Origin of the sequence: Vibrio sp. YT-15, from assembly GCF_033337445.1 — a bacterium.
Taxonomy (GTDB): Bacteria; Pseudomonadota; Gammaproteobacteria; order Enterobacterales; family Vibrionaceae; genus Vibrio; species Vibrio alginolyticus.
In genome coordinates, this window is record NZ_JAWOQR010000003.1 from 57,672 (window position 1) to 115,342 (window position 57,671).

General features: G+C 43.9%; 49 protein-coding genes and 1 riboswitch (2 of these 50 cut by a window edge). Of the genes, 23 read left to right on the forward strand and 26 right to left on the reverse strand.

Annotation, left to right across the window (positions count from 1 at the left end):
* Positions 1-1,068, reverse strand: partial view of a formate C-acetyltransferase gene (pflB, locus tag R7D93_RS07260; RefSeq protein WP_005378442.1) — the 5' end (the start) only. The gene continues 1,209 nt to the left of window position 1, outside the view; 1,068 of the gene's 2,277 nt are visible here — the first part of the coding sequence; it begins with the start codon at positions 1,066-1,068; its stop codon lies beyond the left edge, outside the window.
* Positions 1,069-1,371: 303 nt separating this feature from the next.
* A complete protein-coding gene (locus R7D93_RS07265) occupies positions 1,372-2,919 on the reverse strand; it encodes a DUF3360 family protein (RefSeq protein WP_005378441.1) in 1,548 nt (515 codons plus the stop codon).
* 453 nt (positions 2,920-3,372) lie between these two features.
* Here R7D93_RS07265 and R7D93_RS07270 point away from each other — a divergent pair, with 453 nt between their 5' ends.
* The 6 genes from R7D93_RS07270 to R7D93_RS07295 all read left to right on the forward strand — a co-directional run bounded on the left by R7D93_RS07270 (position 3,373) and on the right by R7D93_RS07295 (position 11,118).
* Positions 3,373-4,848, forward strand: a complete 1,476-nt coding sequence (locus R7D93_RS07270) for a hypothetical protein (protein ID WP_017820023.1) — start codon at positions 3,373-3,375, stop codon at positions 4,846-4,848.
* Between the two features lie 264 nt (positions 4,849-5,112).
* On the forward strand, positions 5,113-5,883 hold the full coding sequence (locus R7D93_RS07275) for an ABC transporter ATP-binding protein (RefSeq protein WP_005378438.1): 771 nt from the start codon (positions 5,113-5,115) through the stop codon (positions 5,881-5,883).
* 83 nt (positions 5,884-5,966) lie between these two features.
* A complete protein-coding gene (locus tag R7D93_RS07280) occupies positions 5,967-6,737 on the forward strand; it encodes an ABC transporter substrate-binding protein (protein WP_005378437.1) in 771 nt (256 codons plus the stop codon).
* Between the two features lie 81 nt (positions 6,738-6,818).
* Positions 6,819-7,559 carry an ABC transporter permease gene (locus R7D93_RS07285; RefSeq protein ID WP_005378436.1) on the forward strand — a complete coding sequence of 247 codons (741 nt, stop codon included), beginning with the start codon at positions 6,819-6,821 and terminating at the stop codon, positions 7,557-7,559.
* 3 nt (positions 7,560-7,562) lie between these two features.
* A complete protein-coding gene (locus tag R7D93_RS07290) occupies positions 7,563-8,240 on the forward strand; it encodes an ABC transporter permease (protein WP_053349436.1) in 678 nt (225 codons plus the stop codon).
* 154 nt (positions 8,241-8,394) lie between these two features.
* Positions 8,395-11,118, forward strand: a complete 2,724-nt coding sequence (locus tag R7D93_RS07295) for an ImpA family metalloprotease (protein WP_225495519.1) — start codon at positions 8,395-8,397, stop codon at positions 11,116-11,118.
* A gap of 92 nt (positions 11,119-11,210) precedes the next feature.
* On the opposite strand, the gene xthA is transcribed toward R7D93_RS07295, so the two are convergent.
* The 5 genes from xthA to dinG form a co-directional block, all read right to left on the reverse strand.
* Positions 11,211-12,017 carry an exodeoxyribonuclease III gene (gene xthA, locus R7D93_RS07300; RefSeq protein WP_005378433.1) on the reverse strand — a complete coding sequence of 269 codons (807 nt, stop codon included), beginning with the start codon at positions 12,015-12,017 and terminating at the stop codon, positions 11,211-11,213.
* A 94-nt stretch (positions 12,018-12,111) separates the two neighbouring features.
* A complete protein-coding gene (rsmS, locus tag R7D93_RS07305; RefSeq protein WP_005378432.1) occupies positions 12,112-12,276 on the reverse strand; it encodes a pleiotropic regulatory protein RsmS in 165 nt (54 codons plus the stop codon).
* A complete protein-coding gene (locus R7D93_RS07310; RefSeq protein WP_017820026.1) occupies positions 12,276-12,821 on the reverse strand; it encodes a primosomal replication protein in 546 nt (181 codons plus the stop codon). Before R7D93_RS07310 ends, rsmS begins: the two co-directional genes overlap by 1 nt.
* A complete protein-coding gene (locus R7D93_RS07315; RefSeq protein ID WP_138940022.1) occupies positions 12,818-13,603 on the reverse strand; it encodes a sulfite exporter TauE/SafE family protein in 786 nt (261 codons plus the stop codon). Before R7D93_RS07315 ends, R7D93_RS07310 begins: the two co-directional genes overlap by 4 nt.
* A gap of 14 nt (positions 13,604-13,617) precedes the next feature.
* Entirely contained in the window at positions 13,618-15,693 is a 2,076-nt protein-coding gene (gene dinG, locus R7D93_RS07320) for an ATP-dependent DNA helicase DinG (RefSeq protein ID WP_158156106.1), read from the reverse strand.
* 516 nt (positions 15,694-16,209) lie between these two features.
* Here dinG and R7D93_RS07325 point away from each other — a divergent pair.
* Together R7D93_RS07325 and R7D93_RS07330 are read left to right on the forward strand one after the other, a co-directional pair.
* Complete coding sequence (locus R7D93_RS07325) at positions 16,210-17,289, forward strand: porin (protein WP_005378424.1); 1,080 nt, start codon at positions 16,210-16,212, stop codon at positions 17,287-17,289.
* A gap of 76 nt (positions 17,290-17,365) precedes the next feature.
* Positions 17,366-18,043 (forward strand): DUF2057 family protein, encoded by a 678-nt coding sequence (locus R7D93_RS07330; protein WP_017820027.1) that lies wholly within the window; start codon positions 17,366-17,368, stop codon positions 18,041-18,043.
* 85 nt (positions 18,044-18,128) lie between these two features.
* Here the strand turns inward: R7D93_RS07330 and R7D93_RS07335 are convergent, their stop codons facing one another.
* The gene (locus R7D93_RS07335; RefSeq protein ID WP_042522115.1) at positions 18,129-18,830 is read right to left on the reverse strand and encodes a pseudouridine synthase; all 702 of its coding nucleotides are present in this window, start codon (positions 18,828-18,830) and stop codon (positions 18,129-18,131) included.
* 311 nt (positions 18,831-19,141) lie between these two features.
* Between R7D93_RS07335 and R7D93_RS07340 the strand changes: the two genes are divergently transcribed.
* Entirely contained in the window at positions 19,142-21,367 is a 2,226-nt protein-coding gene (locus R7D93_RS07340; RefSeq protein WP_005378404.1) for an NADP-dependent isocitrate dehydrogenase, read from the forward strand.
* Between the two features lie 183 nt (positions 21,368-21,550).
* Here R7D93_RS07340 and cspD read toward each other — a convergent pair whose 3' ends face one another.
* Complete coding sequence (cspD, locus tag R7D93_RS07345) at positions 21,551-21,769, reverse strand: cold shock domain-containing protein CspD (RefSeq protein ID WP_005378407.1); 219 nt, start codon at positions 21,767-21,769, stop codon at positions 21,551-21,553.
* Between the two features lie 704 nt (positions 21,770-22,473).
* Between cspD and clpS the strand changes: the two genes are divergently transcribed.
* Complete coding sequence (gene clpS, locus R7D93_RS07350; RefSeq protein ID WP_005378419.1) at positions 22,474-22,794, forward strand: ATP-dependent Clp protease adapter ClpS; 321 nt, start codon at positions 22,474-22,476, stop codon at positions 22,792-22,794.
* Positions 22,795-22,844: 50 nt separating this feature from the next.
* Complete coding sequence (gene clpA / locus R7D93_RS07355; protein ID WP_005387879.1) at positions 22,845-25,112, forward strand: ATP-dependent Clp protease ATP-binding subunit ClpA; 2,268 nt, start codon at positions 22,845-22,847, stop codon at positions 25,110-25,112.
* A gap of 134 nt (positions 25,113-25,246) precedes the next feature.
* Here the strand turns inward: clpA and infA are convergent, their stop codons facing one another.
* The 3 genes from infA to aat all read right to left on the reverse strand — a co-directional run bounded on the left by infA (position 25,247) and on the right by aat (position 26,952).
* Positions 25,247-25,465 (reverse strand): translation initiation factor IF-1, encoded by a 219-nt coding sequence (gene infA, locus R7D93_RS07360; protein WP_001040192.1) that lies wholly within the window; start codon positions 25,463-25,465, stop codon positions 25,247-25,249.
* Positions 25,466-25,546: 81 nt separating this feature from the next.
* On the reverse strand, positions 25,547-26,248 hold the full coding sequence (locus tag R7D93_RS07365; protein ID WP_005378346.1) for an arginyltransferase: 702 nt from the start codon (positions 26,246-26,248) through the stop codon (positions 25,547-25,549).
* Positions 26,245-26,952 (reverse strand): leucyl/phenylalanyl-tRNA--protein transferase, encoded by a 708-nt coding sequence (aat, locus tag R7D93_RS07370; RefSeq protein WP_137281834.1) that lies wholly within the window; start codon positions 26,950-26,952, stop codon positions 26,245-26,247. The genes R7D93_RS07365 and aat overlap by 4 nt, the downstream gene beginning before the upstream one ends.
* Positions 26,953-26,991: 39 nt before the next feature.
* On the opposite strand from aat, the gene R7D93_RS07375 reads away from it, so the two are divergent.
* A complete protein-coding gene (locus tag R7D93_RS07375) occupies positions 26,992-27,468 on the forward strand; it encodes a glycine zipper 2TM domain-containing protein (protein ID WP_005378348.1) in 477 nt (158 codons plus the stop codon).
* Between the two features lie 290 nt (positions 27,469-27,758).
* Positions 27,759-29,039, forward strand: a complete 1,281-nt coding sequence (gene aroA / locus R7D93_RS07380) for a 3-phosphoshikimate 1-carboxyvinyltransferase (protein WP_213868323.1) — start codon at positions 27,759-27,761, stop codon at positions 29,037-29,039.
* A gap of 63 nt (positions 29,040-29,102) precedes the next feature.
* On the opposite strand, the gene R7D93_RS07385 is transcribed toward aroA, so the two are convergent.
* On the reverse strand, positions 29,103-29,351 hold the full coding sequence (locus R7D93_RS07385; RefSeq protein ID WP_005387884.1) for a YciN family protein: 249 nt from the start codon (positions 29,349-29,351) through the stop codon (positions 29,103-29,105).
* A gap of 434 nt (positions 29,352-29,785) precedes the next feature.
* Here R7D93_RS07385 and topA point away from each other — a divergent pair, with 434 nt between their 5' ends.
* The 4 genes from topA (at position 29,786) to R7D93_RS07405 (ending at position 36,602) form a co-directional block, all read left to right on the forward strand.
* The gene (topA, locus tag R7D93_RS07390; RefSeq protein WP_005390711.1) at positions 29,786-32,416 is read left to right on the forward strand and encodes a type I DNA topoisomerase; all 2,631 of its coding nucleotides are present in this window, start codon (positions 29,786-29,788) and stop codon (positions 32,414-32,416) included.
* Between the two features lie 608 nt (positions 32,417-33,024).
* Positions 33,025-34,242 (forward strand): glucose-1-phosphate adenylyltransferase, encoded by a 1,218-nt coding sequence (glgC, locus tag R7D93_RS07395; RefSeq protein WP_017634726.1) that lies wholly within the window; start codon positions 33,025-33,027, stop codon positions 34,240-34,242.
* Positions 34,232-35,689 (forward strand): glycogen synthase GlgA, encoded by a 1,458-nt coding sequence (gene glgA, locus R7D93_RS07400; RefSeq protein ID WP_213868324.1) that lies wholly within the window; start codon positions 34,232-34,234, stop codon positions 35,687-35,689. Before glgC ends, glgA begins: the two co-directional genes overlap by 11 nt.
* 109 nt (positions 35,690-35,798) lie before the next feature.
* On the forward strand, positions 35,799-36,602 hold the full coding sequence (locus R7D93_RS07405) for an alpha/beta fold hydrolase (RefSeq protein ID WP_005387891.1): 804 nt from the start codon (positions 35,799-35,801) through the stop codon (positions 36,600-36,602).
* Positions 36,603-36,633: 31 nt separating this feature from the next.
* On the opposite strand, the gene R7D93_RS07410 is transcribed toward R7D93_RS07405, so the two are convergent.
* From R7D93_RS07410 to torD, 5 genes are all read right to left on the reverse strand, one after another.
* On the reverse strand, positions 36,634-36,954 hold the full coding sequence (locus R7D93_RS07410; RefSeq protein WP_017820033.1) for a DUF2007 domain-containing protein: 321 nt from the start codon (positions 36,952-36,954) through the stop codon (positions 36,634-36,636).
* 20 nt (positions 36,955-36,974) lie between these two features.
* A complete protein-coding gene (locus R7D93_RS07415; protein ID WP_005378366.1) occupies positions 36,975-37,661 on the reverse strand; it encodes a TVP38/TMEM64 family protein in 687 nt (228 codons plus the stop codon).
* Positions 37,662-37,775: 114 nt separating this feature from the next.
* Positions 37,776-38,366 carry a TfoX/Sxy family DNA transformation protein gene (locus tag R7D93_RS07420; protein WP_005378367.1) on the reverse strand — a complete coding sequence of 197 codons (591 nt, stop codon included), beginning with the start codon at positions 38,364-38,366 and terminating at the stop codon, positions 37,776-37,778.
* 116 nt (positions 38,367-38,482) lie between these two features.
* Positions 38,483-38,572, reverse strand: a riboswitch (cyclic di-GMP riboswitch).
* Positions 38,573-38,859: 287 nt separating this feature from the next.
* Positions 38,860-39,864 carry a substrate-binding domain-containing protein gene (purR, locus tag R7D93_RS07425; RefSeq protein ID WP_213868325.1) on the reverse strand — a complete coding sequence of 335 codons (1,005 nt, stop codon included), beginning with the start codon at positions 39,862-39,864 and terminating at the stop codon, positions 38,860-38,862.
* Between the two features lie 469 nt (positions 39,865-40,333).
* On the reverse strand, positions 40,334-40,981 hold the full coding sequence (torD, locus tag R7D93_RS07430) for a molecular chaperone TorD (protein WP_005378369.1): 648 nt from the start codon (positions 40,979-40,981) through the stop codon (positions 40,334-40,336).
* A 266-nt stretch (positions 40,982-41,247) separates the two neighbouring features.
* Between torD and torR the strand changes: the two genes are divergently transcribed.
* The gene (gene torR / locus R7D93_RS07435; RefSeq protein WP_213868326.1) at positions 41,248-41,958 is read left to right on the forward strand and encodes a two-component system response regulator TorR; all 711 of its coding nucleotides are present in this window, start codon (positions 41,248-41,250) and stop codon (positions 41,956-41,958) included.
* Positions 41,959-42,030: 72 nt separating this feature from the next.
* Here the strand turns inward: torR and elyC are convergent, their stop codons facing one another.
* Positions 42,031-42,816 (reverse strand): envelope biogenesis factor ElyC, encoded by a 786-nt coding sequence (elyC, locus tag R7D93_RS07440; protein ID WP_005387893.1) that lies wholly within the window; start codon positions 42,814-42,816, stop codon positions 42,031-42,033.
* 114 nt (positions 42,817-42,930) lie between these two features.
* On the opposite strand from elyC, the gene cmoM reads away from it, so the two are divergent.
* From cmoM to mukB, 4 genes are read left to right on the forward strand one after another with little or no spacing between them, the layout of a single operon-like run.
* Positions 42,931-43,722 (forward strand): tRNA uridine 5-oxyacetic acid(34) methyltransferase CmoM, encoded by a 792-nt coding sequence (gene cmoM / locus R7D93_RS07445; protein ID WP_025766915.1) that lies wholly within the window; start codon positions 42,931-42,933, stop codon positions 43,720-43,722.
* A 2-nt stretch (positions 43,723-43,724) separates the two neighbouring features.
* Entirely contained in the window at positions 43,725-45,062 is a 1,338-nt protein-coding gene (mukF, locus tag R7D93_RS07450; RefSeq protein ID WP_017634722.1) for a chromosome partition protein MukF, read from the forward strand.
* Complete coding sequence (gene mukE / locus R7D93_RS07455) at positions 45,043-45,768, forward strand: chromosome partition protein MukE (RefSeq protein WP_005378379.1); 726 nt, start codon at positions 45,043-45,045, stop codon at positions 45,766-45,768. Before mukF ends, mukE begins: the two co-directional genes overlap by 20 nt.
* Before the next feature lie 2 nt (positions 45,769-45,770).
* Complete coding sequence (mukB, locus tag R7D93_RS07460; RefSeq protein WP_225495604.1) at positions 45,771-50,234, forward strand: chromosome partition protein MukB; 4,464 nt, start codon at positions 45,771-45,773, stop codon at positions 50,232-50,234.
* 143 nt (positions 50,235-50,377) lie between these two features.
* Here mukB and R7D93_RS07465 read toward each other — a convergent pair whose 3' ends face one another.
* From R7D93_RS07465 to R7D93_RS07495, 7 genes are all read right to left on the reverse strand, one after another.
* Entirely contained in the window at positions 50,378-50,530 is a 153-nt protein-coding gene (locus R7D93_RS07465) for a hypothetical protein (protein ID WP_005378381.1), read from the reverse strand.
* 227 nt (positions 50,531-50,757) lie between these two features.
* On the reverse strand, positions 50,758-51,726 hold the full coding sequence (locus R7D93_RS07470) for an alpha-L-glutamate ligase-like protein (RefSeq protein ID WP_005378387.1): 969 nt from the start codon (positions 51,724-51,726) through the stop codon (positions 50,758-50,760).
* A gap of 3 nt (positions 51,727-51,729) precedes the next feature.
* Positions 51,730-53,235, reverse strand: a complete 1,506-nt coding sequence (locus tag R7D93_RS07475) for an inactive transglutaminase family protein (protein ID WP_005378389.1) — start codon at positions 53,233-53,235, stop codon at positions 51,730-51,732.
* A gap of 11 nt (positions 53,236-53,246) precedes the next feature.
* Entirely contained in the window at positions 53,247-53,993 is a 747-nt protein-coding gene (locus R7D93_RS07480; protein ID WP_005378391.1) for an ATP-dependent zinc protease, read from the reverse strand.
* Positions 53,994-54,269: 276 nt separating this feature from the next.
* Positions 54,270-55,241 (reverse strand): tRNA 5-methoxyuridine(34)/uridine 5-oxyacetic acid(34) synthase CmoB, encoded by a 972-nt coding sequence (gene cmoB, locus R7D93_RS07485; RefSeq protein WP_054700774.1) that lies wholly within the window; start codon positions 55,239-55,241, stop codon positions 54,270-54,272.
* A gap of 81 nt (positions 55,242-55,322) precedes the next feature.
* Positions 55,323-56,060: a carboxy-S-adenosyl-L-methionine synthase CmoA gene (gene cmoA, locus R7D93_RS07490; protein ID WP_017635063.1), complete on the reverse strand. Its 738-nt coding sequence runs from the start codon at positions 56,058-56,060 to the stop codon at positions 55,323-55,325.
* Between the two features lie 93 nt (positions 56,061-56,153).
* Positions 56,154-57,020: a DUF72 domain-containing protein gene (locus tag R7D93_RS07495; protein ID WP_225495527.1), complete on the reverse strand. Its 867-nt coding sequence runs from the start codon at positions 57,018-57,020 to the stop codon at positions 56,154-56,156.
* A 273-nt stretch (positions 57,021-57,293) separates the two neighbouring features.
* Here R7D93_RS07495 and aspS point away from each other — a divergent pair, with 273 nt between their 5' ends.
* Positions 57,294-57,671, forward strand: the 5' portion of a protein-coding gene (aspS, locus tag R7D93_RS07500; RefSeq protein WP_225495529.1) for an aspartate--tRNA ligase. It continues 1,401 nt past the right edge of the window; the window shows 378 of its 1,779 coding nt (coding positions 1-378); its start codon is at positions 57,294-57,296; the stop codon falls past the right edge of the window.

Below are 57,671 nucleotides of genomic sequence, written 5' to 3' on the forward strand. Positions count from 1 at the left end.
TAGGAAACGGAAGTTTGTACGAGTAACTAGCGTACGACCGTCAAGACCCATACCACCCATAGACTCAGTTGCCCAGATAGGGTCGCCAGAGAATAGATCATCGTACTCAGGAGTACGTAGGAAACGAACCATACGTAGTTTCATTACGAAGTGGTCGATCATTTCCTGAGCTTGTTCTTCAGTTAGCTTACCAGCCGCGATATCACGTTCGATGAAGATGTCTAGGAACGTAGAAGTACGACCTAGAGACATAGCCGCACCGTTTTGAGATTTAACAGCAGCTAGGTAACCGAAGTAAGTCCACTGAATAGCTTCTTGCGCAGTTTCAGCAGGACGAGAAATATCACAACCGTATTTTGCAGCCATTTCTTTGATTTGACCTAGAGCACGGTGTTGCTCTGCGATCTCTTCACGAAGCTGCATTGTCATTTGTAGGTCTTCGCCGTTCTCAAAACGCTCTTGTAGAGAAGAGAACTGCGCGAATTTATCCTTCATTAGGAAGTCAATACCGTATAGAGCAACACGACGGTAGTCACCGATGATACGACCACGACCGTATGCATCTGGAAGACCAGTCAGTACGCCAGATTTACGACACGCCATGATTTGAGGAGTGTAGATATCGAAAACGCCTTGGTTGTGAGTTTTACGGTATTCTGTGTAGATTTTTTTAACTTGTGGGTCTAGCTCGCGGTCGTAGGCTTTGCATGAACCTTCAACCATGCGGATACCACCGTTAGGGATGATCGCACGTTTTAGAGGAGCGTCAGTTTGAAGACCTACGATAGTTTCTAGGTCTTTTTCGATGTAGCCTGCATCGTGAGCAGTGATGGTAGAGATAACTGAAGTATCAAAATCAACAGGAGCGTGAGTCGCGTTCTCTTGTTTGATGCCTTCCATTACCTTAGCCCAAAGCTTGTTAGTCGCTTCAGTACCTTCAGAAACTAGGAAAGATTCGTCGCCTTCGTACGGAGTGTAGTTCTTCTGAATGAAATCACGAACGTTTACTTCGTTTTGCCAGTCGCCTGCAGCAAAACCTTCCCAAGCTTTAGCAAATTGCTCTGCCATGACATACCTACCTTTTTAGTAGAAAAAAATACGTACTGCTTCGCCGTTGAGCCAGCTATCCCCAGATAAAAGAGGGGAACAGTACACTCTTATGAATAACAATATTTATAGTCTTAAATTTACGTATTCGATTTACAAAACTATAAATATTGTCACTAGTTTTAACGTTTCTCTTTTTAAGCAACAGTTAGAGGTTAAACTAAAATTTTTTTGCAAACCTTAAACTAAATCAATAAATCCTCAAAAATCTCGATAAAAATGGGGTAGCGACGAGCGCTACCCACAAATTTCTGGACTGCTAGCTTATAGCCAAGCTTGGATGCCATACTGGCCTTCAAGCATACCAACTGCAAGCATAGCAACTAAACAGATAACAAGTACGCTTACTGGGATCACAATCTTGTCTACAAATGATAGGCGAGACGCGCGCTCTTTATCTCCAATTAAACCGTTGTTATCTAAAAGCATAGTTAGTGCCCAAGCTAGAACTGGGTTAACAACGGCAGAACCAAAGATACAAATGCCTGCTGCTTGTGAGTCTTTCGAGTCCTTCACCATCTGCATGCCAGCTTCAAGCAGTGGTAGAGATACACCAACGAGAAGAGCAACGCGCATAACTGGAGGCCATACTGCAACGTCCATAGGAAAACCAAGGATTGCAACAATAATACATAGAGAGCCTAGTAAGATGGCACCAGCAGGAATAGGGCGTTTCGCGATTGCAGCAGGGATCATGTAAGTCCCCCAAGATGATGTGATGTTACCACCACCCACTGCAGTACCGACCATTTGGCGAACGGAACACATTGTCATTGTGTCATCAACGTCCATCAGCACTTTCTCACTCTTACGTGGGTAGTTCATCTCTTGGAAGATACGGTGACCCAAGAAGTCAGGTGACCACATTGCTACCGCAAGAATGGCGAATGGTAGTGAAGCGATGAAGTGTTCCATATTAGGAAGACCAAGCATCCAACCTTCTTCTGTTGAACCCCACCAGTAGATTGGATTTAGGTTTGGAAGGCCTGTCTCGGTTACGAATTTAATATCGAAGCCTGCGCCAAGAGCCAGTGCGATTGCAAGCCCAGTGAAGGCACAAACAGGGATCGCTAGCCAGCGTTTGTTCACTTTAGCAAGGAACGCGTATAAGCCAATGGTAACCGCAAGAACAATCAGACCGATGTAACCCATGCTACCAGCGGCAACCGTATCGGATTGCAAACCAACAGCCCAAGCTTGAATAGAGTTAATTTGGCTCATGGTTCCGGTTAAACCTAGGAAAATAAGAAGGCCACCAGCCGTACCTTCAGAGGTGAGGTTAACCAGTTTTGACCCACCTTTTAAGAGGCTCAAAATCAAACCAAACACACCAATGAGAATTGCTAATGCAAGAGGGTGAGCACCAGCAAGAGCGATGGTACCAATAAGAGGGATCATTGGGCCGTGGTTGCCTGCTAGGTTGGCTTTAGGGTTAATAAAACCAGAGGCAAGTACACAGAAAAGAAGTGCAGGGATGAGCATTTCTACACGCGCAACTTCGATAGCAAAGTCCTTGCCTAAGTTTACGTGGTCCCATGCTGCAGTAAGACCTTCAGCCCAAGACATCATTACCGCAGAGTACATTGCGATAATACCGATAGTACCAGCAAGCGCTGGAACAAGGTCTTCAAGCTCAAAGCGGAAGTCACGACCTGGCAAGTTCAAGCCAAAACGACGTGGCTTCATAATTTGTAGTTCGTGGTCTAGGTAGTCTGAACGGCTTGCGAACTCAGATGCTGGACGATGAAGCTCACGGTAGCTCTTGGTCTCGATATCTGAATCAGAGTGCGTTTTGTTAACTGCGTCTGACATAGATTCCTCATATATTTAAAAGTTATGAATTCTTCATTCAATTGTGTTAATCCGCATCCTGCGGCACGCTTATGCTAGCTATTGTTAGATTTGTTACACGTCGACACTGTGCCTAAGCATAGCTAATAACTTATTGTGTTGAGGCACAAAAAAAGCCTCATCTTTTGGCAGGAGTCTAGCAAGATAGCCATTTAGGGTGATTGATTTAGATCACTTTAAGAATGGTTGTGAAATAAAACTACAGAAAGTTTCTGGCATGCGAATGAGATGCGGAGATCTTGTGTAATTTCATTACACAAGTTGCATAAAATTAGAACTTTTTGTCCTTTTGCACGAGATGCAGATTAAATGTCAATATTCACGATGATTATATAAAGCTGGCTTTATTCTTGCTTTGGACAGAGCAAAGACAATTTTTTGGCTAATCATTGCCGCTCAGTTTAGGAAAAAGACATGAAACAGCTTAAAGTACTGCCACTAGTGGCAATCATCTCAGGGTTAATGGTCGGTTGCGGCGGCGGTGGCGGCGGTGGCGGTGGTGCAGCGCCGAAAACTGCGTTTACTTTTGATTTTGCTATACCAGCAACAATGACTGAAAGTGAAGCAACTACGAAAGGTTGTACTGTATATGACCACAAAACTGAGCTGAACGGCGATAAAACGGTTTTAACCTATAGTGCAGCGTCAAAAGAGCAAGTGACCAACTATGTTATCGGTTACTACTCTGATGCCGATGGCAAAAGATCCGGAGACATTATCAAACCTACCACTGATAACTTTAAGTTTTATCTTGAAGATATCCCTGACGGCGGCTTTGTAACGTTTCAAGCAATAGAATTTAACGGCAAAGAAGCTCGCGTAAACACGTTTTCAAAAGAGTTCTTGCAAGATAAGAAACTACGTAATGCTACTTTTGCACTAAACCGAGACTCTTTGAACAAATGCTTTACTGGCGGTAACTTAGCAAGCAATAAGTTTACTAACTTAGATTACCGAAACGCTGAATCAGGTGGCGGAGATTACAACTTTGTCTCGCAAACCGATATTTTCACGTCTCCGAACCCTGATATGTTGCCTACTGATGAACTGATGGGGCTTAAAGGTGAACCAACGGCATTGTTTCAGTATGAATCAGGTTCAAGCGACAAAGCGCTTTACCAATATGGTATTGGTTCGTGGGGAACTGGTGAGATAGCCTTAGTTAGAGCGGATAATACGTCAAACATTTATTCGTCTTCTGACTATACTTACGACTCGCTCAACATTGGCTTTGTTACTAACGGCTTTGCATATGACGCGTTGAAGCTGGATAAAACGGCCGTTGAATATAATCGCCCTAGTGCAACGAATAAAGAAACTTGGGTATACATGGCGTTCTCAGAGAATCAAGTTAATGGTTGGGAGTCTCTACTTAACGAAACGATCTCTGACGGATGGGATATTGACGTTGATCCGAGTGCTTACTTAAATATTGATAACCTGCCGAACACAAAACCAAGTGTATCAACGCAAGGAAGTGCAGAGTCCGTGATTGATCTGGACATGGGCTTAACATCGTCTACTGAAGGCTTTACTCGTGTCGCTTACTTTGCAACTTCAGGCGACTACAGAGTCACACATCGCATTTTCACAACAAGTGATAGTGATTCTGTTGTTGTTCCAGAATTGCATTACTACAACTTCCCAACATCGGCCGTTAACGGTTTGAAAGTTTCAGCTTCGGACGATTTTAATCGCACTGCTTTGGTAGTGAATGAAGATAGTAATATTGATTCTAAAGTTTTCATGAGCTTCTTTTCCAATGGTGAAGCGTCAGAGCCTGAACTAGATGAAGACCTAGATGGCATCATTACTTCTGAAAAAGAAGGCTTAGAAAATGAAGTGACATTACGTACTTCAAACTCGTTGGTAGTCAGTCGTTTTAATTAATTCATTGCGACCTCGAATAGGTTTCAATTAACACTTTTGTAAATTTATTAAGCCCCTTTGAAAGGGGCTTTTTTATATTTAATATTCAACTTTTGAAGAATATGTTACTATATATTGCATATTAATTTGCCTATCGTATCTTTCTATTCGAATTATTTAGGTTAATAATTTGTTGCAAGTTTCAAGGGGCGGTGCTAATTTGTTCCGAATTAGAGAGGGCGGAGTCCCTTAATTGCAGTGACAAAAACACAGGGAGTAGGGCGCATGAATGATGTACCAGCGCTAGATATAAAAGACCTGCACAAAACATTTGGACAAAATGAAGTTTTAAAAGGCATTTCACTTGCCGCGCACAAAGGAGATGTTATCTCCATCATTGGCTCTTCCGGCTCAGGTAAGAGTACCTTTCTCAGATGTATCAACTTGCTAGAAACGCCTACCGCGGGCGAAATTTGGGTAAATGGTGAATTAATCCAAATGAAGAACAACAGAGCAGGTGAATCTGTTCCTGCTAATGAAAAGCAAGTCCAACGTATTCGCTCACGCCTGGCAATGGTTTTCCAAGGTTTCAACCTCTGGTCTCACCTAACCGTACTAGAAAACGTGATTGAGGCGCCTGTTCATGTCTTAGGCGTGCCAAAAGCTCAAGCGATTGAAAATGCAGAAGTCTTGCTTAAGAAAGTAGGCTTGTATGAGCGTAAAGATTATTACCCTGGGCACTTATCTGGCGGCCAGCAGCAACGTGCAGCTATTGCCCGTGCGCTAGCAGTTGACCCAGAGGTGATGTTGTTTGACGAGCCAACTTCTGCGCTTGACCCAGAACTTGTAGGAGAAGTTCTGGGGGTAATGAGAGATTTGGCAGATGAAGGGCGAACTATGCTGGTGGTCACGCACGAAATGGCGTTTGCGCGTGACGTATCAAACCATGTGATGTTTTTACATCAAGGCTTAGTGGAAGAACAGGGAAATCCAGCTAAGCTATTTACAAACCCGGATTCAGAACGATTACAGCAGTTTATCTCATCCATTTACTAATATTTGTTAGGCGGCAGACTATTGCCTCCTAAGCCAACACAACAAACAAAACGAAATAAAATAGCAATCACAGGAGTATGGAAATGAAAAAGTGGTTATTAGCAGCAACGATTGCTGCAACGGCAGTATCAGGTGTTGCCCAAGCGAAAGAATGGAAAACAGTTCGCTTTGGTATCGAAGGTGCTTACCCTCCGTTTAGCTGGACAGAAACTGATGGCTCAATAAAAGGCTTTGACGTAGACATGGCAAATGCACTCTGTGAAGAGATGCAAGTGAAGTGCAAAATCGTCGCTCAAGATTGGGATGGTATTATTCCTTCTCTGCTTGCACGTAAGTACGATGCCATCATCGCAGCAATGTCTATTACTGAAGAGCGCAAGAAAAAAGTCGATTTCACTGGCAAGTACGCACAAATTCCAAATAAATTTATCGCTAAGAAAGGTGCTGGTCTAGATTTTGATAATCTTAAAGATGTCAAAATTGGCGTGCAACGTGCGACGACACATGACAAGTACTTAACTGACAACTACGGCGATGATGTTGAAATTGTGCGTTATGGCTCTTTTGATGAAGCGTATCTTGATCTAGAAAATGGTCGAATTGCTGCAGTTTTAGGTGATGCGTCTGCTCTAGAAGAGGGTGTGATCAACAAAGCCGGTGGCGAAGCTTATGAGTTTGTTGGACCATCGTTAACCGATCCAAAATGGTTTGGCGAAGGTATGGGTATCGCTGTTCGTAAACAAGACAAAGATCTGACGAAGAAACTAGACGCAGCAATTATTTCACTACGTGAGAAAGGTGTTTACCAAGAAATTGCTGGTAAATACTTTAACTACGATGTGTACGGTGAATAAACCGTAATTAAGCGACCGTTGGCTTGTTCCTAGAAGTAGTCAACGGTCGATTTTTTGAGTTTAGGGATTAGGAACTCACCTATGCTAGATTTACAAGGATACGAAGCTTCGATTTTGAAAGGAGCTTTAGTAACAATAGAAGTTGCAGTGCTTTCACTCATTCTCGCCATGGTCTTAGGCATGCTTGGCGCACTAGCTAAGTTAGCGCCTTACAAATGGGCAAGGGCGATTGCCACTCTTTACACCACTGTCATTCGCGGCATTCCAGATTTGGTTCTGATGATGCTAATTTTCTTTGGTGGACAAATACTTTTAAATAACAGCCTTTACTCCATCAACGAAACGCTCAACGAGTGGTTTGCCTCGAGTGATCCAAACCATGAATGGACGTCTTACTTACCTGATTATATTGATGTCAGCCCATTTATAGCTGGTGTACTCACGATTGGTTTTATCTTTGGCGCCTACATGGCGGAGACTTTTCGTGGAGCGATCATGGCGGTGGACAAGGGTGAATTAGAAGCGGCGAAAGCTTATGGGATGAGTTCTGCTTTATCGTTTAGAAGAATCTTACTTCCTCAGATGATTCGTCATGCATTACCTGGATTTGGTAATAACTGGTTAGTGTTACTTAAGACCACAGCGTTAGTTTCCATTATTGGTCTGGATGACATGGTGAGAATGAGCTCATTGGCAGCAGGTACAACGAAAATGCCGTTCACCTTTTACATGGCTGTCGCGCTCATCTTTCTATTTTTTACCAGCGTTTCGACCGGGCTACTCAAGCTTGTTGAGCGTAAGTTCAGTATTCATGCGAGGTAAGTTATGGACTTTTCTTTGATTATTGAAAGCTTTCCAACTTATCTTCAGGGACTTTGGACAACAGTTTGGTTAGTGGGATTAGCGTTGGTTATTGGCTTGTTTGTCTCTATCCCATTAGCCGTGGCACGCAATAGTACCAATTACGCTCTAAGCTTACCTTCTTGGGGATTCATTTACTTTTTCCGTGGAACGCCGCTATTGGTTCAGCTGTATTTGATTTACTACGGCATGGATCAGTTTTTCCCTGTGAAAGATACCTTGTGGGAGAACGCTTGGTTCTGTGCTTTGGTCGCTTTTATTCTGAATACATCGGCTTACACCGCAGAAATTATTCGTGGTGCGATTAATGGTTTGCCGAAAGGTGAGGTGGAAGCTGCGAAAGCATATGGCATGAGTAAGTTTATGACATATAGACGTATTATCTTGCCGAGTGCATTGCGTCGAGCATTACCAGCTTATTCAAACGAGGTCATATTTATGCTGCACGGAAGTGCAGTCGCGGGCATCGTTACCATCATGGATTTAACTGGTGCTGCGCGTCTAGTTAACTCGCGCTACTATGCACCATTTGAGTCTTTCCTGACGGCGGGGCTGTTCTACATGGCACTGACGTTTATGATCTTGTGGTGTTTCAAAGTGGCAGAGAAGCGTTTCTTAGCTTATCTACGTCCTTTAAGCTAATTATCAATAGAGGTAATAGCACCGGAATGGGTGCTATTGCTTTTGATAATTTTGTTATCTTCATTCCTATTTTTCCAGCCGATGTAAAAGACTCTTTCTTATTATTCATTAACTTACATTAACATTCGGTAAACTCATTGTTTAGTAAGTAAAAATGAAAAAAACAATTCTATCGTTGGGCATTGCCGCCTTAGCCACAGGATGTGGTGGGGGAGAGAGAGAATCACAACCTAATGCTCAAGCAAAACCAACGCCAGCTCCAGTTCAACAAGCTCTGGAAACTGGTAATGCACTGCTCGTTTCTGACCCGAGCGATTTCATTCGTAAAAGTCATCAGGTTGTGGAAGCTCACAAGATGCAGTCGAATACGATCAAGTCTGCAATTGCGAAAAACCTTTCAGGTCTTTATTGGGATCCAACCCATGATGCCGCGATCTTGGCACCTCAGTATGGCTTCAACGACACCATCTTGATGACCAATAAGGCCATGGCAAGCGGTTACAAAGATCAAGCTCTGTCAATTGGCGTTGCCGGGGAAAAGTCTAATGGTCAACGTTACGCACTATTAGGTAGTAACCCATTTAGAACGGCACAACGTTTTCCCGACTCTTCCAACGCAGCGATGACGAAATGGTTAAGTAACCTGGTCACTTGGTTGTCGGGCGGAGTTACTTCAAACGTCGTCATCGCGCAAATGGATCAGTCTTATTACTTTCCGGATGAGCAAGCGACTCGGAATTGGCTGAAAGACAATGTTTCACAAGAGTTGGCGTTTAACGAGGCCAACCTATGCGATGGTTCGAAGCTACTTAGCTGCTTGCAAACCAATACTCCAAACTTATTGATCTTGTCACAGCATCTGCAATCTGGAGATACCAACAAACCAGTACTCGAAGCTTTGGAATACGCTGAGCAAGCCCAAATTCCTGTTCTATACCTGCATTGGGATGGAGGACTAACTGATCTTGGCCAAGACATTTTGGAAAAATTCCATGTTGATTATGTGGGAGATAACTATTGGCGTAAGTTAGGCTTGGTCGACTGGGAACCTTCATCGTTGATGAACGTTGTGCCGGACTCTGTCATCACACAACAAGCGCTGTTGTCTCGTTTTGAATCTCAAAATTTCAACGTTGACTTGTCAAAGTGTGATGACAAATCCTGCCCTGACACTGCGAATATGGACAGTCAATTTTATGCAGGGGCAAACAGCATTCGCCATTGGTTGCAAAAGCTTGATGAACAAAAAGTAGATTTGTTTAATCAAAACGGCTACCAATACGAAAAACTCATGGTATTGCTGGCTGATCATTATCGTCAAACGGTTGTCTTCCCGATGGACAAACAATCAACCCAAACGACCGAATTCCTAAAGTCGTACTTTGCCGATTACGTGCAATACAACAGCCGAAGCGTAAACCCAAAACAACCAAATATGGGGAACTTCAGCCGTAGTGAGTTTAGCCCTGACATAAAGAGAATCAGTGCAACGATTAATATGGAATCAAAGCGTAACTTCCGTTCGGCTGGTGTGTATGCGCTTCCTGGGGAAACCTTTACGGTTAAACGTAATGACAGCAATGATGTGGCGACTAAGATTGTCATCAACACTTTAAGAAGTGGTGCAACTCATGAGTTCAGCAAAGATGGATACACGCGACCAAAACTGCTGACTTCATTCGGCTATGAAGTGAAGCCGGGTGAAACCATCACGCTGACTTCTCCTTATGGTGGTCCAGTACAGGTTCACTTTGACAAAAATGATGTTCCGGTTGAACTGAAATTTAATCATGTGGCACAGCATCCAGTTTGGAGAAGTGAGAAGGACAACGACGCTTTTATTCAACAGTTAGAAGCCAATTTATTCGATTGGGCTGAGCTGATCACTCCTGGGTTTGAAGTACACTCAAAGCGCGACAAAATGTTGGAGTCGGTCAACGATGAAATGTGGTCTACCCCTTCGGAAATGGCGCTTGCAACAGAAGAATATGTTCACAACTACCCGCATGTGCTGGCAGGTTTCCAAGGGCCGGGCATAGATGAAGTGCCTGAAATTATTCAATACGCCCAAAACCAAGGTTGGGAAATCGCCAATATTGATATAGTGAAGCACATGAACGCTGACCAAGCGACGTGTGGTTATGGTTGTTCGGGTAACCCTTACGATGCTTATTGGTCATTCAGCCCACTCGGTCACGGTGATTTACATGAGCTTGGTCATGGTTTAGAAAAAGGTCGATTCCGATTTTCAGGCTGGGAAGGGCATTCAACGACCAATTACTACTCGTATTACAGTAAGTCTCGTTTCTTCCAGAATACGGGGAAAGTTTCAACCTGCCAAAGCTTGGATTTCAAAGGCCAGTTTGAATTATTGCAAGCTAGCCGAACTCAAGCGGATCCAAACGCATACATGGCAGCGCAAAATCAAACCAGTTGGAGTTGGGGCGCTCGTGTTTACATTCAAATGATGATGGCGGCGCAGCATGAAGGTGTGCTTAAAAATGGTTGGCATTTATTGGCGCGCTTGCACCTGATTGAACGTGAGTTTAACCGCTTAAAATCGGACGATGCGCTTTGGGATGAGAGACGATTGAGTATTGGTTTCGCCAACTACTCTCGGGAAGAAGCAAATAGCATCTCGAACAACGACTGGTTGCTTATTGCTCTGAGCTACATTTCTCAGCGAGATATGACTAACTATCTCGATATGTGGGGGTTCTCGTTCACAGAAAAAGCGAAACAGCAGGTTGTGGCGCTGAATCTACCGCCGATGCCGCTCACTTACTTTGCAAGTAGTAATACAGGCTACTGTCTGAACGAATTTGCTCAAACACCGATAACTATTGATGGTCAAACGGTTTGGCCGCTGAATCAGTGATTAACTGGTAATTTGTATGAAAAGGGAGACTGAGTCTCCCTTTTTATTGGACTAAGCTTAGCGTTGAGTCTCGCTTATAGCTTTGCAATATATTACTTAAATGTTGACCAGATTGGTGCGTGATCTGAAGGCTTCTCGATACCACGAAGCTCATAGTCGATACCAGATTCAATACATTTTTCCGCTAGAGAAGGGGTTGCCAAAATGACATCAATTCGTAGGCCACGGTTATCATCAAAACCGCGAGAACGGTAGTCAAACCACGAAAATTGATCGTTCACCTCTGGGTATAGCTTACGGAAGGTGTCCACAAAGCCCCAGTCTAGTAAGGTTTTCAACCATTCGCGCTCTTCAGGTTGGAATGAACATTTACCTGTTTTTAGCCAACGTTTACGGTTTGGTTCGCCGATACCGATATCTGCATCAATAGGGCTGATGTTGATGTCACCCATAACAATCAATTGCTCGTCGTTATTGTGATGATCGTTTAGGTAGGTCATCAGATCTTTATAGAATTGGCGCTTGTATGGGAATTTGGTTTCGTGGCTGATGTTATCCCCTTGAGGGAAATAGCCGTTTAGCACAGTGACCTTTTCGCCGTTTTCATTTAAAAACGTTGCCATGATCATGCGCTTTTGATGTTCCTCGTTATCCGTCGGGAACCCTTTTTGTACGTGTAGAGGCTCTTGCTTACAAAGCATTGCTACGCCGTAATGTGCTTTTTGACCATGAAAATACACTTTGTAGCCCATGGCTTCGACAGCTTCAATCGGGAATGCTTCATCGTGAACTTTAATTTCCTGAAGACCAATCACATCAGGTTGGTGTTTGTCGATTAGCGCTTGGAGCTGGTGCAGTCGCGCACGTAGTCCATTGATGTTAAAGCTGATTACTTTCATTATTTATCCTTTTTGGGGCGTACTTTTTATGAATAGTATCATTGTGTAAGAGCACTGAAAACGAGTCTCGGTGAAAGGAGTGAAACGCTCTGAGCTACTTTGCTTTTAATTTGTTTTCTAAGTCGTTTTGCACGATCTTTAAAGCGTTAAGCGCAACTTCTGGATCTATCTCATTGCTCTCAAGCAAATAGATTAAATCGACAGCCAGTTTGATCTCTTCAGGTGCGTCATCTAAAGGCGAGGTTGGTTGATCAGCCATTATTGATGTTTTTCCCTATGTGTAATTTGGTTCTCTAGCTTAAGAAGTGCTGTTTCACAACGCGCTAAACGTTGCTCGGTTGCTAGTAATACTTTTTGAGCGTCGGCACGCATAAAACTAGGAGCGCTTTCGACAGCACGTTCTTTTTCTAACACCATCTCGCGCAAGCGTCTTGCCCACTCTTGATGTTGAGCGAGCTCCTGATAAAGCACGTTGATAGGCTTACGGAAATGGCTGCTATGTTTGATTTCATTCTTACGAATTTTAGTGGTAGAAATCTCGCGTTGAATCGCACCGATTTGCGCCACTAACCGTTCAGTGAGGTACTCAGCACGCAAAGCGGTGAGCTTACCTTCATTTTGCTCACGCACAATCGCACCCAGCGTGGCTTTTGCTTCTTTTACGCAAGGAGTAAGTAAGCGAGAGCGGCAACCAAATAAACGCTCATCAAAAAGCGGAACATGATGTTCGCCTCTTTGACGGTCAAGAACAGCGGCTTGCTTCGCCATTTGTTCTAGATTTTCCTGGAGTTGAGAAATGTTCATGACAAACCTACAAACCATGCGTCATAAGCCAATTTAATAGCTAGTATGCTGACGACAGTAACAAATACAGGACGAATGAATTTAGAACCAAATCTAATAGCGGAGTGCGCGCCAACAAAAGCACCAGCCATTAAACATACTCCCATTGTTAAGCCTAGCACCCAGTTGATGTGTCCGAGGAATGCAAAAGTGATCAAAGAGGTAAAGTTACTTGTAAAGTTCATTGCTTTTGCTAAGCCAGAGGCGAGCAAGATATTCAGCCGGTACAGCGCCATTGAACTTACTGTCCAAAAAGCCCCAGTTCCAGGCCCAGCGAGTCCGTCGTAGAATCCGATTGATAAGCCTTGTATGTACTGTTTTTTATGAAGTTTTGGGCAAGGCTCGGGGATTGGACTTTGATGAGCAGAGTGGGGCGTTTTATGAAAAACGGTATACAACGCTGCCGCCAAAATAACAAGTGGCAATCCTTTTTCCAGCCAATCCGTACTAATCGCATCTACAAATAGCGTACCTAATGTCGCTCCGACGAGTGTCGCCACGAATGCACGCCTCCAGCATTGAGGCTTGAATAGACGTTTTTTGTAGTACGTAAATGCCGCAGTAGAAGAAGCAAAGGTAGCGGCAAGTTTATTGGTGCCTAGTGCAATATGAGGCGGCAAGCCCAGCGACAGTAGAGCAGGTACGGTAAGCATGCCACCACCACCGGCAACTGCATCAATAAATCCAGCGACAAAAGCGACAAGCGCCAACACCAACAGCATGGTTGGCTCAATCATTTCCATAAATGGTGATTCTTCTAATATTCTATTTTACGTTTAAATGGAGGTAGTGAGTCGATTAAGGCTTGTCCGTATCGCTTAGTGACTAGGCGTCGATCAAGAATCGTTACTCTACCAGAATCTCTCTCTTTACGCAGTAAGCGACCTACGCTCTGGATCAGCTTTTTGCTTGCGTCAGGTACAGTTATTTGCATAAACGGGTTTCCTCCTTTTTTCTCAATGTATTCGGAATGAGCCTGCTCAACAGGGGAGGTTGGAACGCCAAATGGAATTTTTGTAATCACCAAGTTTTCAAGTAATTCGCCAGGTAAGTCTAGCCCCTCAGAGAAACTGCCAGTACCAAATAAGATGCTGGTTTTATTTGATTCTATTAACTTTTTATGTTTTTTTAGAATTTCTTGACGTGAGCTTTCACCTTGAACTTGCAACGCCCAGCCTTTTTTTATGAACTCCGAAGAGAGTGCCTTCGCGACTTGGTTCATCTGCCAATAGGATGAGAATAATGCTAAGTTGGCTTTCTTGTCTTCCAAGTACTTAGGCAAGATCTCAATAAGATATTCAGTAAATTGAGGCGCTGGTGGTTCATATTTCATCGCAGGGATGAGTAATTCTGCCTGGTTTTGGTAATCGAATGGTGACGCAAGCGCTAAAAACTGTGTGCCTGATTCTGGTTTTCCATCAATACCAACCTGATGGCAAAAGTAATGGAAGGAGTTTAATGCACGCATCGTTGCGGAAACCAAAATGGCGCCAATACATCTGCTCCAAATCTGTTGGTCGAGTTGCCATCCAATTTCAAGTGGCGAAACACTCACAATGAAATCACCCTCGCGATCAGGGTGGGTTTCTAACCAGCGAGCTAAAGGCGCACCTTTTTCACGAGCTGGTTCAGCCATTAAATGCCATACTTGCGCTAGGTTTTCTAACCTTTGAATGTAGAAACCGAGCTCTGCAAGCGCTGGTTCAGCCAACCTTGTCGCAAGCTCCCCGTCTTTTACTCTTTCCGCAATAAGGTCGGCAATTTTTGCCACACTCTGATTTGCTTTTTTACTGAACTGTTTTAGTTCTTTGGATTGGTTCTCTAACCACTCAGGTAGTTCACCGTGTTCGAAGCGGTAGATACCCTCTTCAAATTGAGCTGGGTCGAACTGTTTGGGCAATTGAGTCAGTGCCGGTATCAAGTTCTGAACCGCGTCTTGAAGGTCGTTGCGAAATCGAGCTACGCGTTTCTCGTCTGCGAGTGATGAAAACTTACTAATCGACTGATTTAACTTCTCAAGCCATGCTGCCGCGCCTTTTAAACTCGCAGATGCTGAAGCATGGTCACGAGCGACGTGAGGTAAGTGATGTGCCTCGTCGAAGACGTATATTGTATTTTCTGGCTCAGGTAAAATCACGCCGCCACCTAAATCTGCGTCTGCCATGACGAGAGAGTGGTTAGCAATGATGACATCGTTTTTATCCAACTCTGAGCGCGCTTTTTGGAATGGGCAGCCGCGGTGGCCTGGTAAACTGTTATTGCAACTGTGTTTATCACTGACAATCAGTTGCCAAAGCTTATCGTCGATGGGTTTAGGCCAAGAATCACGGTCACCGTCCCATTTACCTTGCGCAAGAGAGCGATGCATTGTTTCTAACAGCTCTATATCTTTTTGCTTAGGTTTGGTTTCAAACATGGCTAACTGGCCACCATCAGCACCGCTAGCAGTAGCGAGCTTTTCAGCGCAACAATAGCGTTGACGGCCTTTTGCCAAAATAAAAGAAAACTCTCGGTCGGTAATCCGACGAAAAAGAGGGAGGTCTTTATTTATGAGCTGCTCTTGCAGAGCGACGGTCGCCGTTGAGATAACCACTTTTCTATTGTTATGTACAGCCACGGGAATGGTCGCCATTAGATAGGAGAGCGATTTACCAATTCCAGTCCCTGCTTCTGCAACGAGTATTCGGTTAGATTTGTGATACTGACCGCACAGCGTTTTTGCAATCTCTGCAACAAGGTAGTTTTGTGCTCTTCTAGGCACAAAGTTATCAAGTTGATCTTGAAGGTTTTGATAGCTATTACGAATCGATTTTTGAATGTTACTGGTCAGCATACGGGCCTCAAATGCGTTGGAGGCGAATAGTAGCACACATCACTAGTTGTACAGTAGTTCACAAAACGGAATGCTTTTATAAGGAATGTAGATCTCCTTCACAAAAAAATATTGAACCTTATCTTAATGAAATTAATTTCATTATATGAAAAATATAAAACTCCAACTTGGTCTGATTTGTGGGTTTTTATTCTTTTTTTTGTTGTTTTAAATTTACTTATTGGATTAAAAAACCATTTGTTAATAATTTTGTAAATTACAAATAATAATGGAGATTGGTTAGATGTTCGTCGAATAAATAAAGGTAAACTTATCAAGTTGTTGTTTTATAATGGTATTTTGTTTTTTTTTACATTGGTATTTAGAAAATTTGACAGCCAGAATAATCTTTTGCACTCTTAGCTCCAGATTTTGAGGAGGTGCTGTATAACGTTTTGTTAACGCTCTACCTCAAACATATAAAAAAAGGGAACCGGACAAGGATATCCCGAACTAAGAAAAGGCAGTGGATTAATTATGAAAAAAACTCTATTAGCACTAGCTGTAGTTGCGTCTGCAACTTCAGTGAACGCAGCTGAAGTATTCAAATCTGAAGAAGGTTCTGTAGATTTCTACGGTCAGCTACGTCCAACTCTTCTATTCACAGAAAAAACTGATCACACAGCAGAGCTAAACACTAGCTCTTCTCGTACTGGTGTGAACGCGGTTTACGTTGTTGACGAAAGCCTAAAAGTTCTGGGTGAAGTTGAAATCGGTGTTGCTCTAGGTGACAACTACGACGCAGGTGCTGATTCAAGCGAGCGTACAGATGACTCTGTATACGTACGTCGCCACATCATCGGTTTTGATATGGGTGATATGGGTACTCTTCGCTTCGGTAAAGAAGGTACTTGGGCTGATGACGTATACTTCGCAGATTACTCTTACTTCTTCGGTGGTAACGCAGCGGAAACTGCATACGGTCACGCTTGGAACAACGATTCTCAAATCAAATACGCTTACGAAAATGACGCGTTCTGGCTAAAAGCTGGTTACGCGCTAGGCGAAAAAGATTCTAACGAAGAAGTACTAGAAGTATTCGTTGGTAAATCTTTCAACGACCTATCTCTACACGCTGGTGTACTTACTGCGAACAACGACATCAACGTAACTAAAGAGAAAAAACTAGTTCTTAATGGTGTAGAGCAAACAGTTTCTCACACAGAGCGTACTGATAACGAAAACCTATCTTTTGAAGTAACTGCTGAGTACGCACTAAACGAGCACACTCTAGGTGCTACGTACTACTACAACGAAAACGAAGATAAGCTAGGTAAATCAACAGTTGATTCACACTACATCGTTGTAGCTGGTATGTTCGCTGTCGCTCCTAAAACAACTCTATACTCTGGTTACGAGTACCTAGCTCAGTCTACTGACGAAGCAGGTAAAGTAGACGCAGACTCTTCTTGGTTCTACGCTGGTGTTGAATACAAGTTCTCTAAATGGGCACGTGTATTCGCAGAAGCGGGTTACACTTTCGAAGGTACTGACTTCGACAACAAAGACACAGACGACGCAACTAACTTCGGTGTTGGTGCTCGTTTCTACTGGTAATCAATACCCAGTTTGATATTGTAAGACCCAGCTATATGCTGGGTCTTTTACTATGAAGATAAGGATGAAAAATTCTATGCAGTTATCATTAAAAGTGGCAATGGCACTGTCTATTTTTGCCAGTACAAACCTCTACGCTGCAACGACTTTAGTGGTTCCAGAAGACGTGAAGTTATTGGCCGTCAACATGGAGAAGCCAGATCTAGAAGGTGGTCTTTTTTCTAGTGAGAAGACAATCGAACTACCTGACGGAACGAATCAAATTGTCTTCAAATATCAACCTACATTCGAAATTAACGAAAACCTTAAGACGGTTTACAGTGATGTAATCGTTGCTAAATTTGATGCTGAAAACGAAAAGCTAACGTTTGAACTGCCAGAGTTTAAAACTCTTCGCCAAGCGCAAAACAACATCTCGCCTCTAGATTGGCAATTACTGGATACCAAAGGCCAACCTATTGCTTTGGTCGAAGATGTATTAGAGTCAGATGGTGTTCAAATTGGTCGTAATTACCCTCAAGAAACTCGTAACTACAATATTGCTGGCGGTATCGCGAGTGTTGCTGTTAGCTATGTAACTGTGAATCAGCATCAACAATCAGTAAGTGATATCGAGCCTCGAGTTGAGACTAGTGATACCCGTTCAACAGCCGCATCGAACGACAGCCCAATGGTTGATGTATTAAAGACGATGTACCAGAAAGCGTCTCCGGCGGAAAAAGAGGCCTTTAAAAACTGGCTTGCTGAGCAGTAATCCCTTAGTTCATTAGATAGGGCTTAACTGAAAAAGTACGAATCTAAAAAGCAGGCTTTAAGCCTGCTTTTATCTTTTCTGCTTATTAGAGAGAGATTTCTCTCCATTCACCAGGCATTAGGTCGTTAAGGACGATATCACCCATCGAATGACGAATGAGGCGCAAGGTAGGGAAGCCAATGTGCGCAGTCATGCGACGCACCTGACGATTTCTTCCTTCAATAATGGTAATGGCTAACCAAGTTGTAGGGATATTTGCTCGAAAACGAACAGGAGGCGTTCTGTCCCAGACTTGTGGTTCTGGAATAACTTCAACTTCGGCTGGTAGAGTCATACCATCTTTTAGCTCTACTCCCTTTCTCAATTTTTCAAGATCTTGCTCCTGAGGAGCGCCATCGACTTGAACCCAATAAGTCTTCGGCGATTTTGACTTTGGCTGCGTTAGCTTCGCCTGCAAGATGCCATCGTTAGTGAGTACCATTAAACCTTCGCTGTCTCGGTCCAATCGGCCAGCCGCATAGACATTTTTGATCGGGATATAGTCCGCTAACGTTTTGCGACCATCGCCATCGGTAAATTGACTGAGCGTATCGTAAGGCTTATTGAAAATAATGACTTTACGATCTTTAGGGGGCACTTTTGGCTTTTGGCTCTTTGTTGGGCGATTAGGGCGGCGGTCTTGCTGAGTACGAGTCTTCGAGCCATTGCGAGCTCCTGAGTGTTTAAAATGGCCCGTTTTAGACTGGTTACGACTGCGACCTTTTTCCTGACCTGTACGAGATGACATGTTAACTACCCTGCAAAAATGTAAATGAACTGTGTTTGAAAGTTTTAAGTTTTCTCATGATCGGATATGATTTGCGCGCCTAAAACTAACAAACGCGCACAGAATGATAGACTAATTCGTGTTATTTGTTTAATTATATCAGTGCACTCATGGATTCAGAGCTTAGAGCTTCAAACTACAACAAAGAGTGCGAACCGCATGTGGCGTTAGTGAGGAGACATGTACTGCTAACGCGCAGCAATGCGTCAATTAAACCAACTCAGACGCTGAGTTGATCAGCCAACAAGTTGATTAAAAAATAGGGAAATTTCATGCCTACAGAAAAACCTACAATTATCTACACCATCACTGATGAAGCGCCGGCGCTAGCAACTTATTCATTACTACCAATCATTCAATCATTCACAGCATCGTCTGGCATCAATGTAGATACTCGTGATATTTCACTAGCAGGTCGAATTATCGCTAACTTCCCAGAGCATCTAAAAGAAGAACAGCGCATTGGCGATGCGTTGACTGAGCTTGGTGAACTAGCTCAAACTCCAGAAGCAAATATCATCAAGCTACCTAACATTTCAGCTTCAGTTCCTCAGCTTAAAGCGGCGATTAAAGAGCTTCAGGCGAAAGGTTACGATTTACCAAACTACCCAGAAGAGCCGAGCACGTACGAAGAGAAAGCGATTAAAGCGGCTTACGACAAAATCAAAGGTAGTGCGGTTAACCCAGTACTTCGTGAAGGTAACTCAGACCGTCGTGCTCCGACTTCGGTTAAGAACTACGCGAAGAAAAACCCACACTCAATGGGTGCATGGTCAGCAGAATCTAAGTCCCATGTTGCGAGCATGTCAGACAATGACTTCTTTGGTAGCGAAAAGTCTACAACTATCTCTGGTGCAACAGAGGTCAAAATCGAGTTTGTCGGTAATGATGGTACAGTTAAAGAGCTTAAGTCTGCGTTCCCATTACTAGATAAAGAAGTCATTGATACTTCAGTAATGAAGAAGAAGGCGTTGGTTGAATTTTTCGAGAAAGAGATTGCTGAAGCGAAAGCACAAGACGTGCTGCTGTCTCTTCATATGAAAGCGACGATGATGAAAGTTTCTGACCCTGTCATTTTCGGCCATGCCGTAAAAGTTTACTACAAAGACGTTTTCGATAAGTACGGTAAGCTGTTTGAAGAGCTAGGTGTTGATGTAAACAATGGCATCGGTGATGTTTACTCAAAAATTGAGTCTCTACCTGAAGCGCAAAAAGCAGAAATTGAAGCGGCCATTCAAGCGGTTTACCAAACTCAACCAGAACTTGCGATGGTTGACTCTGATCGTGGTATCACAAACTTACATGTACCAAGTGACATTATTGTAGATGCTTCTATGCCAGCAATGCTTCGCTCTTCGGGTCAAATGTGGGGACCAGATGGTAAACAAAAAGACACCAAAGCGATGATTCCAGATCGTAGCTACGCAGGTATTTACCAAGCGGTTATTGATTTCTGTAAAGAGCACGGCGCATTTGATCCAACCACTATGGGTAGCGTACCTAACGTTGGTCTAATGGCTCAGAAAGCTGAAGAGTATGGTTCTCACGACAAGACATTCATTCTAGACGCTGCGGGTACTGTTCGCGTTGTTGATGCTTCAGGTAACGTACTGTTAGAGCAAGCGGTTGAAGAAGGTGATATCTTCCGTATGTGTCAGGTTAAAGACGCACCAATCCAAGATTGGGTTAAACTAGCAGTGACTCGCGCACGTGCAACAGGTGTTCCAGCTGTATTCTGGCTAGATGAAAACCGCGCGCACGATGCTGAGCTCATCAAGAAAGTAAACGCCTACCTACCAGATCACGATACTGACGGTCTAGAGATTAAGATCCTATCTCCTGTTGAAGCTTGTAAGTACTCACTAGAGCGTATGAAAGCGGGCCTAGATACTATCTCTGTTACAGGTAATGTTCTTCGTGACTACCTAACAGACTTGTTCCCAATTCTCGAGTTAGGTACGTCTGCTAAGATGCTATCTATTGTTCCATTGATGAATGGTGGTGGTCTATTTGAAACAGGCGCTGGTGGTTCTGCTCCTAAGCACGTTCAACAAGTAGAAAAAGAGAATCACCTTCGTTGGGATTCTTTGGGCGAGTTCCTAGCGCTTGCAGCTTCGTTAGAGCATTTAAGTGTAGCGACAAACAATCCTAAGGCTCAGGTTCTCGCAGATACACTAGATAAAGCGACCGGTGAGTTTTTAGACACCAACAAATCTCCGTCACGTAAAGTGGGTGAGCTAGATAACCGTGGAAGCCACTTCTATCTTGCACTTTACTGGGCGAAAGCGCTTTCAGAGCAAACGGATGATGCGGATCTTGCTGCTGAATTTGCACCAATTGCAAAAGCGCTGTCAGAGCAGGAAGAAACGATCGTTGCTGAGCTAAATAATGCGCAAGGCGTGAAAGGTGAGCTAGGAGGTTACTACTTACTAGACGATGCATTGGTTTCTAAATTGATGCGTCCAAGCGAAACCTTTAACGCAATCATTAACAAGTAAGTTAGTGTAAAAACACGTCGTTTTCGGCGTGTTTCCTATCCTGTAAGTGCGTTGTAAGTGTTCCTTTTGTAACACGTGCTCTAAATAGTAAGAAACCCGCTATCTTGGCGGGTTTATTTTTCTCTTCAAAACATCAACGTGGCGTTTCGAGAGCAATATTTTTATATTTCGACAGCGCTCTAATTATTTGGCTTGGCCTTCAAGAGGCACGACGCTACTCGCGTGACAGCCTTTGGGACCTTTTTCAATCTCGTAAGAGACTTGTTGGCCTGCTTTCAGTGTACGATAACCGTCCATCTGGATAGTTGAGTAGTGGGCAAAGATATCTCCCTCTTCTTCATCTGAACAAATAAACCCAAATCCTTTGGCATTGTTAAACCACTTTACTGTACCTGTAGCCATGCTTTACATCCCTCATGCATTTTTTACTGATGTTGTTACTGCAACCAAGTTATACCTTTAACTTGGTACTACCATTGTCAGCGAATGCCAACAAACGTCAAATCAATGATAAGTCACATTCATCAAACCACTTAAAGAAGAGAGGTTTCAAAATGATGATTTATGCATCGACACTTTCCACTGTAGTCAATGAATTTCGACAGTCAATAGCAGTGAGCAACAAACAGAAACATAATTGAAAACAAATCACTTTTGAGATTAACAAATTTGCAAACAGTTTTTCGTATATACGCAGAAGTTTAGTCAATTTGCCTATGAAGTGGCTCATACTGAAAAAGCCATACTGTCCGTGTTGCTTATGGGAGAAGAATCCTCTGACTGAATAAAAAATGAAGTTTTCGTGATAATTACCGTATTCTCAATGAGGAAGTGTGATCCAGATAGAAGATGATGGGGTGGTTTGCAATAGTCCGAAAGCAATAAATAGAAAGTTCTTTTATAAGAAAAAATGTGTAACTTATCGACAAGCATCTTTTATTTGCGCCGTATCAAGACGTGCATTAGTCTCTATATTAGGTAGCAACTTTTATCGTTCAAAGATCGAATTCGGTGCCATAACTCACTACACCGCGCTGCACGCTTGTGGTAGATTGTTTTTATAGGTCGAAAACATCAACCCTTTGATACGATATCTTTAGATTGCCATGAGTAAAAATTTTGAATGGGTCACTCCGGACTCTGATCTTCTGGAGCGAGAAAGTACGAAAGTCCAGCCACCTAAGCTGTACAATGTCGTACTCAATAATGATGACTATACACCTATGGATTTCGTCATAGAGGTGCTTGAGCGATTTTTCTCACATGATATTGATAAAGCAACTCAAATCATGCTTCAGGTCCACTATGAAGGAAAGGCAATCTGCGGCACATACAGCGCAGAAATTGCCGAAACAAAAGTAGCGCAAGTTACGATGTACGCAAGGGAAAATGAACATCCGCTACTTTGCACTATGGAGCAAGCGTAAACAAAGAAGACTTGCTCGAACAACCCCAGTTGTTTTTTCGGGAGGTACTTATGCTAAATAAAGAACTAGAGTCAAGCCTTAACGGTGCATTTGCTCGGGCGCGAGATAAACGCCACGAGTTTATGACTGTCGAACACCTCCTACTTGCATTGTTGGAAAATGATGCAGCTAAGGAAGCCCTTCTAGCTTGTAAGGCGGATCTTGACGCTTTACGCAACGAACTCGATATTTTCATCGATCAAACTACGCCTCTTATCCCAGATAGTGATGAGACGCGTGAAACGCAGCCGACTTTGAGTTTTCAACGTGTACTACAACGCGCCGTCTTTCATGTACAGTCGTCTGGTCGTAATGAAGTAACAGGCGCCAACGTGCTTGTTGCTATCTTCAGTGAACAAGAGTCGCATGCCGCTTACTTACTGAAGAAAAATGACATCTCCCGATTAGATATTGTTAACTTCATCTCCCACGGTATTACTAAAGCATCAGGTGCAGGTGAGGATTCATCATCAGACTCGTTTAGCTCAGAAAGTGTTGAAGAGCCTAATTCTGAAGAACGCCTAGAAAGCTTTGCGACGAATCTTAATCAAGTCGCTAAAGATGGAAACATCGACCCACTCATTGGACGTGATAAAGAGTTAGAGCGCACTATTCAGGTACTTTGTCGACGCCGCAAGAATAATCCACTACTAGTGGGTGAGGCAGGGGTTGGTAAAACAGCCATAGCGGAAGGTCTTGCATGGAGAATTGTCGAAGGGCAGGTCCCTGAGGTTATTCAAAACAGCGTGATTTATTCACTAGATATTGGCTCTTTGCTCGCTGGTACCAAATACCGCGGTGATTTTGAAAAGCGCTTCAAGGCGATTTTGAAACAACTTGAAAAAGAAGAAGATGCCATTTTGTTCATCGATGAAATACATACCATCATCGGTGCAGGCGCGGCATCTGGTGGTCAAGTCGATGCAGCAAATCTTATTAAGCCTCTTTTAAGTAGCGGTAAGTTGCGTTGTATTGGTTCGACGACATACCAAGAATACAGCAACATTTTCGAGAAAGAGCGTGCGTTGTCTCGCCGCTTCCAAAAGATAGACGTTGTAGAGCCCTCATTGGATGATACAACTAAAATCTTGATGGGCTTGAAGCCGAAGTACGAAGCTCACCATGAAGTACGTTATACCAATAAAGCACTGCGTGCCGCGGTAGAACTGTCGGCTAAATACATTAATGAACGCCATCTACCAGATAAGGCCATTGATGTCATTGATGAAGCTGGTGCTCGTAGTCGTCTTGCTCCTGCAAGCCGTCGTAAAAAAACGGTCGGAGTGGCTGATATCGAATCAATGGTTGCCAAAATGGCGCGAATTCCAGAGAAGTCGGTTTCTTCTTCAGATAAAGACATTTTGAAAAACTTAGATAGCAAAATGAAGATGTTGGTATTCGGTCAAGATAATGCGATTGATGCATTATCCGAGGCGATCAAGCTGACACGTGCAGGTTTAGGTGTAGACAACAAACCTGTTGGTTCATTCTTGTTTGCAGGCCCAACAGGGGTTGGTAAAACAGAGGTGACGGTGCAGTTATCTAAGCTTCTAGGTATCGAACTACTTCGTTTTGATATGTCTGAGTATGGTGAGCGTCACTCCGTAAGTCGCTTAATTGGTGCGCCTCCTGGTTATGTCGGTTATGACCAAGGTGGTTTGCTAACCGATGCTGTTATTAAGCACCCACATTCAGTCGTATTACTTGATGAGATTGAAAAAGCGCACCCTGATATCTTTAACCTGTTGTTGCAAGTCATGGATAACGGTACGCTAACGGACAACAATGGTCGCAAAGCAGACTTCCGTAATGTCATTCTTGTTATGACAACTAACGCAGGTGTGGCGGAAACCGAGAAGAAATCAATTGGTTTGATTCAACAAGACAATAGTCACGATGCAATGGCGGAAATTAAGAAGGTGTTTACTCCTGAGTTCCGTAACCGTCTTGATAACATCATCTGGTTTAACAGCCTTGATGAAAGCGTTATCCATCAAGTGGTTGATAAGTTCATTGTTGAACTGCAAGTGCAACTTGATGCGAGAGGCGTTTCAATGGAAGTATCGCAAGACGCTCGCCATTGGTTAGCACATAAAGGTTATGACAAAGCTATGGGGGCTCGCCCAATGGGGCGTGTTATCCAAGAACAGCTTAAGAAGCCTTTGGCTAACGAACTGTTGTTTGGATCTTTAGTTGACGGCGGTACAGTGAAGGTAACGCTGGTCAACGATACGCTTGAGTTTGAATACTTAAGTGAGAAAGAGACAGCGATGCATTAATCGTTAGTCGGTAACAAACGCAAAAGCGTACGAGAAGATCGTACGCTTTTTTTATCTGAATTAAATCGGAAAAAATTGTGCAATAAAAAACGGAGCAGCTTGCTCCGTTTTTTATTGCATCCGAAAATCAGAGATTAACGAGCGCGGAAGACGATGCGGCCTTTTGACAGGTCGTATGGAGTCATCTCTACAGTTACTTTGTCACCCGTTAGGATACGGATGTAGTTCTTACGCATCTTGCCAGAGATGTGAGCAGTCACAACGTGACCGTTTTCAAGTTCAACACGGAACATAGTGTTTGGTAGAGTGTCAAGGACAGTGCCTTGCATCTCGATTACGTCTTCTTTAGCCATTTAATCCTCTTTAGAAATTAGGCAATATTAGCGGGCTATATTCTGCCGCTAAATAGTAATTATGTAAAGTTGAGGCGTATTCTACCCTCGCCAACGCTGATTTACTAGCCTTTGGTGGCGTTGAAAGCGTGTTTTGTAGCTCATTGCTGGGCACTCATCAATCTGATATCCCAAATATAGCCACTGTTGTTTGTTTTCTTGGCAGTATTTAATTTGATAAAGCACTGCTAACGTGCCAAGAGATAACTCGTAGTCAGGGTCAAAGAAAGTATAAAAAGCACTCGAGCATTGTGGCATCAAATCTGTCACCGCAATGGCGAGCAATTGATCTGATTCATCGTAAATGTGTAAAAACGACGTTGTCAGCCAGCTAGTTTGAGCAAATCGAGCAAACTCATCACGCTTTGGTGGGTACATAGTGCCGTTTTTATGCCGTTTGCAGATGTACCGACTGTAAAGCTCAAACCATTCCTCATCCATTTCAGGTTTCATTTCCCAGCGTAAAGACTGTGCTTTATTAAGCAGCCTCTTCTGACTTTTTGATAATCTAACGTCTGGAATCGAGACTCGAATTGGCTGGCAAGCGGTGCAATGCTCGCAATGCGGTTTATATATGGTATCTCCGCTACGACGAAAACCGTTAGCCATGAGCAACTGGTAATTTTCTTCAGTATGCAGCCTTTCATCAAGCGCCACCGCAACCCGCTCTTGCCGTTCAGGCAAATAACTACAAGGGTGATTATTCGTCAACCCTATTCGAATATGTTGTATATCCGTACTCATACTGAATCCTGCAAAACTTGGGGCTGATAGGTATCAAATAGTGTTTGCTTTTCTCTTAAAGATAGTAGTTTTTGCATAAATTCGTCACGCTCAAGTTCAAATGCGCCAAGTGATGCCAAGTGAGAATTCATAACTTGGCAATCGATTAATTGACCTTGCTTTGACGCCAAATGGTTGCATAAGTACCACAATGCAATTTTGGATGCGTTATCTTTTAGGCTAAACATCGACTCCCCGCAAAAAAGTTGGCCCACGCAGATGCCATATAGTCCGCCAATCAGGTTGTTGTCATGCCATACTTCTACAGAGTGACAGTGACCAAGTTTGGCTAACTCAATGTAGGAAGTTTGCATTTCCTCGTTGAGCCATGTTTCCTCTGCAGGGCGTGTTGAAGAACATAGTCTAATCACTTCTTCTGTCGCGAAATTGAGTGTTACTTTATAGTTATGTTTACGCTGAAATTTTTTGAGACTTTTAGATGGCTTAAACTGCAATGGGTCAAACACAGCGCGCGGAGAAGGGCTCCACCATAAAATAGGTTCACCAGGACCATACCAAGGGAAAATGCCTTGATAGTAACCATTGAGGATTCTCATGGGGTTTAAGTCACCACCAAAAGCCAGCAAACCATTGGGGTCGCTGAGTGCTTTATAGGGTGAGGGAAAGTTGAACGTTTCATCGAGTTCAGTTAAATAAATAGCCATAAGAAGTCGTTACCAACATTGGAGTCAGAGGAGTTTATGATGACCTGGTTAAGAAATATCGTAAAAGTATGGCTTGGGATCATACTGTTTTTACCACTTGTCGCCAACGCAGCCTATGAAAGAAATGTTGCCAAGCCAGTTAATGAAGTAGTTTACGGGAAGATTGACTCTGTCCGTTATATTACTCAACAAGAGGTTGTTCAATCGAAAAGTAACGGTTGGAAGACACTACTTGGTGCCACTATCGGTGGTTTAGTCGGTAATCAATTTGGTGGCGGTACGGGAAGAGAAGTCGCGACGGCAGTGGGTGCGCTTGCAGGTGCCGCAGTTGCTCAAAACCAAAGTAATTACCAATACACGGTTGAATATAAGTTAGTTGAGCTACTCATCAAAGTGAAGGGTGATAAGCTAATTAATGTCATCCAAGATGTTGATAAAAATATGTTATTTAGTCGAGGGGATGAAGTTCGTATTTTATATTTTGATGATGGAGTCAGGGTTGATATCACTTATTAACCCTAGGTTGTTTTAGTCTAACGAAGCCTAATCAGGCATGTACAGTCGGGCTGGCTTATCGTCAAATAAAGTTGAAATAGTTTGCTGTTTCGCCGTGCTTCTTTCGCTCTGATTTACATCGCTGGCAATGCCTTTAATTCTGTATCTTTAGGCTGCTTGAGGATATTCATAAATTAGCGCCGATTTACTCTGGTTTTGTCGTGTTTTTTTGGGTAGTCTGAATTCACGAAGAATTGTTTAGCCCTCATAAAAAATCGTATGTTGAGGGCACAAAGGATTATCAACTTTTAATGGAAAGCCTAACGTTACAACCTATCAATAAAATTCAAGGGGAAGTGAACCTTCCTGGCTCTAAAAGTGTTTCTAATCGAGCTCTTTTACTTGCTGCTCTTGCTAAAGGCAGAACTCGCCTTACTAATCTCCTCGACAGTGATGATATTCGTCATATGCTGAATGCGCTGACTAAACTAGGCGTTCAATACCAACTTTCCGAAGATAAAACAGAATGTCTCGTTGACGGCCTTGGGCGTCCGTTTTCTGTCTCAGAGCCGGTAGAGTTATTTCTCGGCAATGCTGGCACTGCGATGCGACCATTAGCTGCGGCTCTTTGTCTTGGAGAAGGGGAGTATGTACTGACGGGCGAACCTCGTATGAAAGAGCGTCCAATTGGTCACCTTGTCACGGCACTGAAAGATGCTGGTGCGAACGTTGAGTACATGGAAAACGAGAACTTTCCGCCTCTCAAAATAATTGGTACTGGCCTAAAAGCAGGTACAGTTTCTATCGATGGGTCCATTTCAAGTCAGTTCTTGACCGCTTTCTTAATGTCTGCGCCATTGGCTGAAGGTGAAATTCGCATCAACATCGAAGGCGATTTGGTTTCTAAGCCTTATATCGATATCACCCTGCATATCATGAAGCAGTTTGGAGTCGATGTGATCAACAACGACTATCAAGAGTTTGTGATTCCAGCCGGTCAGCAATACATCGCTCCAGGTGATTTCTTGGTTGAAGGTGACGCGTCTTCTGCTTCTTACTTCTTGGCGGCGGCAGCCATCAAAGGCGGAGAAGTTAAAGTCACGGGTATCGGTAAAAACAGCATTCAAGGTGATATTCAATTTGCTGATGCGCTTGAAAAAATGGGTGCAGAAATTGAATGGGGTGATGACTACGTAATTTCGCGTGTTGGTCAATTAAAAGGCATTGATATGGATTACAACCATATCCCTGATGCTGCAATGACCATCGCGACAACAGCGTTATTTGCCAAAGGCACTACCGCTATTCGTAACGTTTATAACTGGCGTGTAAAAGAAACAGACCGTTTGTCAGCTATGGCGACTGAGTTACGTAAAGTTGGTGCGGAAGTGGAAGAAGGGGAAGACTACATCATCGTCAAACCTGTCTCTCAGTTAAAGCATGCTGCGATTGATACTTACGATGATCATCGAATGGCGATGTGTTTTTCGCTGGTGGCACTTAGTGATACGCCTGTGACGATTAACGATCCAAAGTGTACGTCGAAAACGTTCCCTGACTACTTCGACAAACTTAAGGCTTTAAGCTGCTAAATATTCTGACCTGAAACATGAAAGCCAGAGTGAATAACACTCTGGCTTTTTTGTTTCCCAATACTATTTAACCAGCGTAAATTCCTTAGAAAGGTGATGCGCTAAGTATTTGAACATATTGAATACTGCAGTCGTATTTGAAGTTGGTAAACCTTTGTCATCAAGGAAGTATTCACCTTTAAAAACTAAAACACCTTCTTTTTCTTCTACACTTGTTGCTCGCATTCCCTCGATGTAATCATCGTGCTCTTGGATGATTTGGTTAGCGATCAAAAGAAGGTCGAACTCTTCGATAAACGTTCTATCAGACATATTCTTTCTACCATCCTATTCAGTTAAGAACGCTGAGTATACCTACAACTAAAATGGGTTTGCATGATTAATTCAGTCAATCGTTCAGTAAGACTAAACAGATCAATTTTTAGAGTATAAGCATGATGCGGAGGAAGATGGCAGAGCATTGAACCAAACTATTTTGTGATGGGTAACAAAATTTATTGCATTGGATTAGCGGATGCTAAGTTTGCCTGTTTAGATATGCCGCTCAATACCTTTCAGAACCCTGTCTCTTTGAAGTATAAAGACGATGAATTGTCAACCAATCGGATCTGAATTTCAAAAAAGCAGTTGATCTTCTTTTCATCTCGCACAATAGTAAAAAAAGAAGCAATGAAATAGAACATTATGCGGGTGGCCTTTAAACAAGGTTTCTACCCGCATTATTATGAAGGACGTTAGAGTCAGTTATGGGTAAATCACTCGTTATAGTGGAGTCACCAGCCAAGGCAAAGACGATAAATAAGTACCTTGGTAAAGACTTTATTGTTAAGTCTAGTGTTGGTCATGTGCGTGATCTGCCTACGGCCGGTCAAAGCACTGGTGAGAAAAAAGCCGCCGCCATCTCAACTAAAGGGATGAGTCCGGAAGAGAAAGCGCGCGTTAAAAAAGAGAAAGACCGCAAAGCGTTGATCAAAAAAATGGGGATTAACCCATATCATGACTGGGAAGCGAATTACCAAATCCTTCCAGGCAAAGAAAAAGTTGTCAACGAACTACAAAAACTCGCCAAAGACGCAGATTGCGTTTATCTCGCAACCGATTTGGACCGCGAAGGGGAAGCAATCGCATGGCACCTTCGTGAGATCATCGGTGGCGATGAAGAGCGATACAAACGTGTAGTTTTTAACGAAATTACGAAAAACGCGATCCAACAAGCTTTCCAGACACCTGGTGAGCTGAACATGGATGGTGTAAATGCCCAACAAGCACGTCGCTTCATGGACCGTGTCGTTGGTTTTATGGTTTCACCTCTACTTTGGAAAAAAGTGGCTCGTGGCTTATCTGCTGGTCGAGTGCAGTCTGTTGCGGTGAAACTGTTAGTTGAGCGTGAGCGTGAGATTAACGCGTTTGTACCAGAAGAGTTCTGGGACATTCATGCGAATACGAAAACGAAAGACAAAGCGGACTTTAAACTGCTTGTTGCTCAGAAAGACGGTTCTGCGTTTAAGCCAGTTAATGAGGCAGAAACCAAAGCAGCGATGTCTGTACTTGAGAATGCAAGTTACGAAGTATGTAAGCGTGAAGACCGCCCTACAAAGAGCAAGCCTTCAGCACCTTACATCACCTCTACGCTTCAACAGGCAGCGAGTACACGCCTGGGCTACGGCGTGAAAAAGACCATGATGCTAGCTCAGCGCCTCTATGAGGCCGGTTACATCACTTATATGCGTACTGACTCGACTAACCTAAGTGCCGAGGCTGTGGACGCTGTACGTGACTTTATTGGTTCTGAGTTTGGTGATAAGTACCTGCCAGCGAAACCATTGACGTACGGTAGCAAAGAAGGGGCACAGGAAGCGCACGAAGCGATCCGTCCTTCAAATGTGGGTGTTAAGGCGGAAGACCTGCAAGGTGTCGATGCTGATGCGCACAAACTTTATGCTTTGATTTGGAATCAGTTTGTAGCGTGTCAAATGACGCCAGCAGAATACGATTCAACAACCATCAGCGTAAAAGCGGCAGAATACACGCTTAAAGCGAAAGGTCGTATCCTTAAATTTGACGGCTGGACTCGTGTACAGCGTCCAATGGGCAAAAACGAGGATACAATCCTTCCAGCGGTACAACTTGGCGATAAGCTAAGCTTAGAGTCACTTGACCCTAAACAGCACTTTACAAAGCCACCTGCGCGCTACACTGAAGCAGCACTGGTTAAAGAGCTGGAGAAACGAGGCATTGGTCGTCCGTCGACTTACGCATCGATCATTTCTACGATTCAAGATCGTGGCTACGTGAAAGTTGATCAGCGCCGTTTCTACGCTGAAAAAATGGGTGAAATTGTTACTGACCGCCTTGATGACAGCTTTAACGATTTGATGAACTACGACTTTACTGCGCGTATGGAACAGAAATTGGACCAAATCGCTGAAGGTGAAGTGAACTGGAAAGCTGTGTTAGACAACTTCTTTGCTGATTTTACTGGCGATCTTGAAAAAGCGGAGCTAGATGAGTCAGAAGGCGGTATGAAGTTAAATCACATCGTCATGACGGATATCGAGTGTCCGACGTGTAGCCGTCCAATGGGCATCCGTACTGCTTCGACAGGTGTGTTCTTAGGCTGTTCAGGTTACGCGTTACCACCAAAAGAGCGTTGTAAGACAACCATCAACTTGGGTGACGAAGAAGGTATTATTAACGTTCTAGAAGAAGACGTTGAAACCGCAGCTCTTCGTGCTAAAAAGCGTTGTCCGATCTGTGAAACAGCGATGGACGCATACCTGATTGATGACAAGCGTAAGATGCATGTTTGTGGTAATAACCCGAACTGTGAAGGCTACCTTGTTGAATACGGCGAGTTCAAAGTAAAAGGCTACGATGGTCCAGTTGTTGAATGTGACAAATGTGGCTCTGATATGGTGCTTAAGAACGGTCGCTTTGGTAAATACATGGATTGTACGAGCGAAACGTGTAAGAACACTCGTAAGATCTTGAAGAATGGCGAAGTCGCGCCCCCGAAAGAAGATCCTGTTCATTTCCCCGAGTTGCCATGTGAAAACTCAGATGCGTATTTCGTACTTCGTGATGGTGCTTCAGGTCTATTTATGGCGGCAAGCAACTTCCCTAAATCGCGCGAGACACGTGCTCCTTTGGTTGCTGAACTGGCGCGTTTTGAAGAGCGTTTACCTGAGAAGTTCAAATACCTAGCAACTGCGCCGCAAGAAGATCCTGATGGTCGTCCTGCTGTTGTACGCTTTAGCCGTAAAACAAAAGAGAACTACGTTCGTTCGGAAGAGAACGGTAAGCCAAGTGGTTGGACAGCGCTCTTTGTTGAAGGTAAGTGGGAAGTCACAGATAAGCGTAAAAAAGCGAAAGCATAAAAACGTACGATCTAAGTAATGTAAAAAGGCAGCGATATCGCTGCCTTTTTTGCGTTTTGTTTTTGCGTAAAGGCCACTGTGTTGTTCGTATAGATCTTTGCTGCTTTGACTGAGTTTTGCTGACGCGAGAAGATCCCAGCATCAATATTTCGTAGTCGCTGATGTATTTTTTATGTGAAAAATATTCGTTGTAACTTTCATTTTGCATTCACATATTTGTTATACATTGGGCTAAAAAATCGGCGGTGTAGTGAATCCGTTCGTAAATTGTTTTCACAATGTAATCGTTTGCTTTTCCATGTGTGATCTAGATATCGTCTTGAGTACGCAAGAGCTGTATGGTACACAGAATGGCGTATTAAAAATTGTAATTTAGAACCCGCTTAGATAATTTATTACAAAAATTAGTGCAACTGTGTGCATTGTTTGCGTCAAAAAATAAGGAAAGAGTGGACGTTGCATACTGGAAGTGCCGTAGCTTTTTTATCCGTGTTGTAAGAGTTCACAGAAACTCAGAGACGGTTGCTAAATGTATTCGCTTGACTCCCCGAGTATGACTCATTCAAGCGAGTACCAAATCCAAGCTATAACGATATGGAGAACAACAAATGGCTGGTGTTTTGGGAATGATTCTTGCTGGCGGTGAAGGCTCTCGTTTGAGACCTTTAACGGAATCTCGCAGTAAACCTTCGGTACCGTTTGGTGGTAGTTATCGATTGATCGATTTTGCTCTAAACAATTTTGTTAATGCGGATCTGATGCGCATTTACGTCCTAACCCAATTTAAATCTCAATCTTTATTCCATCACTTAAAAAAGGGGTGGAACATCAACGGCATTACAGACCGCTTTATCGATCCTATTCCCGCTCAAATGCGTACTGGTAAACGTTGGTACGAAGGGACGGCGGACGCGATCTATCAAAACCTGCGTTTTATGGAGTTAGAGGAACCAGAGCAAGTTTGTATTTTTGGCTCTGACCATATCTATAAGATGGATATCAAACAAATGCTGAACTTCCACTCAGAAAAGCAGGCTTCTCTGACGGTATCTGCATTGCGCATGCCACTAAAAGAGGCGTCGCAATTTGGGGTTATCGAAGTGGATAGTGAAGGTCGTATGATTGGCTTTGAAGAAAAACCAGCAAATCCGAAGTCGATTCCTGGGGACCCAGATTACGCTTTAGTTTCAATGGGTAACTATGTTTTTGAAGCTCAGGTACTGTTCTCAGAGTTGGTCGAAGATGCGGATAATGAAGCTTCATCACATGATTTTGGAAAGGACATCATTCCAAAGATGTTCCCTAGAGGTGATGTGTTCGTGTATGACTTCAGTACCAACAAAATCAGTGGCGAAAAAGAAGAGGTGTACTGGCGTGATGTCGGAACTATTGATGCGTACTGGCAAGCGCATATGGATCTGCTAGAAAAAGATGCACCATTTTCGCTGTACAACCGTAAATGGCCATTGCACACCTACTACCCACCATTGCCACCTGCGACATTTACCGACTCTGATAATGGTCGTGTGCAGATAATCGATAGTTTAGTGTGTAATGGCAGCTATGTTAGAGGCTCAAGAATCGAAAAGTCGGTGCTTGGTTTTCGCAGTAATATTGCTTCTGCTTGCGATATCAGCGAATGTATACTTCTTGGTGACGTAAAAATTGGCGAAGGCTGTGTTTTACGTCGTGTGATTGTCGACAAGGATGCCGATATTGCTCCTGGTACTCAGATTGGTGTGAATCTTCAAGAAGATAAAAAACACTTCCACGTGTCTGAGGAGGGCATTGTTGTTATTCCGAAAGGAGCTCGAGTTGGCTACTAACAACTTATCTATTCTGTTTGTAGCTTCTGAGGTTGAAGGCCTCATTAAAAGTGGTGGCTTGGCAGATGTTGCCAAGGCACTACCGGAAGCCCTTCAAAACCTACAGCAAGACGTAAGAATTACCATCCCTGCGTACAGTAGTATTGATAAACTCGCAGACGCAGAAGTTGTATTAGAAACAGAATTAACATCATGGCCGCATACGGAGTATCGAGTTTTGCGGCTCATGTTAGGTCAAAATCCTGTTTACCTGATTGATTGTCCGCCGTATTTCAATCGACCATCAATGTATGCGGAGAACAACCAAGCGTATACTGATAACGGCGAGCGCTTTGCGTTTTTTAGTGCAGCATGTCTCGATATGTTACCCAAGCTCGCCTTTCAACCTAATATCATACACGCGAACGATTGGCACACAGGTCTTGTTCCATTTTTGCTCAAGCACAGGTATGGCAATGATCCGTTTTTTGCTCATACTAAAAGCGTCATTTCAATTCACAATGCGGTCTTTAAAGGCGTATTTAGTTATGAAGACGTGCAGTGTTTGCCAGAGTTTCATTGTAGAAACGTTCCCGATGCTGCGGTGAGTGCAACGCATATTACGATGCTTAAAGCTGGTGTAATGAATGCAGATAAGATAAACGCGGTTAGCCCTACGTACGCAGAGGAACTAAAAACAGAGCTTGGCAGTCACGGCATGGCTTGGGAGTTTCAGCAACGCGCGCAGGACTTAGTCGGCATCTTGAATGGTTGTGATTACAGTGCTTGGAATCCGGAAACTGATACCTACTTGCCGGTTAATTACTGCGCCGACCAGCAAAGTATGTCGCAAGGGAAGAAAGCTTGTAAAAAAGCATTACAACAAAGACTAAATTTGCCCGAAAAAGATGTAGCTATGTTCGGTATGGTTTGTCGCTTGACCCAGCAGAAAGGCGTTCATTACTTGTTGCCTGCTTTGGCCGATTTTTTGAAGCACGATGTTCAGCTAGTTTTCGTTGGGACCGGAGACCCTGTTCTTGCCGCTCAGCTACGAGAGGTTGCCGCGCAGTTTTCTAGCAAATTTGCCTTTGTAGAAGCGTATGACAATGAACTTGCGCATATCGTTGAAGCTGGTTCTGATTTCTTCTTGATGCCTTCTGAGTTTGAACCATGTGGTTTAAACCAAATCTATAGTATGGCTTACGGTACATTGCCGATAGTACGCGGTGTTGGTGGCTTAAAGGACAGCGTTAGCGATTATGATGTAAACCCATCTGAAGCAACGGGGTTTGTTTTTTTCGAACCGACACCGCAGGCATTGTTGTTAACGATGCTAAGGGCACTGTTGCTCTACGCTCAAAACGAGCCTGAAGTGAATAAAGTACAGTTGCACGCGATGCAACAAGACTTTTGTTGGCAAAAGGCCGCAGAATCTTATTTGCAGCTTTACCACTCAGCGTTAGTTTGACTTAAAATTGTAACGAAAGGCGCCGAATGAGGTGCCTTTATTATCTTGAGTAAGGGGAGTGTGGTAGGATGGCTTTTTACTTAATAGCACGATCTTTTTGATACTGAATATGACCCAGCCGCTACTTTTTCATAAAACTTATTTGCACCCTACTAGTCATGAGTGGGTTGTATTTGTGCACGGTGCTGGTGGTAGCTCTTCTATTTGGTTCAAGCAAATTAAAGCTTACAAGCAACACTTTAACTTATTGCTGATCGATTTAAGAGGTCATGGAAAGTCAAATCAGTTACTTAAAGAGCTCATTGCTAGCCGTTATACCTTTACGGAAGTTACCCAAGATATTTTGAAAGTGTTGGACCATTTAAAGATCCAATCCGCTCATTTTGTCGGTATGTCGCTTGGTACAATTATTGTTCGAAACCTTGCTGAATTGTCATCGGAGCGCGTACGTTCGATGGTGCTCGGCGGTGCTGTCACAAGGCTTAACACTCGTTCTCAGATATTGGTGAAATTAGGTAATTTTTGTAAGCATATCCTGCCGTACATGTGGCTCTACAAACTGTTCGCTTATATTGTTATGCCTCAAAGAAGCCAACGAGAATCTCGCCACCTTTTTATTCGCGAAGCCAAGAAGCTTTGCCAAAAAGAATTTAAACGTTGGTTTATTCTTGCCGCTGATGTAAATCCGTTAATGAAATATTTTAAAGATCGAGAGTTACCCATTCCGACTCTTTACTTAATGGGCGACAGGGATTACATGTTTATTAAACCTGTCAAAGAAATGGTTGCAGCACATAAGCTCAGCATTCTACGAGAAATCCCGAATTGTGGTCATGTATGCAATGTAGAGCGTCCAGAAGACTTCAATCAACACTCCATCGAGTTTATTAAACAGCAAGCTGTATGTGCTTAAAACTGAGTGCATCCACTGAATAGGAGAGCCGCTATAGCTCTCCTAGTTGATATCCACATTGCCAACATGCACCAAATTGCCCTTCGTTTATTTCATGACATTTTGGGCATTGCCAATCTTGATACTCATGCCTATCGGATTGTTTTCGATATGCTTTTACTATTTCTTCAGCTTTCATCTTTTGTGCCGTGTCAAAAAGCCACACATAAGGATCGGTATCATCACCAAACGGCAGTTCTCCTTTTAAGCCGAAAATACCTTCTCCGCGAACTTCACAGTAAATTTGTTCCACTTTAAGCAGCTCACATACAATGTGTGCTTCTGCTGGGTTTTTAGCGATAAATATTTTCATCAAAATACCCACTTCACCAATTACGAGTTTTGCTGACTTGGTGTCGGCCTTACTTTATTCATAACCCATTTAGTGATGATTGGAAATAGTCCCAATAGCGCAAAAGACGCTAATACTGCGGGTGAAACAATGCCCGATAGGCTTTCAATTGTTGCTAATTGAGTACCTGCATTCAGATATACGGCTGTGCCTGGCAGCATACCTATTTGGCTAGTGAGATAAAATCGACCTACAGACATCGGTGTTAAGCCCATCAGTAAGTTGATTAGAAAGAAAGGGAATACAGGGATTAGACGCAAGGAAAATAGATAAAAAGCTCCGTCTTTTTCGACACCTTGATTAATTGCGTTGAGTTTATTTCCGAATTTGTTTTGTACCCAGTCACGCAATAAGTATCGGCTGCTCAAGAAGGCCAGTGTTGCCCCCATAGTGCTAGCGAAAGAAACCAGTAGCAAGCTTGTCCAAAAACCAAATAAGGCTGCACCAAGTAAGGTGACTACTGCCGCTCCTGGGATAGAAAAAGCGGTAATTGCAATGTAGGTAAAAAAGTAAATCGCAGCCGAGAATACAAAATTCTGATCGATGTATGTAGTTAGTGCTTCTTGTTGGGCTTTTGCATTCTCTAAGGTTAAATACTGGCCAAAGTTAATACCTAAAAAGACGATAGCCGCTAGTAGGATGAGACCTAATATCAGTTTCTTATTCATAATTTTGATTCCAATTTGGGATATATGTAATAAGACAGTAGGAAAACCGAAAAAATTTCACAAAAAAACCGCAGATTAGACTGCGGTTTTACAAGATAGTTTTTAGGCCGACTTTTATTGGAGGCCGTTCATCAACTCATCTCGGCGAGCTTGAGGTACCACACTCCAATGAGTGCCGTTGATAGCACCTTCTAGTGCCCATAGCAACTCAATGTTGACGGTTGCAGAGTGCGTATCTCTTATCGCTTTATAGGCGTTAAGCGCACCTTCCTCTTCAAGCTTCTCTACGGATTCGATGCCGGCTTTTTTTAGCATGCGCTCGGTAGCCAGTCGTAAGTTAGGCAAATCTTTCAAACGGTTAGGCTTTGTACTTGCTTGCTGTTCTTTCTCAAGCTTTGCCTTTTTCAATGATTGATTCGCTACTTCGATTAAGCGTTCGCTTGATTCCCATAAATCGCTGGAAATAGCGTAGTACTTTGTAACGACTGGAAAGCCACGTTTTTTATAAACGTAAGGCTTTAGCCCTTGTTTCTCGAAGTCAGATGAAGTTTTTTGGTCTGCTCTGATATGAAGCTGATTGTTTACCACTAGTGCAAACATTGTTTCATCAGCGAATAGTCCGAAGCCACCAAACATTGAGCGCGACTTGATATTACCAAGTGCCTCAAATAGCTTCATAGAGTCTTTGAGTATCGGTTTATCCATGTTTTGTTATCTCGGTGTAATTAATATTACGCCACCAAAAGTCAGGTCCGAGAGAGTAGCAAACATGCGTAAAAACAATGTCATTACAGAGTAAAGTCATTGCTTACACACTTGCCATCGGTAACCCCGCTACCTTCCATATCGTAATATGGTTCAGGCCGGAGGCTTTGCGTCCCACTCTTTCGAATGGTTTGCCCTGTGCGTGACACAATGAGCATACTTCTTATATTGAATTAACATCACGGTTTAGCGTTAAAAGTGTGATTTCGGTTCAATAAAAATGATAGATTGAATGCTCTATTTTGCATATGGAAAGGTGCAAATTGGCCTTTGAAAAGGAGTTCTTAATATATATTACATTTATATAAAACAGGGAGTTAACGTTAGTCAATTGTTATTAGAGTGGTGTGAAGTATTAGAGAATGCTTAATTTTTCCAAAAAAATAAGCGCCCCTGTAGAGCGCTTATTTAACACGGTTAAATACAGTGAAATTTAGTTCATTTCTTTCACAGTATTTCGAATTACAAGCTCAGGTTGCATCTCGAAAATTCGTTTTTCGTGTTCTTTATCTTTGATACGCTCAAGTAGAATTTCGAATGCATTTTTACCAACACGACGTTTAGGTTGGTGGATAGTCGTTAGCGGTGGAGAGAAGTATTCCGCAAGCTCGATGTTGTCGTAGCCGATCACTGAAATATCTTCAGGAATTTTGATCCCGTTTTGTTGCAAGCGGCTCATTAGGCCTAGAGCCATTGTGTCGTTAAAACAGAATACCGCCGTCGGGCGCTTGTCCATTGCGGTAATTTTATCTGCAACTAATACGGCCGTATCACATTCAAAGTTACCTTCAAGGATCCAGTCTTCATTTACAGCTAGGTTCGCTTCGCTCATTGCGCGACGGAAACCTGCAATGCGCTCTTGGCAAGCAAGCTTTTCAAAATGACCGCTTAGACAAGCGATATCCGTATGACCATTGTCAATCAGATGTTTGGTTGCAATGTAGCCACCTTCTTCTGAGTTATCCATGATCTTGTCTGCTTGTGAGCTCTCTGGGCCCCAATCCATGACCACTTTAGGAATGTCCGCATGACGGTCAAGCATCTCTTTTAGTTCTTCGGTTAAGTCAGAACACATCACTAGGATGCCATCAACGCGCTTTTCAGCCAGCATACGAATGTAATCGCGTTGTTTTTCGTAAATCCCGCCTGTGTTACATAAAATCAGAGTATAGCCTTGGCGGTAACAGTAGCTCTCAACGCCATCAATCACTTCTGAGAAAAATAGGTTAGTTGATTGAGTTACTAACATGCCAATCGTGCGAGTTGAGTTGCATTTTAGGCTGCGTGCAACGGCACTTGGCGCGTAATTCAGCTCGTCAACGGCTTTCATTACTTTTTCTTGCGTTGCTTCTGCAACGAAACGCGTTTTATTGATAACGTGCGAAACTGTCGTAGTGGAAACGCCGGCTAAGCGAGCAACGTCTTTTATCGTGGCCATAAATGGTGTCCTGTATCGAGCTACTGAAATATGTCGTATTGGATGTACCTGATGCTCTAATGGTTTCACACCTAGCAATATAAAATTGGCGCTAAGTGTCTCGGCAGCGGTTGATCCAAGTGCGACAAAAGGGTACGTAGCAGCATCGGTCGATGAATTTTATCTTTTTTTCTATCTGATGAGAAATTGCCATCAACCTGTTAAGAAAACACAAAAACCGCTATATTTCAGCGGTTTACATATAAATCATATTTAATCGTTTGCGCTCACATTTTAGCCCTATGTGGACTGACTAGCAATGTTTTCAGCAAGAGATTTGTGTATCTGAAGTCACATTTTGACTGCTAAATAACCAAGCGTCTTTGCGCTAAGTTAAGGCAAACGAATATTATACCCAAGTTACTTACAATTGGTCACTTTCAGGCATACAGGAAGCCCGATAGGCAGGCTCCCTAAAAATAGGCGGCAATTATTCACCAAGAAGGTAGGCGCTGTCTAGTTTACAAAATGCAACTAATAGTTTCGCGACACTCGAGTAAAATCCAAATTCGTCGAATTTTTTACATTTGTCTGAAAACTGAGGTAACCAAGACATCAATTGTTGCTGGATAAAGTCGTTTTGTTTAACGAAGGCTTCTTCCATGTGTTTTTCTTGTTCAAGCTCGTTTGAGCGGATAATCATGTTCCCGAGAAAGTCGAGCTCAACGGCTAAGTGATCCGCAGGTTCCTTTAGGTTTTCGTCTACTTGAACGCCAAATTCAGCCATCAACTTTTCCATTTCCTCAGCTGGCTTGTCATTCAGTAAACCTGATTCACCAATGTACATGGATGCGTAAGGAAGAGCGCCGTATTTTTCTGTCTTCAAAAACAGTTCACAAAAGTCAGCTGCAAGCTCTAGTTGTGCATCTTCACGATCTTGTAACCGATTCAATGCATCAACTAGGCTATCAACAGCTGGTTTCAGCGACTCATTTTCACCTAAACCTGCGAGAAAACTGCGAATTTCAACACTGTGATAGGCTTCCAATTCTTTCTCTGTTAGTTCTTTTGCGAACAAGCTCGAAAACCACCAGTAAATTTCAGCGCGTTTTTCATTAAAAGCTTTCACTTCTTGCATTTTGGGCTCCTGAATGATGCTTCAAGTCATGCATCACAAAGTCAATTAGGGATACCCCCTAAGTGTAATCAATTAAAATGAATAGCAGTAACTATAATTGTTATGTTTTATGGTCAAAAATGACCGTTTATTAATAGCAATGGGCAAGCTTGTTTTGAATCAATAAAAACGCTAAATCTTGCGTTTTAATGTATCTATGACTAGAAATGTTACTAGTTATGAATAGAATACGTCTTGGATAATAAGAAGACAGAAAAGTGGTGTAAATGAGCTATCACGTATTAGTCGTAGAAGATGATGTTGTAACTCGTAGTAAGCTTGCGGGATATTTCCAAAATGAGGGCTACCAAGTCAGCGAAGCAGAGAGTGGCGCAGAAATGCGTGAAGTTTTGCAAGCGGGCGATGTAGACCTGATCATGCTGGATATTAACCTGCCTGGTGAAGACGGCCTGATGCTTACTCGTGAGTTACGTAGCCAATCGGATATTGGTATCATATTAGTAACAGGACGCACGGATAGCATTGATAAAATCGTAGGCCTAGAAATGGGTGCTGACGATTATGTGACAAAACCTTTTGAACTGAGAGAGCTGTTAGTTCGCGTTAAAAACTTGCTGTGGCGTATTTCAGCAGCGCGCAGTGGCAGCTCGAAAGCGAATGAAATCAGTGAAGAGCACATTGTGCGCTTTGGGGAGTGGACATTCGACATTCAACGTCGCGCACTTAGCCGCAACGGTGAGCCAGTAAAACTAACTAAAGCAGAGTATGAACTTTTGGTGGCATTATCGTCTTATCCTAACCAGGTGTTAAGTCGTGAGCGTATTTTGAACATGATCAGCCATCGAGTGGATGCGCCGAATGACCGCACCATTGATGTTCTTATTCGACGTATGCGCGCAAAAATGGAGTTCGATCCTAAGAACCCACAGATTTTTGTAACGGTACACGGCGAAGGCTATATGTTTGCTGGTGACTAGTTGGAACATAACTCAATCGTAAAAAGAAAAAGGAGAGCTTCGGCTCTCCTTTTTTGTGGCTTCAAGATAATACTAGTTTGCTTCAACCATTGGTGTTTGGCCGACAGTATCACGCAACCTTTGCCAAATACTGCCCAAGTACTCATGCCAATAAAGCTCTGTTTGTTCTAAGTAACGCGCTTTAGGTGAGTATTTATCCCAAGGTTGACTTATCTCGCTAATAGCTAAGAAGTTGGTCGGGGCTGGGATTGGTTTAATGCCTGCTGCGTTGAACTCATACAATGCACGGCTCATGTGACTCGCAGAAGTGACTAACACAATCTCCTTTTGTTGAACGAATGCAGCCGCTTGACGCGCCTCTTCCCACGTATCTTTCGCATCTTCTAATAAAATGATATCGGATTTCGCGACTCCCAACGCAAGGGCAACGTTCGCCATCATTCGCGCGTGGCTAATTTCAGATCCGCCAGCATAGCCGGATAAGATTAATTTCGCGCCTGGATACATTCTTAAAATACGAATGCCCTCAGTTAAGCGCATTAATGCTGCACGGCTTAACTGCGAGGTGGGTGGAATTTCGTCATCGATAACATGACCATTCCCTAAAACCATCACGTAGTCGATGGTGCCAGAAACTGGCAAAAAGGCTTTATGCTCTCGCTCTAACGGCATAAGAAGCTTGGTTGAAACAGGTTGGAAGGCAACAAGAAAAATGCCAACAAAAGAGAATAGAACAACGAAGCAGCCAGTTTTACGTTTTGTAGTAAAACTAATGAGAGCAAGACCCAACAAGCCTATCAGCAGCAATGCCGGAAGGGGCATAAGCATGGCTGACACTACTTTTTTCAGCTCAAACATACATAAATAGTCCGAAAAAACATCAATTGATAATAAAAATGAGGGTATCCCTCTTTATTCCTGCTTTCCTTGTGCCAGAATAGCGGCACAATCCGTTATGATAACTCAGCAGAAGTGACAGAAGACCGCAATTTCGACGATATCGCCCACAAATTTGCAAAAAATATTTACGGCTCCGATAAAGGGGAGATCCGCCAAATCATTGTGTGGGAAGATTTTCTACAGATTCTAAGTGAATTAGATGCTGACCAGCAACCCCTAGAAGTGTTGGACGCTGGTGGTGGTTTGGCACAAATGTCGCAAAAGCTTGCTAAGCTCGGACATCGAATCGCTTTATGTGATCTATCTTCGGAAATGCTGCAGTTGGCTAAGCAGGATATTGAAAAAAACGGTTTGCTTGAGCAGTATCGCCTGATTCATTCGCCTGTCCAATCCATCGGTGAACATATGGATGGACAGGTCGATCTGGTTATGTTCCACGCTGTGATGGAGTGGCTGGTTGATCCTAAGGCCGCACTTGAAACAGTTCTTGAACAAGTAAAACCGGGAGGCATCGCATCAGTCATGTTCTACAACCACCACGGTTTAGTCTATAAAAACGTGGTTTGTGGCAACATTCCTCATATATTAGACGGCATGCCTCACCGAAAAAGATTTAAACTACAGCCGCAAAAAGGCTTAAAACCTGAAGAAGTCTACCAGTGGATAGAAAATTCAGGTTTTAATATTTGTGGCAAATCTGGTATTCGCTCATTTAGTGATTACATAGGCAATATGGAATACATGGGTGATTACGAGTTTGAAGATGTGTTGGCGCTAGAAAAACAACTTTGTCGACAAGAGCCATACCTCTCATTAGGCCGCTACATTCATGTGTGGGCTAAAAAGAACGATAAACAGGAATAACAATGAGTGAGATGACTCTCAATGCTGCAGAGCAACCAATCGATGAGCTGGTTGGCTGGGTTAAGCAGCACGATTTCTCGTTGAACCTGACCACAGAGCGATTGGCATTTTTAATAGCCATTGCCGTACTGAGTAATGAAAGGTTCGATGAAGAACTGGGTGAAGGTGAACTGCATGATGCATTTGCCATCGTCACTCGACTATTTGATGAGACCGGCGAAGCCTCCGCTTTTCGTGCGAACAATGCGATCAACGAGATGGTTAAGCAGCGTCTTATGAGCCGTTTTGTCAGTGAAATTACTGACGGAGCGAGCATTTACCGCTTGTCGCCATTAGCGATAGGAATAACCGACTACTACGTGCGTCATCGTGAGTTCTCAAAACTGCGTCTATCTATCCAGCTATCCATGGTAGCGGATGAAATGGCGAAAGCGATTGAGGCAGCACAAAAAGGTGGCACACCGGGTCACTGGAAGAAAAACGTATACGGTGTTTTAAAATATTCTGTAGGCGAAATCTTCGATCAAATTGACCTCAACCAACGTGTTATGGATGAGCAGCAACAGTCAGTGAAACAACAGATTGCTGACCTGCTTAACAAAGACTGGCGTGAAGCGATCAACAACTGTGAAGCACTTCTGTCAGAAACATCAAGCACGTTGCGTGAACTTCAAGATACGCTGCAAGCCGCCAGTGATGAACTGCAAACTCAGATCCTCGATATTCAAGAAATTGTTTACGGTGACCCTGAGCTGGAGTTTATCGAAGAAGCCTTGTTTGGTCTGCAAATGAAGCTGGACCGAATCACAAGCTGGGGCCAGCAAGCGATCGACCTTTGGATTGGTTATGACCGACACGTGCACAAGTTTATTCGTACTGCAATCGATATGGATAAGAACCGTGCGTTTAGCTCGCGTCTGCGTCAATCCGTCAAAGATTACTTCGATGCGCCTTGGTATCTGACTTATGCAGATGCGGAGAGGCTTTCTGACCTTCGTGATGAGGCCCTAGTACTGCGTGATGACGAGGTCACGGGTCAAGTTCCGATGGAAGTAGAATACGAAGAGTTTCAACAAGTCAATGATGAGCTGTCTGAACGAATTGGTGACATGCTAAAAGCGCATAAAGATCAAGGCACACCAATCGATTTGAGTGTGGTACTGCGAGATTACCTTGCACAGCACCCTTACACTCATCATTTTGATTTAGCTCGCATTATCGTCGATCAAGCTGTACGTCTAGGGTATTCAGAATCGGATTACCAAGCGATTCAACCAGACTGGAAAGCAATCAACGAATTTGGGGCAAAGGTACAAGCGAATGTCATCGACCGATACTAATGAATACATGTCAGAGAATCTGGCAAAAGCAATTTCTAACCCTCTGTTCCCAGCGCTAGACAGCATGCTTCGAGCAGGGCGTCATATCTCAAGTGAAGATCTAGACAACCACGCGTTGCTGTCGGATTTCGAACTTGAGCTTTCTTCTTTCTACCAACGCTACAACACCGAATTGGTGAAAGCGCCAGAAGGTTTCTTCTATCTTCGTCCTCGTTCAACGTCTCTGATTGGCCGTAGTGTTCTTTCTGAACTGGATATGCTGGTGGGTAAGGTACTGTGTTTCCTTTATCTAAGCCCAGAGCGTCTTGCGCACGAAGGCATCTTCACTAACCAAGAGCTGTACGACGAACTGCTTGCTCTAGCAGATGAAAACAAGCTGATGAAGCTAGTGACGAACCGTGCGACTGGTTCTGACCTCGATAAAGAAAAGCTGTTTGAAAAAGTACGTACGTCACTTCGTCGTCTGCGTCGCCTAGGCATGATCATCAACATCGGTGAAACCGGTAAATTCAGCATCAGTGAAGCGGTATTCCGCTTTGGTGCCGATGTACGTATTGGCGATGACATGCGTGAAGCGCAGCTGCGTCTGATCCGTGATGGTGAAGCAGTAGTGCACACCAAAGAGCCAAGCCAAGGCAGCTTATTGTCTGAAGAAGATCAAGACGACCAAGCCCAAGAAGAAACAACAGAAGAGGGTGAAGCATGAGCATGATTGAACGCGGTAAATACCAATCGCTGACCATGGTCAACTGGAACGGCTTCTTTGCCCGTACGTTTGACATCGATGGTCTGGTCACCACGCTATCAGGTGGTAACGGTGCAGGTAAATCAACCACAATGGCGGCGTTCATCACCGCATTGATTCCTGACCAAACGCTACTGCACTTCCGTAACACCACAGAAGCAGGCAGCAGCCAATCGTCTCGCGACAAAGGTTTGTACGGTAAGCTACAGCCGGGCGCATGTTATGCGGCGCTAGATGTGGTGAACTCACGTAACCAACGCCTATTGTTCGCAGTAAAATTGCAGCAAGTTGCGGGTCGTGATAAGAAAGTAGACATCAAACCGTTTGTTATCCAAGGTCTTCCAAGCCATGTGAAACCAACGGATATCTTGATTGAAAGCGTATCAGCGACTCAAGCTCGTGTACGTCAAATCAATGAAGTAAAAGAATCGATCGCGGAATTTGAAGGCGTTCAGTTCAAAGCGTTCTCTTCTATCGTGGATTACCACGCACAAATGTTTGAATTCGGTGTGATTCCGAAGAAACTGCGTAACTCTGGTGACCGCTCTAAATTCTACCGCCTGATCGAAGCATCGCTTTACGGTGGTATTTCAAGTGCGATTACGCGCTCGCTACGTGACTACCTTTTGCCACAAAACGGCGGCGTGAAAAAAGCGTTCCAAGATATGGAATCGGCACTGCGTGAAAACCGCATGACGCTAGAAGCGATCAAAACTACGCAAGCAGACCGTGACTTGTTCAAACACTTGATCACAGAGTCGACTAACTACGTGGCAGCGGACTATATGCGCCATGCTAACGAGCGTCGTAAAAAACTAGAACAGACATTGTCTTTGCGTTCAGAGTTATTTGGTTCTCGCGAGACCTTGATTGAGCAAAACAATCTGCTTAATCGCGTTCAAGAAGAGCTGGAACTGTTGATCGAGTCGGAATCGGCGCTAGAGCAAGATTACCAAGCGGCTTCGGATCACTTGCAACTGGTGCAAAACGCACTGCGCCAGCAAGAGAAGATCGAACGCTACCAAGAAGATCTTGAAGAGCTAAGTGAGCGTCTTGAAGAACAAATGATGGTCGTGGAAGAAGCGCAAGAACGCGTGATGATGGTAGAAGAGCAAGCGACCGTTGCAGAAGAAGAGGTGGATAGCCTTAAGACGCAACTTGCTGATTACCAGCAAGCTCTTGACGTTCAGCAAACTCGCGCCCTTCAATATCAACAAGCAGTTCAAGCGCTGGAGAAAGCGAAGCAGCTACTTGGCGATGACAGCCTAACGGCGGAATCGGCTCAAGCGCTTGTCTCTGAGCTTAAGAGCAAAGAATCAGAAAGCACCAATGCGTTGCTATCGGTTAAGCACAAACTGGACATGTCTTCTGCAGCGGCAGAGCAGTTTGAAACCGCGCTTAAACTGGTACAAAGCATCGTTGGTCAAGTTGAGCGCAAAGACGCGTCTGAGCATGCGAAAACTGCAATTGCGAAAGCGCGTGAGTCACAACAAATTGCACAAAACGAACAACAATGGCGAGCACAACACCGTGATCTCGAACGCAGCCTTAACCAGCAGCGTCAAGCACGTGAACTGGTTGCTGAATACAAAAAGCAATATCACGTTGAACTAACCGATGAGGTTACGTTTGAACAAGAACGTGAACGTCATGCGACGCAAATCGAATCACTAGAGATAGCTCAAGAAGAAGTTCGTGATCAGCGTGGTGAACAGCGCCGTCTAGAGCAAAACGCGGTGGCAGAAATCAGTAAGCTTGAAGCAATAGCACCAGCTTGGATTGCGGCGAACGATGCGCTAGAGAAACTGAGAGAGCAGAGCGGTGAAGAGCTTGATGATCGCCATGCGGTAATGAACCACATGCAAGTTGTCCTTGAACAAGAAAGGGAGTTGTCTTTAGCTAAAGATAAGCTTGCTGAGCGCCGTAGCCAGCTAGACTCTGAGATTGAGCGTCTTGCTTCTCCTGGTGGTTCAAATGACCCTCGCCTGAAAGGTTTGGCAGATACGCTGGGCGGTGTATTGCTGTCTGAGATCTACGATGACATCACGATTGATGACGCGCCTTACTTCAGTGCGATGTACGGTCCGGCTCGTCACGCTATCGTTGTTTCTGACTTGTCAGGCATCGAAGAGAAACTGGTAGAGCTAGACGACTGTCCAGAAGACTTGTACATCATTGAAGGTGACATCGATGCCTTTGATGACAGCTCGTTCGATGCAGAAGAGTTAGAGGGCGCGGTTTGCGTTCGTATGAACGATCGCCAAATGCGTTACTCTCGCTTGCCTGAGATCCCATTGTTTGGCCGTGCGGCACGTGAGCAGCGTCTAGAGTTGCTGCGTAACGAACGAGAAGAAGTGGTAGAGAAACACGCGAAAGCGGCGTTTGATTCTCAGAAAATGCAGCGCTTGTACCAAGCGTTTAACCTATTTGTGTCTAACCACATTCAGGTTGCTTTTGACGCCGATCCAGAACAAGCACTGGCAACTATTCGTGATAAGCGTAACCAAATTGCTCGCGTGCTGGCGGATCTAGATGCGAAAGAGCAACAACAACGTTCTCAGCTTCAAACCAGCAAGCAAGCGTTGTCTTCTCTGGACAAGCTAGCGTCACACATGGTGCTTGTTGAAGATGAGTCATTGCAAGCGCGTTTTGATGAGCTAGAAGAGAAAATCGCTCAGCTTGCAGAGGCGAAGAACTTCTTAAGCAACCATGCAAAAGCCGTCGCGCAATTAGAGAATATTGTGTCTGCACTTGATGCTGACCCAGAGCAATTCGATGCACTAGAAGCAGAATACAAAGCGGCAGACGAGCGGCTACAAGATCTTAAGAAGCAAATCTTTGCACTCTCGGATCTCGTTGAACGTCGTCACTACTTCGCTTACTCTGATTCAGTAGACCTACTGAACAAGAGTAGCGAACTGAGTGAGCAGCTAAAAGCTAAACTGGTTCAAGCTGAAAAAATGCGTACTCGCTCTCGTGAAGAGTTGAAGCAATCGCAAGGTCAAATGAACCAATACAACCAAGTATTGGCATCATTGAAGAGTTCACACCAAGCGAAACTGGAAACGGTTCAAGAGTTCAAACAAGAGCTTCAAGAGTTTGGCGTGAACGCTGACGAAGGTGCAGAAGAGCGCGCAATGCGTCGTCGTGACGAATTGCACGAGCGTCTACACACGTCTCGCAGCCGTAAGAGCGAATACGAGCGCACGATAACCTCTACTGAACTAGAGATGAAAGGCTTGGCAAAACGTCTGAAGAAAGTTCAGAAAGAATACGTTGAGCTGCGTACGTTCGTGGTTGCTGCGAAAGCTGGCTGGTGTTCAGTACTTCGTCTGGCGCGTGAGAATGATGTTGAGCGTCGTCTACACAAGCGTGAACTGGCTTACATGTCAGCGGATGAACTGCGTTCGATGTCGGATAAATCACTGGGTGCGCTGCGTCTAGCGGTTGCGAACAATGACGACCTGCGTGATGCGCTGCGTCTATCAGAAGATAACGCACGTCCAGAGCGTAAAGTTCTGTTCTATATTGCTGTATACCAACACCTTCGTGAGCGTATTCGTCAGGATATCATCCGTACTGATGACCCAGTTGAAGCAATCGAAGAGATGGAAGTCGAGCTGGCGCGTCTAACGGAAGAGCTAACCCAACGTGAAAACCGTCTAGCGATCAGCTCTGAGTCAGTAGCGAGCATTATCAAGAAGACGATTCAACGTGAGCAAAACCGTATTCGTATGCTGAACCAAGGCCTGTCGAACATCTCGTTTGGTCAGGTGAAGGGCGTACGTCTAAACGTGAAGATCCGCGAAAGTCACGAAGTGCTACTGAACGGCCTAGCGACACAACAAGAGCAGCATAAAGACCTGTTTGAATCGACTCGCTTTACCTTCTCTGAAGCAATGGCGAAACTGTTCCAACGCGTGAACCCACACATCGATATGGGTCAACGTTCACCTCAAGTTCTGGGTGAAGAGCTACTGGATTACCGTAACTACCTAGAGCTAAGTGTAGAAGTGAACCGTGGTACAGATGGTTGGCTACAGGCTGAGTCTGGCGCGCTATCAACAGGTGAAGCGATCGGTACCGGTCAGTCAATCCTTCTTATGGTTGTTCAAAGCTGGGAAGAAGAGTCTCGTCGTCTACGCAGCAAAGACATTGTGCCTTGTCGTCTGCTCTTCTTGGATGAAGCCGCGCGTCTGGATGCGAAATCGATCGCGACATTGTTCGAATTGTGTGACCGTCTGGATATGCAGCTTCTTATCGCGGCGCCTGAAAACATCAGCCCAGAGAAAGGTACGACCTACAAACTGGTGCGTAAGGTGTTTAAAGATCACGAACACGTACACGTGGTTGGCTTGCGTGGTTTTGGTCAAACGGATAAGCCTAAGACTGAAGCACAAGAGATGATTGAAGAGTTTGAATCGTAAACTGCGAATCTAACAAAACGCCCGCAATGAACGCGGGCGTTTTTGTATCTGTTTACGAGGCAGGCTTCGAAATACATAAGATAAGCCGAGACTGTAGGACGGCAGTCTCGGCTTATTAACGGAACTTAATGAGGAAGCGACGTTTATTCCTCTGGAATATCGTCCCTGACTTCGATCATTTCAGCAAGCTCTTCAAGTGCTTGGACAGAAAGCTCAGACAAGCGTTGTAGGTGTTGGTCTAAGCTCTCTTGTTCTTCAAGCTCTGGTTCATCATTATTTGTTTCTTTTATTAGCATTTCCCAACCTCTCAAGTTGAGTAAGGGGAGCTCTCATCATACTCAAAAGGCAAAGTAGAAAAGAAACGATCTATGTTGATTTTGTTAGCTCGATCATTGATTCAACTTATATATGAGAAGGATGTGTTTAATAAGGAGAGCAAGTGCAAGGTTTTTGGATGCGGGAACAAAAACGCCAGTAATCATGACAATTACTGGCGAGTAATAACGAACATTAGGTCGGAGGGTTAGAACAACGGCTTCACACCGAACTGCTCTGCTGCGTAAGCGACGCGTTCAATCGGTTTTGGATACTCAGCAGGTGTGCCAAGGCTCTCTATGTGTTTCAAACGAGGAAGCAAGCCTGCACCATTAGCGATTTGGATTGCCAGACCAGGGCGAGCGTTAAGCTCTAAAACCATAGGTCCTTCATCTTTATCCAGCACCATATCCGTACCCATGTATCCCAAACCTGTCATTTCCCAGGCACTTGACGCAAGCTCCAGCAAGCGCTCCCAATGCGGTACTTGAAGGGTCGAAAGGTCTTTACCTGTATCAGGGTGATGAGTCACTGGATGATCGAACTGCACCGCTCTGACGGCTTTACCTGTCGCGATGTCAATGCCTACTCCTACGGCACCTTGGTGAAGGTTTGCTTTGCCGTCGGAAGCCGCTGTAGAACAGCGCATCATCGCCATAACTGGATAACCTTTAAATACGATGATCCGAACATCTGGTACGCCTTCATAACTGAAGCCATCAAAACAGTCATCAAACTTGATTAAGTTTTCAACCACAGCAACGTCATTTTTACCACCAAGAGAGAAAAGGCCAGCAAGCGCATTACTAATGTGACGCTCGACCTCATCCCTACCAATTGTAGAGCCGGAGGGTTTGGTATATACCCCGTTTTTGTGAGACGTAACAACCAGAATGCCTTTACCGCCACTACCTTGTGCAGGTTTGATTACAAAACCAGGCCAGTTCTCAACCATTTTGTGGATAGTCTTAACTTCAGCTTGGTTATGAATGACACCGATCAGGGCAGGAACTGTTGCTCCTGCTGCCTGTGCAATAATTTTGGTCTTTAGCTTGTCATCGACAAGTGGGTATTTAGAACGATCATTGTAACGGCCAATATAGCTGTGGTTACGCTTGTTCATCCCCATAATGCCTTTATGGCGAAGCTTAGACGGCGAAGTAAAACTTTCGAACATCGTTTAGTCCTCCGCTAGTGGTTTGAAGCGTCGTAGCTCAGTGAGGCGGTAACCTGTGTAAGTACCTAGTAATAGAATACCGGCCAGAACAATCAACTGTAGACCAATGAAGTTAAAGGTTAAGTGTTGAATGTATGAGTTCGTCATTGCAAGGTAAACTAATACCGCTGTCAGCAATGAACCACCACCTTGCAGAGCAACTTCCTTCGCACCTTCTTCTTCCCATAGGATTGACATACGTTCAATCGTCCAAGACAAGATGATCATAGGGAAGAAGGTAATTGTTAGGCCTTCCGTTAAGCCCATCTTAAACGCAACAACGGTGAACACCGAGATGATCATAATAACGGTAATAATGACCGCAGATATCCTTGCTACCAGCAATAAGTTCAACCTAGACAAATAGCTTCGAATAATCAGGCCTGTACCTACAATTAGCAAGAAACCGACAATACCCGTTAATAGTTGAGTTTGAACAAAAGCAACGGCAATCAACACAGGCATGAAGGTACCGGATGTTTTCAGGCCGATAATCACACGCAAGAACACAACGATCAGAGCACCAATAGGGATGAGCATGATGGTTTTGAACATCGCTTGCTCTTCCAAAGGTAAGCTATGAATTGAAATATTCAGTAATCCATCTGCTTCTATTTTGTTGTTTGTAGCTTGTTGTGGTGTCATTTCTTGCTTAATCATCGAGAAATGCACTTGGCTATTTTTACCACCAACAAGGTCAAGTAAGGATACGTTTGATTCATCCCACACTAACAAGTTGGGTTTCACTGCTTTTTGTTCGGATTTTGGTGAAAACAGTACCCAATCTTTACCTGACCAAACCTGAACCATTGGTTGAATTGTTTGGCGTCGACGACCATCTTCTAGTTCGATAACACCGACGGTTTTGCTTTGTATACCTGCGGTAAGCAAAATATTATGCAGTGCATCAGTACGGCTGAAATCGTTCAGTAGTAGCGACGAGTTTTGGCTATCTGGGTCATTAAGTGCTTTGATAAGCTCACGAGTAAACGTCACATTATCGGCTGAGCGACTCATCGCACGTTCGATAAGGGCATTTGCCGCTGCTGCTTGTGGTGCTGATAGCGTTGGTGGAGTAATGTCTTCCGTTGGCGGTAACGGAGTGACTTTAGCCTGAGGGTCTACTAAGAACTGGGCTTTGTAGTATATGGTTTGTGGCCCTTGAGCTTGGCGAATTGACCATTCTGCACGACGGCCTGAATCGTCATTGATGTAGGAAACGCCATAACCTGATGAGGAAGCAGATTCACCGATAAGTGTGTAACCACTTTGTGTATGAGGTGCTGCAAGTGACGCTTTTACTTCGTTGCCGTTAGCATTGAACTCAATACGAGCTTCTACATCCCATACCTGGCGAGTTTCGCCTGGCGTCCAAGGCACGCCGTAGTTTTCATGTCTGAAAACACTCAGAGCAATGCCCGCAATCACCAATAAGATGATAGAAAGGTAAAACGGTATTTTTGACGTCATAATCTACCTTATTATTTTTTATCTTCGTCCGTTTGGATATAGGTACGACTTACATCGACAAGTGCTATGTCGCGCATAAATTCTCTACCCAGTAAAATAGGATGGTTCATATGTGAGCGATCTGCCAACGTAAATTGCGCTTTTTCATGAATTTTTCCAACGCGCACCCAAAGTTCTACCACAGCGCGGCGTTCTAACTCTTCACTGGTAACCTGGCGGATTTTGACGTAGCGAATGACAGGAGCTTCGATCCAAGTACTTTTCTCTTCTTCGGATTTACTGGTGTCTGCTAAGTGGAATCGGACCCATTTTTTGCCATTTCTTTCGAACTCTTCAATATCAACGGCATTTAAAGACGACGTCGCGGCACCAGTGTCGATACGTGCATCAAAAGTTTGCTTAATCGACTCTACAGTGACCTTTTCGATAGAGCCAAGGACAATATCGTGAGTTGGGGTTGGTTCCACAGGTGCGGGAGATTGGACAATAATCGGCTCTTTCGGTTTTTTTACTTCTGCCATTGCTTCATCGCGAAATGTAAGAAGTTCAACCTGTAGTTTATCGACTTGTTCTTCAAGGCTGTCGATATAGTCCGATTGGTTGCTGAGCTGCAGCTCTAGGTTGGTAATGCGATTATTGACATTCGCTTCTGAATTTTGAATCGCCGCTAACGTTTCTTGGTGGTACTGTTCGCCTTTGGTTAATGAGCATCCAGATAGTAAGGCGATGGCAACAATCGGGGTCAATCGTAATAACATTGAAAACCTTGGGATTGGATTAAGTTGTTTATTTTTTAGGAGTTTAGCTTATATCGATAAAGCCTCACAAGTAAGAATGTTTCTCTATTACTTATTGTTTGAGGAATAGTGATGAAAAGCCAAAAATCAAGGACATAAAAGCGCATCCTTATTTAGAGCGTGCTTATATTTTGACGTGAAAAATGGATTCAAAAAACAAACTCGCTCATTACGAGGAAAGAGGGTAATGTCTTAACTCGTAAAATGAGTTAAGACAATGTCAGGAATCTCAGCGAATTATGATTTGCGAGCGACAAGAACCGCGCGGCGAGGGGCAGGATAGCCTTCTACAGTTTTGCTTGGGTCGTTCGGATCTAAGTAGTCAGGTAGAGAGTTATGCGTCATCCAATCTGTGGTACGTTGTTCGTCTACGGACGTGATGTTTTCATCAACGATACGAACATCTTCAAAACCGACCAATTCTAGCCACACTTTTAGGGCTTTTGCTGAAGGGAAGAAATAGACATTACGCATTTGCGCGTAACGAGAAGTCGGGACCAGTACTGCATTCTCATCACCTTCAATCACGAGTGTTTCCAATACGAGTTCACCTCCAGATACCAATTGATCTTTTAGTTGCACTAAATGATCGAGAGGCGAGCGGCGATGGTAAAGCACGCCCATGCTGAATACCGTATCGAACGCTTCCAACTTAGGTAGTTGTTCAATGCCCAATGGCAGTAGGTGTGCACGTTGGTCATCGCCCATTAGTTTACGAATTGCTTCGAACTGAATCAGGAACAGGTGAGATGGATCGATACCGACAGTTAAGCGTGCACCTTCGCCTAGCATGCGCCACATGTGGTAGCCGTTACCACAACCTACATCGAGTACGCTGCGATTCTTTAATGGAGAAATATGTGGAAGCACGCGGTCCCATTTCCAATCACTGCGCCACTCAGTATCAATATGGATGCCGTGTACGTGGTATGGGCCTTTGCGCCAAGGATGGAATGTACGAAGTAAGCTTTCTAGCTTTTTAAGTTCCCCTTGAGGCATCGGCTCATTGTTTGAAATCGTGACAGAATCAACAATGTCGATGCTGTCCGGTCTACCCGCTGGGATTTTGTTCAGGGCTTTCAACCAGCGACCAAAGTCACCGTGCTCTGCATTTTGCCAATCCGTTAGCTGTTGTGGAAGCACATTAAGCCAAGGTTGAAGACGGGTGTCTTGGGCAATCAATTGGTAGAAATTTGCAAAGTTAAACATAGTTAGTTAATCGCTGAGTTGATGGGTATAAATTATTAACAAAAGCCGAAATCGGTATGGTTCAGGCTTTGTATGCATGGTCTATTTAATCGCGAACATGGAGCCGAAGTTAAAGCATTGGAACCAAACATCGTAGCTAGAAAAGCCAATTTTAGCGAAACGCTCTTTATGTTCTTTCTTTGAATCTGGGCGCATTACGTTTTCTATCGCGCTGCGCTTTTGGCTGATTTCTAGTTCGCTATAACCATTCGCACGTTTAAAGTCGTGGTGAAGGTCAATTAACAGTTCGTTCGAAACTTCATCTTCGAAGACGAACTTCTCCGATAGAATCAAAATGCCGCCTGGACGCAGGCCTGCGTAAATTTTCTCGAGCAAGGAGTAACGATCTTCTGGAGAGAGGAATTGCAAAGTGAAGTTCAACACCACCACTGACGCGTTTTCAATTTCGATATTGCGAATGTCTGCTTCTACTACATCCACAGGAGTGTCACTGCGGTAAGCGTTGACGTGAAGTTTACAACGCTCAACCATCGCAGGAGAGTTGTCCACTGCGATGATTTGGCAACCTTCTTGTTTGATATGGCGACGCATAGACAATGTTGCAGCACCCAAAGAACAGCCAAGGTCATAGATGTTTGAGTGAGGTTTTACAAAACGCTCTGCCAGCATACCGATTGCAGAAATGATATTGCTGTAACCCGGTACCGATCGTTGAATCATGTCAGGAAATACTTCCGCTACGCGTTCATCGAACGTGAAATCCCCAATTTTATCGATTGGAGCCGAAAAAATAGTATCTGGATTGCTCTTAGGGTTCATAACTAAGTCTCTGCATACAAGCCGCCTGAAAATGTCAGGCACCAAAAAAGGCGCGTATTTTATGGGAATTTCGCGCCTCTGTCATGTGTTGCGTTAGAACATCTGTAACTGCGAGTTGCCATCGTCAGCTGGGAAAGGTGATAACTCAGGGAGTGTGATACGCTTTTGTATGTCTTTATATAGGTTTGCGGCCAACTCTGGCGCAATTATATTGTCTGCGGTATGGATCATGACATATGGCTGTTTACCTTCGGCAATCCATTGTGGCAACTTGTTGAGCCATGGTTTAAAAAACTCGTAATTTTGCTGTTCTTCTGGATGACCAATAAAGCGAATCAAAGGGTGTGAAGCGGTAGCAATGGCGTGAACAGGGACTCGTGGTTTTTTCATTTGTGCATCAATAATCGCCTCATTGTCGGGCTTAGCGGCAAAGACTGGGCGGCTATCCATAATAATGCGGTCAATATTATTCTCTACTAACCATTGGTTAAGTGCTCGCTCTTCTTCGCCTTTGGAGAAAAATGCCATATGGCGAACCTCAACACCGAGAGGGAAGTTAGGTGGAAAGTTCGCACAGAACTTTTTCAGCCGATCAAGGTGCTCAGGACCAAATGCGGCTGGTAATTGAATTGTCCATTGGCCCACACGGTCATGCAAAGGCTCCATGACTTTCATGAAGTCTCTCAGTTGTTCGCTGCAACCTCTTAGCATTTGCTCATGAGTGATGGCTTTAGGAAGTTTGAAAGTAAAGCGAAAATCATCGTGGGTTGCGGCTCTCCAGTTTTGCACTGTATTGAGCGTCGGTGTGGCATAAAATGTCGTGTTGCCTTCCACGGTATGAAACACTTGCGTATACCTTTCTAAACGTTCAGCGGGCTTTGTCCCGCTGCCGTAAAAACTTTGTTGCCATTGATTGTGCGACCACATCGTCAATCCAAGTCGAAGAGGTAAGTTATCCATTATTCTTTACTGCTTGCTACTCGTGTGAATACTTTACGAGAGTTTTGCTGAAATAGGTAATTTCACGCTATAATCCTCCCCAATTTTTTCGCTTTGGTGCGCTTTTGAACATTTGTTGTACTAAAAAGCACCAGTGAATGATAAAACACACGTAATTGTATGTTGAGTAGTCGATTTTCGTGGACATTCAGCGTATAACTGAATCTTTACTCTGCTTAGCAATGAGGCTGACAGAGCGTAGTTAACAACATTTGAGAGATTGGGAATTTCATTATGCGTACCCATTACTGTGGTCACCTGAACAAGTCCCTTGCAGGACAAACTGTAGAACTTTGCGGCTGGGTTAACCGTCGTCGTGATTTAGGCGGTCTTATTTTTATTGATATGCGAGATCGCGAAGGTATCGTTCAGGTAGTTGTTGATCCAGATATGGCGGATGCGTATGAAGTGGCGAACACACTTCGTAATGAATTCTGTATCAAACTAACGGGTGAAGTGCGCGTTCGCCCAGATAGCCAAGCAAACAAAGACATGGCAACAGGTGAAGTTGAGATCCTTGCGAAAGGTCTTGAAATCATCAACCGTTCTGATGTTCTGCCTCTAGACTTCAACCAAAAGAACTCTGAAGAGCAGCGCCTGAAGTACCGTTAC

What these genes read in the sequence shown, in the direction of transcription:
- R7D93_RS07265 (WP_005378441.1), bottom strand. Translation starts at nt 2,919, where the DNA reads ATGTCAGACGCAGTTAACAAAACGCACTCTGATTCAGATATCGAGACC.
- R7D93_RS07270 (WP_017820023.1), top strand. Translation starts at nt 3,373, where the DNA reads ATGAAACAGCTTAAAGTACTGCCACTAGTGGCAATCATCTCAGGGTTA.
- R7D93_RS07275 (WP_005378438.1), top strand. Translation starts at nt 5,113, where the DNA reads ATGAATGATGTACCAGCGCTAGATATAAAAGACCTGCACAAAACATTT.
- R7D93_RS07280 (WP_005378437.1), top strand. Translation starts at nt 5,967, where the DNA reads ATGAAAAAGTGGTTATTAGCAGCAACGATTGCTGCAACGGCAGTATCA.
- R7D93_RS07285 (WP_005378436.1), top strand. Translation starts at nt 6,819, where the DNA reads ATGCTAGATTTACAAGGATACGAAGCTTCGATTTTGAAAGGAGCTTTA.
- R7D93_RS07290 (WP_053349436.1), top strand. Translation starts at nt 7,563, where the DNA reads ATGGACTTTTCTTTGATTATTGAAAGCTTTCCAACTTATCTTCAGGGA.
- R7D93_RS07295 (WP_225495519.1), top strand. Translation starts at nt 8,395, where the DNA reads ATGAAAAAAACAATTCTATCGTTGGGCATTGCCGCCTTAGCCACAGGA.
- xthA (WP_005378433.1), bottom strand. Translation starts at nt 12,017, where the DNA reads ATGAAAGTAATCAGCTTTAACATCAATGGACTACGTGCGCGACTGCAC.
- rsmS (WP_005378432.1), bottom strand. Translation starts at nt 12,276, where the DNA reads ATGGCTGATCAACCAACCTCGCCTTTAGATGACGCACCTGAAGAGATC.
- R7D93_RS07310 (WP_017820026.1), bottom strand. Translation starts at nt 12,821, where the DNA reads ATGAACATTTCTCAACTCCAGGAAAATCTAGAACAAATGGCGAAGCAA.
- R7D93_RS07315 (WP_138940022.1), bottom strand. Translation starts at nt 13,603, where the DNA reads ATGGAAATGATTGAGCCAACCATGCTGTTGGTGTTGGCGCTTGTCGCT.
- dinG (WP_158156106.1), bottom strand. Translation starts at nt 15,693, where the DNA reads ATGCTGACCAGTAACATTCAAAAATCGATTCGTAATAGCTATCAAAAC.
- R7D93_RS07325 (WP_005378424.1), top strand. Translation starts at nt 16,210, where the DNA reads ATGAAAAAAACTCTATTAGCACTAGCTGTAGTTGCGTCTGCAACTTCA.
- R7D93_RS07330 (WP_017820027.1), top strand. Translation starts at nt 17,366, where the DNA reads ATGCAGTTATCATTAAAAGTGGCAATGGCACTGTCTATTTTTGCCAGT.
- R7D93_RS07335 (WP_042522115.1), bottom strand. Translation starts at nt 18,830, where the DNA reads ATGTCATCTCGTACAGGTCAGGAAAAAGGTCGCAGTCGTAACCAGTCT.
- R7D93_RS07340 (WP_005378404.1), top strand. Translation starts at nt 19,142, where the DNA reads ATGCCTACAGAAAAACCTACAATTATCTACACCATCACTGATGAAGCG.
- cspD (WP_005378407.1), bottom strand. Translation starts at nt 21,769, where the DNA reads ATGGCTACAGGTACAGTAAAGTGGTTTAACAATGCCAAAGGATTTGGG.
- clpS (WP_005378419.1), top strand. Translation starts at nt 22,474, where the DNA reads ATGAGTAAAAATTTTGAATGGGTCACTCCGGACTCTGATCTTCTGGAG.
- clpA (WP_005387879.1), top strand. Translation starts at nt 22,845, where the DNA reads ATGCTAAATAAAGAACTAGAGTCAAGCCTTAACGGTGCATTTGCTCGG.
- infA (WP_001040192.1), bottom strand. Translation starts at nt 25,465, where the DNA reads ATGGCTAAAGAAGACGTAATCGAGATGCAAGGCACTGTCCTTGACACT.
- R7D93_RS07365 (WP_005378346.1), bottom strand. Translation starts at nt 26,248, where the DNA reads ATGAGTACGGATATACAACATATTCGAATAGGGTTGACGAATAATCAC.
- aat (WP_137281834.1), bottom strand. Translation starts at nt 26,952, where the DNA reads ATGGCTATTTATTTAACTGAACTCGATGAAACGTTCAACTTTCCCTCA.
- R7D93_RS07375 (WP_005378348.1), top strand. Translation starts at nt 26,992, where the DNA reads ATGACCTGGTTAAGAAATATCGTAAAAGTATGGCTTGGGATCATACTG.
- aroA (WP_213868323.1), top strand. Translation starts at nt 27,759, where the DNA reads ATGGAAAGCCTAACGTTACAACCTATCAATAAAATTCAAGGGGAAGTG.
- R7D93_RS07385 (WP_005387884.1), bottom strand. Translation starts at nt 29,351, where the DNA reads ATGTCTGATAGAACGTTTATCGAAGAGTTCGACCTTCTTTTGATCGCT.
- topA (WP_005390711.1), top strand. Translation starts at nt 29,786, where the DNA reads ATGGGTAAATCACTCGTTATAGTGGAGTCACCAGCCAAGGCAAAGACG.
- glgC (WP_017634726.1), top strand. Translation starts at nt 33,025, where the DNA reads ATGGCTGGTGTTTTGGGAATGATTCTTGCTGGCGGTGAAGGCTCTCGT.
- R7D93_RS07405 (WP_005387891.1), top strand. Translation starts at nt 35,799, where the DNA reads ATGACCCAGCCGCTACTTTTTCATAAAACTTATTTGCACCCTACTAGT.
- R7D93_RS07410 (WP_017820033.1), bottom strand. Translation starts at nt 36,954, where the DNA reads ATGAAAATATTTATCGCTAAAAACCCAGCAGAAGCACACATTGTATGT.
- R7D93_RS07415 (WP_005378366.1), bottom strand. Translation starts at nt 37,661, where the DNA reads ATGAATAAGAAACTGATATTAGGTCTCATCCTACTAGCGGCTATCGTC.
- R7D93_RS07420 (WP_005378367.1), bottom strand. Translation starts at nt 38,366, where the DNA reads ATGGATAAACCGATACTCAAAGACTCTATGAAGCTATTTGAGGCACTT.
- purR (WP_213868325.1), bottom strand. Translation starts at nt 39,864, where the DNA reads ATGGCCACGATAAAAGACGTTGCTCGCTTAGCCGGCGTTTCCACTACG.
- torD (WP_005378369.1), bottom strand. Translation starts at nt 40,981, where the DNA reads ATGCAAGAAGTGAAAGCTTTTAATGAAAAACGCGCTGAAATTTACTGG.
- torR (WP_213868326.1), top strand. Translation starts at nt 41,248, where the DNA reads ATGAGCTATCACGTATTAGTCGTAGAAGATGATGTTGTAACTCGTAGT.
- elyC (WP_005387893.1), bottom strand. Translation starts at nt 42,816, where the DNA reads ATGTTTGAGCTGAAAAAAGTAGTGTCAGCCATGCTTATGCCCCTTCCG.
- mukF (WP_017634722.1), top strand. Translation starts at nt 43,725, where the DNA reads ATGAGTGAGATGACTCTCAATGCTGCAGAGCAACCAATCGATGAGCTG.
- mukE (WP_005378379.1), top strand. Translation starts at nt 45,043, where the DNA reads ATGTCATCGACCGATACTAATGAATACATGTCAGAGAATCTGGCAAAA.
- mukB (WP_225495604.1), top strand. Translation starts at nt 45,771, where the DNA reads ATGATTGAACGCGGTAAATACCAATCGCTGACCATGGTCAACTGGAAC.
- R7D93_RS07465 (WP_005378381.1), bottom strand. Translation starts at nt 50,530, where the DNA reads ATGCTAATAAAAGAAACAAATAATGATGAACCAGAGCTTGAAGAACAA.
- R7D93_RS07470 (WP_005378387.1), bottom strand. Translation starts at nt 51,726, where the DNA reads ATGTTCGAAAGTTTTACTTCGCCGTCTAAGCTTCGCCATAAAGGCATT.
- R7D93_RS07475 (WP_005378389.1), bottom strand. Translation starts at nt 53,235, where the DNA reads ATGACGTCAAAAATACCGTTTTACCTTTCTATCATCTTATTGGTGATT.
- R7D93_RS07480 (WP_005378391.1), bottom strand. Translation starts at nt 53,993, where the DNA reads ATGTTATTACGATTGACCCCGATTGTTGCCATCGCCTTACTATCTGGA.
- cmoB (WP_054700774.1), bottom strand. Translation starts at nt 55,241, where the DNA reads ATGTTTAACTTTGCAAATTTCTACCAATTGATTGCCCAAGACACCCGT.
- cmoA (WP_017635063.1), bottom strand. Translation starts at nt 56,060, where the DNA reads ATGAACCCTAAGAGCAATCCAGATACTATTTTTTCGGCTCCAATCGAT.
- R7D93_RS07495 (WP_225495527.1), bottom strand. Translation starts at nt 57,020, where the DNA reads ATGGATAACTTACCTCTTCGACTTGGATTGACGATGTGGTCGCACAAT.